Annotated in this window: 53 protein-coding genes, 1 pseudogene and 2 riboswitches (1 of these 56 only partly in view); of the genes and pseudogenes, 39 read left to right on the top strand and 15 right to left on the bottom strand. The window is 68.9% G+C overall.

Annotation, left to right across the window (positions count from 1 at the left end; genetic code table 11):
- The 7 genes from AB0395_RS31385 to AB0395_RS31355 all read left to right on the top strand — a co-directional run.
- A protein-coding gene (locus AB0395_RS31385) for a zinc-dependent metalloprotease (protein ID WP_366287320.1) crosses the window boundary here: on the top strand, positions 1–1063 show its 3' portion. It extends 86 nt beyond the left edge of the window; the window shows 1063 of its 1149 coding nt (coding positions 87–1149); the start codon falls outside the window, past its left edge; it ends in the stop codon at positions 1061–1063.
- A gap of 44 nt (positions 1064–1107) precedes the next feature.
- Entirely contained in the window at positions 1108–2133 is a 1026-nt protein-coding gene (gene tilS / locus AB0395_RS31380) for a tRNA lysidine(34) synthetase TilS (protein WP_366287318.1), read from the top strand.
- Between the two features lie 13 nt (positions 2134–2146).
- Positions 2147–2704 carry a hypoxanthine phosphoribosyltransferase gene (gene hpt / locus AB0395_RS31375; RefSeq protein ID WP_366287316.1) on the top strand — a complete coding sequence of 186 codons (558 nt, stop codon included), beginning with the start codon at positions 2147–2149 and terminating at the stop codon, positions 2702–2704.
- Between the two features lie 283 nt (positions 2705–2987).
- The gene (gene ftsH, locus AB0395_RS31370) at positions 2988–4958 is read left to right on the top strand and encodes an ATP-dependent zinc metalloprotease FtsH (RefSeq protein WP_366287314.1); all 1971 of its coding nucleotides are present in this window, start codon (positions 2988–2990) and stop codon (positions 4956–4958) included.
- 2 nt (positions 4959–4960) lie between these two features.
- Positions 4961–5542: a GTP cyclohydrolase I FolE gene (folE, locus tag AB0395_RS31365; RefSeq protein ID WP_366287312.1), complete on the top strand. Its 582-nt coding sequence runs from the start codon at positions 4961–4963 to the stop codon at positions 5540–5542.
- 181 nt (positions 5543–5723) lie between these two features.
- Positions 5724–6380 carry an HAD family hydrolase gene (locus AB0395_RS31360; RefSeq protein ID WP_366287310.1) on the top strand — a complete coding sequence of 219 codons (657 nt, stop codon included), beginning with the start codon at positions 5724–5726 and terminating at the stop codon, positions 6378–6380.
- Positions 6358–7566: a helix-turn-helix transcriptional regulator gene (locus tag AB0395_RS31355; RefSeq protein WP_366287308.1), complete on the top strand. Its 1209-nt coding sequence runs from the start codon at positions 6358–6360 to the stop codon at positions 7564–7566. Before AB0395_RS31360 ends, AB0395_RS31355 begins: the two co-directional genes overlap by 23 nt.
- A 368-nt stretch (positions 7567–7934) precedes the next feature.
- On the opposite strand, the gene AB0395_RS31350 is transcribed toward AB0395_RS31355, so the two are convergent.
- Positions 7935–8369: a hypothetical protein gene (locus AB0395_RS31350; RefSeq protein ID WP_366287306.1), complete on the bottom strand. Its 435-nt coding sequence runs from the start codon at positions 8367–8369 to the stop codon at positions 7935–7937.
- A gap of 114 nt (positions 8370–8483) precedes the next feature.
- Here AB0395_RS31350 and AB0395_RS31345 point away from each other — a divergent pair, with 114 nt between their 5' ends.
- From AB0395_RS31345 to AB0395_RS31305, 9 genes are all read left to right on the top strand, one after another.
- Positions 8484–8714, top strand: coding sequence for a hypothetical protein (locus AB0395_RS31345; protein ID WP_366287304.1), 231 nt, complete (start codon positions 8484–8486; stop codon positions 8712–8714).
- On the top strand, positions 8711–9049 hold the full coding sequence (locus tag AB0395_RS31340; RefSeq protein WP_366287302.1) for a hypothetical protein: 339 nt from the start codon (positions 8711–8713) through the stop codon (positions 9047–9049). The genes AB0395_RS31345 and AB0395_RS31340 overlap by 4 nt, the downstream gene beginning before the upstream one ends.
- A gap of 59 nt (positions 9050–9108) precedes the next feature.
- Positions 9109–9360: a hypothetical protein gene (locus AB0395_RS31335; RefSeq protein WP_366287300.1), complete on the top strand. Its 252-nt coding sequence runs from the start codon at positions 9109–9111 to the stop codon at positions 9358–9360.
- A gap of 297 nt (positions 9361–9657) precedes the next feature.
- A complete protein-coding gene (locus AB0395_RS31330) occupies positions 9658–9912 on the top strand; it encodes a BldC family transcriptional regulator (RefSeq protein ID WP_366287298.1) in 255 nt (84 codons plus the stop codon).
- Positions 9913–10242: 330 nt separating this feature from the next.
- The gene (folP, locus tag AB0395_RS31325) at positions 10243–11094 is read left to right on the top strand and encodes a dihydropteroate synthase (RefSeq protein WP_366287296.1); all 852 of its coding nucleotides are present in this window, start codon (positions 10243–10245) and stop codon (positions 11092–11094) included.
- Complete coding sequence (locus AB0395_RS31320; RefSeq protein ID WP_366287294.1) at positions 11091–11528, top strand: nuclear transport factor 2 family protein; 438 nt, start codon at positions 11091–11093, stop codon at positions 11526–11528. The genes folP and AB0395_RS31320 overlap by 4 nt, the downstream gene beginning before the upstream one ends.
- On the top strand, positions 11525–11887 hold the full coding sequence (folB, locus tag AB0395_RS31315; protein ID WP_366287292.1) for a dihydroneopterin aldolase: 363 nt from the start codon (positions 11525–11527) through the stop codon (positions 11885–11887). The genes AB0395_RS31320 and folB overlap by 4 nt, the downstream gene beginning before the upstream one ends.
- Positions 11884–12378, top strand: coding sequence for a 2-amino-4-hydroxy-6-hydroxymethyldihydropteridine diphosphokinase (gene folK, locus AB0395_RS31310; protein ID WP_366287290.1), 495 nt, complete (start codon positions 11884–11886; stop codon positions 12376–12378). The genes folB and folK overlap by 4 nt, the downstream gene beginning before the upstream one ends.
- Positions 12378–12827 (top strand): DUF3180 domain-containing protein, encoded by a 450-nt coding sequence (locus AB0395_RS31305; protein ID WP_366287288.1) that lies wholly within the window; start codon positions 12378–12380, stop codon positions 12825–12827. Before folK ends, AB0395_RS31305 begins: the two co-directional genes overlap by 1 nt.
- Before the next feature lie 127 nt (positions 12828–12954).
- Here AB0395_RS31305 and AB0395_RS31300 read toward each other — a convergent pair whose 3' ends face one another.
- Complete coding sequence (locus tag AB0395_RS31300) at positions 12955–13944, bottom strand: zinc-binding dehydrogenase (RefSeq protein WP_366287286.1); 990 nt, start codon at positions 13942–13944, stop codon at positions 12955–12957.
- The gene (locus AB0395_RS31295) at positions 13944–14231 is read right to left on the bottom strand and encodes an antibiotic biosynthesis monooxygenase (protein ID WP_366287284.1); all 288 of its coding nucleotides are present in this window, start codon (positions 14229–14231) and stop codon (positions 13944–13946) included. The genes AB0395_RS31300 and AB0395_RS31295 overlap by 1 nt, the downstream gene beginning before the upstream one ends.
- A gap of 121 nt (positions 14232–14352) precedes the next feature.
- Here AB0395_RS31295 and AB0395_RS31290 point away from each other — a divergent pair, with 121 nt between their 5' ends.
- The 5 genes from AB0395_RS31290 to AB0395_RS31270 all read left to right on the top strand — a co-directional run bounded on the left by AB0395_RS31290 (position 14353) and on the right by AB0395_RS31270 (position 20432).
- Positions 14353–14850: a MarR family transcriptional regulator gene (locus tag AB0395_RS31290; protein ID WP_366287282.1), complete on the top strand. Its 498-nt coding sequence runs from the start codon at positions 14353–14355 to the stop codon at positions 14848–14850.
- A gap of 450 nt (positions 14851–15300) precedes the next feature.
- On the top strand, positions 15301–15690 hold the full coding sequence (locus tag AB0395_RS31285; RefSeq protein WP_366287280.1) for a DUF3592 domain-containing protein: 390 nt from the start codon (positions 15301–15303) through the stop codon (positions 15688–15690).
- Between the two features lie 557 nt (positions 15691–16247).
- The gene (locus AB0395_RS31280) at positions 16248–18404 is read left to right on the top strand and encodes an NACHT domain-containing protein (RefSeq protein ID WP_366287279.1); all 2157 of its coding nucleotides are present in this window, start codon (positions 16248–16250) and stop codon (positions 18402–18404) included.
- 35 nt (positions 18405–18439) lie between these two features.
- Complete coding sequence (locus tag AB0395_RS31275; protein WP_366287277.1) at positions 18440–19654, top strand: M28 family peptidase; 1215 nt, start codon at positions 18440–18442, stop codon at positions 19652–19654.
- A 322-nt stretch (positions 19655–19976) separates the two neighbouring features.
- A complete protein-coding gene (locus tag AB0395_RS31270) occupies positions 19977–20432 on the top strand; it encodes a DUF3592 domain-containing protein (protein ID WP_366287275.1) in 456 nt (151 codons plus the stop codon).
- A gap of 126 nt (positions 20433–20558) precedes the next feature.
- Here AB0395_RS31270 and AB0395_RS31265 read toward each other — a convergent pair whose 3' ends face one another.
- From AB0395_RS31265 to AB0395_RS31250, 4 genes are all read right to left on the bottom strand, one after another.
- Entirely contained in the window at positions 20559–21677 is a 1119-nt protein-coding gene (locus AB0395_RS31265) for an acyltransferase (RefSeq protein WP_366287273.1), read from the bottom strand.
- Between the two features lie 64 nt (positions 21678–21741).
- Complete coding sequence (locus AB0395_RS31260; RefSeq protein ID WP_366287272.1) at positions 21742–22938, bottom strand: NADH-quinone oxidoreductase subunit D; 1197 nt, start codon at positions 22936–22938, stop codon at positions 21742–21744.
- Positions 22939–22956: 18 nt separating this feature from the next.
- Positions 22957–24213, bottom strand: coding sequence for an aminotransferase class V-fold PLP-dependent enzyme (locus AB0395_RS31255; RefSeq protein WP_366287326.1), 1257 nt, complete (start codon positions 24211–24213; stop codon positions 22957–22959).
- 128 nt (positions 24214–24341) lie between these two features.
- Positions 24342–24457: riboswitch (SAM riboswitch) on the bottom strand.
- Between the two features lie 310 nt (positions 24458–24767).
- Positions 24768–24956: a hypothetical protein gene (locus AB0395_RS31250; protein WP_366287271.1), complete on the bottom strand. Its 189-nt coding sequence runs from the start codon at positions 24954–24956 to the stop codon at positions 24768–24770.
- Position 24957: 1 nt separating this feature from the next.
- On the opposite strand from AB0395_RS31250, the gene AB0395_RS31245 reads away from it, so the two are divergent.
- Positions 24958–25758: a TerC family protein gene (locus tag AB0395_RS31245; RefSeq protein WP_366287269.1), complete on the top strand. Its 801-nt coding sequence runs from the start codon at positions 24958–24960 to the stop codon at positions 25756–25758.
- Positions 25759–25856: 98 nt separating this feature from the next.
- Positions 25857–27056, top strand: a complete 1200-nt coding sequence (locus AB0395_RS31240) for a cytochrome P450 (RefSeq protein ID WP_366287267.1) — start codon at positions 25857–25859, stop codon at positions 27054–27056.
- Between the two features lie 348 nt (positions 27057–27404).
- Here AB0395_RS31240 and AB0395_RS31235 read toward each other — a convergent pair whose 3' ends face one another.
- Both AB0395_RS31235 and AB0395_RS31230 read right to left on the bottom strand, forming a co-directional pair.
- The gene (locus tag AB0395_RS31235) at positions 27405–28265 is read right to left on the bottom strand and encodes a class I SAM-dependent methyltransferase (RefSeq protein WP_366287265.1); all 861 of its coding nucleotides are present in this window, start codon (positions 28263–28265) and stop codon (positions 27405–27407) included.
- 311 nt (positions 28266–28576) lie between these two features.
- Complete coding sequence (locus tag AB0395_RS31230) at positions 28577–29137, bottom strand: helix-turn-helix domain-containing protein (protein WP_366287263.1); 561 nt, start codon at positions 29135–29137, stop codon at positions 28577–28579.
- A 178-nt stretch (positions 29138–29315) separates the two neighbouring features.
- Here AB0395_RS31230 and AB0395_RS31225 point away from each other — a divergent pair, with 178 nt between their 5' ends.
- The gene (locus AB0395_RS31225; protein WP_366287261.1) at positions 29316–30641 is read left to right on the top strand and encodes an MFS transporter; all 1326 of its coding nucleotides are present in this window, start codon (positions 29316–29318) and stop codon (positions 30639–30641) included.
- 202 nt (positions 30642–30843) lie between these two features.
- On the opposite strand, the gene AB0395_RS31220 is transcribed toward AB0395_RS31225, so the two are convergent.
- The gene (locus tag AB0395_RS31220) at positions 30844–31899 is read right to left on the bottom strand and encodes an SAM-dependent methyltransferase (protein WP_366287259.1); all 1056 of its coding nucleotides are present in this window, start codon (positions 31897–31899) and stop codon (positions 30844–30846) included.
- Between the two features lie 228 nt (positions 31900–32127).
- Between AB0395_RS31220 and AB0395_RS31215 the strand changes: the two genes are divergently transcribed.
- Entirely contained in the window at positions 32128–33018 is an 891-nt protein-coding gene (locus tag AB0395_RS31215) for a DUF2520 domain-containing protein (RefSeq protein WP_366287257.1), read from the top strand.
- Positions 33009–33860 (top strand): pantoate--beta-alanine ligase, encoded by an 852-nt coding sequence (panC, locus tag AB0395_RS31210; RefSeq protein ID WP_366287256.1) that lies wholly within the window; start codon positions 33009–33011, stop codon positions 33858–33860. Before AB0395_RS31215 ends, panC begins: the two co-directional genes overlap by 10 nt.
- A 67-nt stretch (positions 33861–33927) precedes the next feature.
- Here the strand turns inward: panC and AB0395_RS31205 are convergent, their stop codons facing one another.
- Entirely contained in the window at positions 33928–35259 is a 1332-nt protein-coding gene (locus AB0395_RS31205) for an acyltransferase (protein ID WP_366287255.1), read from the bottom strand.
- A gap of 377 nt (positions 35260–35636) precedes the next feature.
- On the opposite strand from AB0395_RS31205, the gene panD reads away from it, so the two are divergent.
- Positions 35637–36104, top strand: coding sequence for an aspartate 1-decarboxylase (gene panD / locus AB0395_RS31200; protein ID WP_366287254.1), 468 nt, complete (start codon positions 35637–35639; stop codon positions 36102–36104).
- 94 nt (positions 36105–36198) lie between these two features.
- On the top strand, positions 36199–36621 hold the full coding sequence (locus AB0395_RS31195) for a hypothetical protein (RefSeq protein ID WP_366287253.1): 423 nt from the start codon (positions 36199–36201) through the stop codon (positions 36619–36621).
- 68 nt (positions 36622–36689) lie between these two features.
- On the opposite strand, the gene AB0395_RS31190 is transcribed toward AB0395_RS31195, so the two are convergent.
- Positions 36690–37415: a helix-turn-helix domain-containing protein gene (locus tag AB0395_RS31190; RefSeq protein WP_366287252.1), complete on the bottom strand. Its 726-nt coding sequence runs from the start codon at positions 37413–37415 to the stop codon at positions 36690–36692.
- Positions 37416–37490: 75 nt separating this feature from the next.
- Here AB0395_RS31190 and AB0395_RS31185 point away from each other — a divergent pair, with 75 nt between their 5' ends.
- The 4 genes from AB0395_RS31185 (at position 37491) to lysX (ending at position 43609) form a co-directional block, all read left to right on the top strand.
- Positions 37491–38441 (top strand): LLM class flavin-dependent oxidoreductase, encoded by a 951-nt coding sequence (locus AB0395_RS31185; protein WP_366287251.1) that lies wholly within the window; start codon positions 37491–37493, stop codon positions 38439–38441.
- 267 nt (positions 38442–38708) lie between these two features.
- Positions 38709–41300, top strand: coding sequence for an L-aspartate oxidase (locus tag AB0395_RS31180; protein ID WP_366287250.1), 2592 nt, complete (start codon positions 38709–38711; stop codon positions 41298–41300).
- Positions 41300–42082 carry a type III pantothenate kinase gene (locus tag AB0395_RS31175; RefSeq protein WP_366287249.1) on the top strand — a complete coding sequence of 261 codons (783 nt, stop codon included), beginning with the start codon at positions 41300–41302 and terminating at the stop codon, positions 42080–42082. Before AB0395_RS31180 ends, AB0395_RS31175 begins: the two co-directional genes overlap by 1 nt.
- Before the next feature lie 24 nt (positions 42083–42106).
- The gene (lysX, locus tag AB0395_RS31170) at positions 42107–43609 is read left to right on the top strand and encodes a bifunctional lysylphosphatidylglycerol synthetase/lysine--tRNA ligase LysX (protein WP_366287248.1); all 1503 of its coding nucleotides are present in this window, start codon (positions 42107–42109) and stop codon (positions 43607–43609) included.
- A 182-nt stretch (positions 43610–43791) separates the two neighbouring features.
- Here the strand turns inward: lysX and AB0395_RS31165 are convergent, their stop codons facing one another.
- Positions 43792–44688, bottom strand: coding sequence for a TetR/AcrR family transcriptional regulator (locus AB0395_RS31165; RefSeq protein WP_366287246.1), 897 nt, complete (start codon positions 44686–44688; stop codon positions 43792–43794).
- A gap of 172 nt (positions 44689–44860) precedes the next feature.
- Between AB0395_RS31165 and AB0395_RS31160 the strand changes: the two genes are divergently transcribed.
- Positions 44861–45109 carry a LuxR C-terminal-related transcriptional regulator gene (locus AB0395_RS31160; RefSeq protein WP_366287244.1) on the top strand — a complete coding sequence of 83 codons (249 nt, stop codon included), beginning with the start codon at positions 44861–44863 and terminating at the stop codon, positions 45107–45109.
- A 368-nt stretch (positions 45110–45477) separates the two neighbouring features.
- Here AB0395_RS31160 and AB0395_RS31155 read toward each other — a convergent pair whose 3' ends face one another.
- Positions 45478–46515, bottom strand: coding sequence for an NlpC/P60 family protein (locus AB0395_RS31155; protein WP_366287325.1), 1038 nt, complete (start codon positions 46513–46515; stop codon positions 45478–45480).
- A gap of 14 nt (positions 46516–46529) precedes the next feature.
- Positions 46530–46682, bottom strand: a riboswitch (cyclic di-AMP (ydaO/yuaA leader).
- Positions 46683–47160: 478 nt separating this feature from the next.
- Between AB0395_RS31155 and AB0395_RS31150 the strand changes: the two genes are divergently transcribed.
- The 5 genes from AB0395_RS31150 (at position 47161) to AB0395_RS31130 (ending at position 54792) form a co-directional block, all read left to right on the top strand.
- On the top strand, positions 47161–47694 hold the full coding sequence (locus AB0395_RS31150) for an amino-acid N-acetyltransferase (protein ID WP_366287323.1): 534 nt from the start codon (positions 47161–47163) through the stop codon (positions 47692–47694).
- A 246-nt stretch (positions 47695–47940) separates the two neighbouring features.
- Complete coding sequence (locus AB0395_RS31145) at positions 47941–48984, top strand: RDD family protein (protein WP_366287242.1); 1044 nt, start codon at positions 47941–47943, stop codon at positions 48982–48984.
- Between the two features lie 1372 nt (positions 48985–50356).
- Positions 50357–50689 (top strand): Lsr2 family protein, encoded by a 333-nt coding sequence (locus tag AB0395_RS31140; RefSeq protein ID WP_271215226.1) that lies wholly within the window; start codon positions 50357–50359, stop codon positions 50687–50689.
- Between the two features lie 265 nt (positions 50690–50954).
- Entirely contained in the window at positions 50955–53462 is a 2508-nt protein-coding gene (locus AB0395_RS31135; protein ID WP_366287240.1) for an ATP-dependent Clp protease ATP-binding subunit, read from the top strand.
- Positions 53463–53841: 379 nt separating this feature from the next.
- Positions 53842–54792: a TIM barrel protein gene (locus tag AB0395_RS31130; RefSeq protein WP_366287238.1), complete on the top strand. Its 951-nt coding sequence runs from the start codon at positions 53842–53844 to the stop codon at positions 54790–54792.
- A 63-nt stretch (positions 54793–54855) separates the two neighbouring features.
- Here AB0395_RS31130 and AB0395_RS31125 read toward each other — a convergent pair.
- Positions 54856–55728 (bottom strand): annotated as a pseudogene (locus AB0395_RS31125) (A/G-specific adenine glycosylase); the annotation flags it as partial.
- A 124-nt stretch (positions 55729–55852) separates the two neighbouring features.
- On the opposite strand from AB0395_RS31125, the gene AB0395_RS31120 reads away from it, so the two are divergent.
- Positions 55853–56542: a hypothetical protein gene (locus AB0395_RS31120; protein ID WP_366287236.1), complete on the top strand. Its 690-nt coding sequence runs from the start codon at positions 55853–55855 to the stop codon at positions 56540–56542.
- The last annotated feature ends 158 nt before the right edge of the window (positions 56543–56700 follow it).

Here is a 56700-nt window from a genome sequence, read left to right as displayed (position 1 = left end):
CAGAGCGGTCGCCGAGCTGCGGCAACTCTCCCGAGTTGCCGAGGGACACGTCCGTGAGTTCACCCGGATCGACACCGAGACCGCTCCCGTGCCCGCGACCATCGTCGACAGACCCGGCTGGATCAAGGCCAATGTCGAGGGCTTCAGGGTGGTGCTCGAACCGCTGACCCAGCGGATGGCCGCGCGCAAGGACCAGACGCCCGCGATCGTGACCGCGGTCGGCTCGCGGATCACCGGCGTCGAGGTCGGCGCCGTGCTCGCCTTCCTGGCCTCTCGCGTCCTCGGACAGTACGAGCTGTTCCTGCCCCCCGACCCCTCGGGGCGGTCGGCGACGGGCCGTCTCACGCTGGTCGCGCCCAACATCGTGCACGCCGAGCAGGAGCTCGACGTCAACCCGCGCGACTTCCGCCTGTGGGTCTGCCTGCACGAGGAGACCCACCGGGTGCAGTTCACCGGCGTCCCCTGGCTCAGGGAGTACGTCCGCTCGCAGATGACGGAGTTCCTGCTCGTCTCCGACATGGACCTGAGCACGCTCCTCGACCGGCTCCGCTCCGCCGCCGACGCGGTCGCCGACGCCGTCAGGGGAGGCGAGGGCAACCTGATCGACGCGATCCAGACCCCGGAGCAGAAGGAGATCCTCGACCGGCTCACCGCGGTGATGACCCTGGTCGAGGGGCACGGCGACTACGTCATGGACGCGGTCGGCCCCTCGGTCGTCCCCTCCGTCGCCGACATCCGCGCCAAGTTCCACCACCGTCGCGAGGGCGGCTCGCGCCTCGACCGCACGGTCCGCAAGCTGCTCGGCGTCGACCTCAAGATGAAGCAGTACGCCGAGGGGTCGACCTTCGTCCGCACGGTCGTCGAGCGGGTCGGCATGGACGGCTTCAACAAGGTCTGGACCTCTCCGGAGACGCTCCCGACCCAGGACGAGATCGCCAACCCCGAGCGCTGGATCACCAGGGTCGTCGGCTCTCCCGTCCTGCCCGCGGCCAACGGCGCTCCGGTCCTCCCCGAGGGGGACGGCGGCCAGGACCTCTCCGGGGCTGACGAGACGACCGGCTGACCCGCGGGCGCTACGGGAGGGCAGGAGGCCGGACAATGGCGGGCATGGGTCCGCCTCCCGCCGTCGCCGACGTCCGCCGTGCCGTACGGCTCGCACTGGACGGCCTGGCACCGGGCTCTCTCGTGCTGGTCGCCTGCAGTGGCGGTGCCGACTCTCTGGCGCTGGCCGCGGCGACGGGGTTCGTCGCGCCCCGCGCCGGGCTCCGCGCGGGACTGCTCACCGTCAACCATGGCCTACAGCACGGCTCGGGCGACAGGGCCGCCGACGTCGTACGGCTCGCGCCCGCCCTCGGCCTCGACCCGGCCGAGGCGCTGCGCGTCTCCGTCGGCACCTCAGGAGGCCCTGAGGCGGCGGCCAGGGAGGCGAGGTACGCCGCGCTGTCCGCGGCCGCGGAACGCCTCGGGGCCGCGGCCGTGCTCCTCGGGCACACCAGGGACGACCAGGCGGAGACGGTGCTGCTCAGGCTCGCCAGGGGCAGCGGGACGCGCTCGCTCGCGGGGATGCCTGCGCGGGCGGGGCTCTACCTGAGGCCGCTGCTCGGCCTCGGCAGGCAGACGACCGTGGCGGCCTGTGGAGGGCTCGGGCTGAGCCCGTGGGACGACCCGCACAACCTCGACCCCCGCTACACCCGGGTCAGGGTCAGGGAACGGCTGCTGCCCGCCCTGGAAGACGAACTGGGCCCCGGGGTCGCCGAGGCGCTCGCCAGGACCGCGGCCCTGTGCCGGGACGACGCGGACGCCCTCGACGGCTGGGCCGACGTCGCCTATGCCGGGGCCGTGCTCTCTGATTCAGCTCTTAGCGATATCGGCGGTGAGGCGGGGGCGGTGGCGCTGGCCGTACCGGAGCTGGAGGGCCTGCCGGTCGCGGTGCGGCGGCGGGTGCTGCGCCGGGCGGCGATCGAGGCGGGGTCCCCGCCGGGCACGCTCGCCGCCTCGCACATCCTCCAGGTCGACCGTCTGGTCACCGGGTGGCGCGGGCAGCGGCGCGTGGAGGTCCCCGGGGGGGTTGGAGCGGTCCGCCGGTATGGCACCCTGATATTCGCCAGACACCCAGCAAGCCCCGTCTCGTAAGGAAAAATCCCAGGTGGACGCAGCCGACATGGGCAAGGACCTCTCCCGGGTCCTGATTGCGGAAGAAGAGCTCCAGGCCAAGATCAAGGAGCTCGCGGGCCGGATCGACGAGGACTACGCGGGCAAGGACCTGCTGATCGTGGGCGTGCTGAAGGGCGCGGTCATGGTCATGGCCGACCTGGCAAGGGCGTTGCACCTGCCGGTCCAGATGGACTGGATGGCGGTCTCCTCGTACGGCGCGGGCACCAAGTCCTCGGGCGTCGTGCGGGTGCTCAAGGACCTGGACACCGACATCGCCGGGCGTCACGTGCTGGTCGTCGAGGACATCATCGACTCGGGCCTGACCCTGTCGTGGCTGGTGCACAACCTGAAGTCGCGCAATCCCGCCTCGGTGGAGATCTGCGCAGCGCTGCGCAAACCGGACGCGGTCAAGGTGCCGCTCGATGTGAAATACATCGGGTTCGACATTCCGAACGAGTTCGTGATCGGTTATGGCCTCGACTACGCAGAGCGATACCGCAATCTTCCCTTCATCGGGACTCTTGCTCCCCATGTGTATGGGGCAAGCTGAAAAAGTACGCCCTGGGCGAAGCGCGCCCTCCGCGCGTCCGACATTGGCCATAGCGGAGGGGAACACGCGCCCACCTGACGTACGTTGGTAGGGCAAAGCCGGTGCTGCCCGGGCAGTTACTCTGTGCGGCACGCCGGTGTACCTTCGGACGATCGAGGGGAAGGCCTCACAGCCCTCCCCCGGTTGTCAGTTGGAGCGGTTAGGGATACCGCGAACCTCGGGTTCGCCCGGGGTTGCCAGGCCATGGTCAGGAAGGGACGGGCCCGCCGGGGTTCCGCATCGGATGGATCTCAAGCGATTTACACGTGGGCCACTGCTGTGGATCCTGGGCATCGTCGTGCTGCTCCTGCTCGTCACCACGATGTGGAGCAGCGACGGCAACTTCGACAAGACCGACACCTCGAAGATCATCGGTTACATCAACGAGGGCAAGATCTACAACGCGAAGATCATCGACAAGGACCAGCGCATCGAGGTCACGCTGACCGACAAGAAGCGCTACTACTCCTCGTGGGTGACCGGCCAGGGTGTCCAGCTCGCAGACCAGCTCGAAACCGCCTCGAAGAGCGGCAAGCTCACAGGTGGTTACACCGTTGAGGTGCCGAGGGAGAACTTCCTTCTCGGTCTCCTGGTGAGCTTCCTGCCGGTCGTCATCATCGTGCTGCTCTTCTTGTTCATCATGAACCAGATGCAGGGCGGCGGCTCTCGGGTGATGAACTTCGGCAAGTCGAAGGCCAAACTCATCACCAAGGACACCCCCAAGACCACCTTCGCCGACGTCGCGGGCGCGGACGAGGCCATCGAGGAGCTCCAGGAGATCAAGGAGTTCCTGCAGGCCCCGGCCAAGTTCCAGGCGATCGGTGCGAAGATCCCCAAGGGCGTCCTCCTGTACGGCCCGCCGGGAACCGGCAAGACCCTGCTCGCCAGGGCGGTCGCCGGTGAGGCGGGGGTCCCGTTCTACTCGATCTCCGGTTCCGACTTCGTCGAGATGTTCGTGGGTGTCGGCGCCTCCCGAGTGCGCGACCTGTTCGAGCAGGCCAAGGCGAATGCCCCGGCGATCATCTTCATCGACGAGATCGACGCGGTCGGTCGTCACCGCGGCGCCGGTCTCGGCGGCGGTCACGACGAGCGCGAGCAGACGCTGAACCAGCTCCTCGTCGAGATGGACGGCTTCGACGTCAAGGGCGGCGTGATCCTGATCGCGGCGACCAACCGGCCCGACATCCTGGACCCGGCGCTGCTGCGTCCCGGACGTTTCGACCGCCAGGTCACCGTCGACCGCCCCGACCTTGAGGGCCGTAAGGGCATCCTCAAGGTGCACGGCAGGGGCAAGCCGTTCGCCGAGGGAGTTGAGCTCGACGTCATCGCGCGCAGGACGCCCGGCTTCACCGGCGCGGACCTGGCCAACGTGATCAACGAGGCGGCGCTGCTCACCGCGCGCGCCGACCAGAAGCTGATCTCGATGGAGATGCTCGAGGAGTCCATCGACCGTGTGATGGCCGGTCCCGAGCGCAAGACGCGCGTGATGTCGGACCAGGAGAAGAAGATGATCGCGTACCACGAGGGCGGTCACGCCCTGGTCGCGCACGCGCTTCCCAACTCCGACCCGGTCCACAAGATCACGATCCTGTCCCGCGGTCGCGCCCTCGGTTACACGATGACGCTGCCGATGGAGGACAAGTTCCTCGCGACCCGCTCCGAGATGATGGACCAGCTCGCGATGCTGCTCGGCGGCCGTACCGCGGAGGAGCTCGTCTTCCACGAGCCGACCACCGGCGCCTCGAACGACATCGAGAAGGCGACCTCCATCGCCCGCCGCATGGTCACCGAGTACGGCATGAGCGAGCAGCTCGGCGCCCGCAAGTTCGGCACCGGAAACGCCGAGGTCTTCCTCGGCCGTGAGATGGGTCACGAGCGCGACTACTCCGAGAAGATCGCCTCCACGATCGACGAGGAGGTGCGCCGGATGATCGAGACCGCGCACGACCAGGCGTGGGAGATCCTCGTCGAGTACCGCGACGTGCTCGACAATCTGGTGCTCGAGCTCATGGAGAAGGAGACCCTCTCCCGCGATCAGGTGCTGCAGATCTTCGCGCCGGTCGTGGTCAGGGAGAAGCGTCCCTCCTACTCCGGGTACGGCAAGCGGCTGCCGTCCAACCGGCCGCCGATCCTGACCCCGAAGGAGCAGTCCGGTAACGGCGCTCTTCCGGCGGGAGCGGGTCACACCGACTCCGTGCCCAGGGACGGGAACTGAGTGTGAGCGTCAACCCCCTCCAGGTCGACTCCGCAAGGCTGGAGAAGGCCGTCCGAGAGATCCTCTACGCCATCGGCGAGGATCCCGACCGTGACGGCCTGCAGGACACCCCGGCCCGCGTCGCCCGCGCCTACGCCGAGCAGTTCGCCGGGCTTGGGCAGACGCCGGAAGACGTGCTGACCACGGTCTTCGACGTCGACCACGACGAGATGGTGCTTGTCAGGGACATCGAGGTCTACTCGACCTGCGAGCACCACCTGGTTCCGTTCCACGGGGTCGCTCACGTCGGCTACATCCCCAATGAGAAGGGTCAGGTCACCGGCCTGTCCAAGCTCGCCCGCCTCGTCGACGTCTACGCCAGGCGTCCTCAGGTGCAGGAGCGGATGACCTCCCAGATCGCCGACGCGCTGATGAGCGTGCTGGAGCCCAGGGGAGTCATCGTGGTGATCGAGTGCGAGCACCTCTGCATGACCATGCGCGGCGTCCGCAAGCCCGGCGCGAAGACCATCACCTCGGCCGTCCGCGGTGACTTCCGCAACAGCGACAAGACCCGCGCTGAGGCGATGGCGCTCATCCTGCGCTGAGCTTCCCCGTGTGTTTCCGGAGCCCCTGCTCATCTTGAGTGGGGGCTCTGGCATGTGGGAAACGGTTCATGAGGGGCCGTGCGATAGGAGGACGGCCAACAGCGGCCGACCCTGGGTGGACAGTGGCCTACTGCTGGGCTGCCGTGTCCGGGGTGGTGCGGGTGTGGCCTACCCTGCCAAGGTGATCAGGGTTGTGGTGTTCGACATCGGTGAGACGCTTGTCCGGGACGATCGCTACTGGGCGTCCTGGGCCGACTGGCTGGGTGTCTCCCGGCATACTCTGTCCGCTCTCGTCGGGGCGGTGACGGCCATGGGTCTGGACAACGCGGAGGCGGTACGGCTACTGCGGCCCGGCGTGGACCTGGCTGAGGAACGCCGTGCCCGGGAAGAGGCCGGGCGCGGCGAGTATCTCGACGAGACCGATCTATACCCTGACGTCCGGCCAGGGCTTCAGGCGTTGCGCGACATGGGAGTCCGTGTGTGCGTGGCCGGTAACCAGACGGCCAAGGCCGGCAACCTCGTGCGCGGCCTTTCCCTGCCCGCCGACGAGATCGCCACTTCGGAGGAGTGGGGGGTGGCCAAGCCGGATCCTGCGTTCTTCCGTCGCGTTGCCGAGCTGGGCGGGGCGGTGCCCGAGGAGACGGTCTACGTCGGCGATCATCCGGCTAATGACGTCATTCCCGCGAAGGCGGCGGGTTTGCGGACATGCATGATCCGGCGGGGACCATGGGGGCATTTATGGGGAAGCGATTCGACCATTCTGCGTTCAGTCGATTGGCGAATCGATAGCATCTTGGAATTGCCTCCCATCCTCCATGGAGGTTCCGAATGGAGCTAAAATGTCCCCTGCGTCGCATAATGATGGATTAGGGAAGCGTATAGCCTCAATTCGTAGAGCGCGACGCATGACGCAGGCTAACCTCGCTCACACGGCCAATGTATCTCTGAGCATGATCCGTAAGCTCGAACAGGGTGTCCGTGACCCCGGTGACAGCGTGCTGGAAGCCATGGCAGCGGCGCTGGGGGTCGATCCCTCCCGCCTGTTCGGCGACACCACACGTCTGGACGGCCGGGTTCATGACGCGATTCCACTCCTGCGTACCGTCATAGCGTCGTGCGACTTCCCGGAGGACGGCCCAGTACGCTCTGTCCACCAACTGCGAGCGGCCGTGAACGAAGCGGTGCAACGGCGCTTGAACGCTCAGTATGTCCGCCTGTCCACCACGCTCCCCGACCTAATAACGGAGCTTGTTCGCGGACTTCACGAAACAGAGAATTCAGCACGCTTTGATATCGCTCCATTGCTTGTCGCCACCTATCGTGCAGCTGACGCGGTGGCATACAAGTACGGCTACCATGATTTGTCGGCCCGCTTGATCGAGCTGATGCGGAGCGCTTCTGACCTCTCCGAAGACCCCCTGCTTACGGCGTCAACGGCCTACGTCCGGACGGAGACCTTTTTCGCCGCCCAGGCATACCACGCCGGACTGCGGGCGATTCAATTAGAGATCGACCGTCTCCCGGTCGGGCGGCAGCGCCAGCAGCTTGGAGTCCTGGGTTCACTCCACATGCGTGCGGCTGTCATCGCGGCCCGTGCCCAAAACCCCGACGCCGCGATGAACCACCTGGCCGAGGCCCGACGACTTGGCGATCTTGTTCCTGAGGGCACCTACTATGGCACGGCCTTCGGCCCGAGTTCGGTCCGCATCCACGAAGTCTCGGTCGCTGTCAGCCTTGGAGATCGCTCTCTGCGGCCCGCTCTCGATATCGGTGACAACTGGACGCCCCCGCCTGAGATCCCCGCCGAACGCCGAAGCGGCTACTACGTCGAGCTGGCGCGCGCACAGCTATGGGCCGGTCTGAAAGAGTCGTCTTTCGAGTCACTGAAGATGGCGCGGCGCATCGCGCCCCAGCACACACGCGAACACCAGTGGGTTCAGGAAGACACTGAGACCTTGTTGCGTCTCTACCGGAGCAGCAGCGAGAGCCTGATCGGATTCGCTGAGTGGGTGGGCGTGATCTAGGGACGATCAAAGGTGACACAGGTTGTGTCACTTCCCGGGTGTTGGCTGAATCACCATGGGGCGGTCCGAGTCTTTGCGTGACCAGCGGCGATCACATCGACGCAGTCGTGTAAAGGCGAACCCGCCCGGCGCTTGCCACGTCCGGACGGGTCCTTGATCAGGAAAGTAGGTCCTGACCCATGAGCAAGCCTAGTGTTCCGGTCCTTGACCGGAACCCGGCTCCCGGAGACAGCTGCGGCTGCTTCGCTGAGGCTGTGCCGTTGCCGATGGGGTGTGCCCGGTGCGGGCACGCTCCTTACGCCCACCACTGCTCCGACCAGGCCGATCACGATTACGTACAGCCGTCCGGCCCGCTGATGAACGCCCGCCTACATGCCCGGCGCCAGTATGGCCCGCAGCTTCTGCCAGCCGCCGAACCACCGGTGGAGGTGACGCCGGTCGAGGTGGTCCCGCTGGTACCCGCGCAACGCCGCCCCGAACCCGACCCCGAACCGCCCGTGAGCATGTCGGCCGTGCTCGACATGAGGCCTACCCGGCAGGACGACCGGCCGGTTCCCGGTGACGAACCGGCCACTGCTCTGGAGCAGGTTCCGTCCGCTCCGGTCGCACGGCCTGCCCGGTCGCCGCTGCCCAGGCGGGTACGGCGCCCGCTGTTCGGGCCTGGCACACGGCCTGCGGCTGGCAGGCCATCCCGGCGCGGCGGCAGCCGATCTCCCGCCCCCGGTGGTGTCCGTGCGAGCGTCCGGGGCCCCGGCGATGCCCGCGCTCCGGGGAAGGCAGGAGCCGTTCTGTCGATCACTCACCCGTTTGCGCTGTACGGCGTGTCCCCGCTTCTTCTTTCCCAGCCCAATGGGCAGGCCCGTCCGGCGGTAGCGTCGCCCGCAGGAGCCCTTGACCGGACAACGGAGGCCCGGCCCATGCACGACGGCACGCCCGCACCGACCACTCCGGAGATCCCGGGCTGGCGGCTGATCATCAGTGACAAGGGCCGGTTCTGGGCCATCCGCCGTCAGCCCTTCCCCCGGGACGCCCTGCGCTCCGGAGCCGAACCGACCGTGGACGCCGACACCTTCGACGAGGTCAAGGCGGCGGTGGAACGGCAGGAGGAGATCGCCCGGCAGGCAGCCGTCCAGGGGGCGGCGTCATGATCGGGAAGTCTCGTCCCGGTGGGCGGCACCGTGACGGCCAGACGCATACGCCGGTCTATCGACGGTTGTGGGATGGCCCGGCGCGGGCCGAGGCCGAGCGGCTTGACCGGGCCTGGCCGGACTGGACGGTCCTGTACAGCCTGGGACGACGCCGTTTCTACGCCCTGAGCTCCTGGACCACTCCTGAGCCGGTGATCATCTGGGATGACACCGCCGAGGGCCTGGAGAAGCGGATGCGCGAGGCTGGGACATTCCTGACCCGGCAGACACCGCTCCTGGCCGCTGGGGCTTCTCTCGGAGCCCGGCACCCGTTCCCGTCCGGGAGGGCGGCATGATCCCACGCCCCGGCCCACCGGGACCAGCGCATGGTGTCGCACGCCGAGGATGCGACACCGTGCAACAGGCCAACCCCGGCTGGCTGGTCTTCCACAACTCGGAGACCGGCATCTGGAGCGCCTACCGCCGCACCTTGCCCGGCAGGCGGGAGACCGAGTCCGGTGTCCCACTTCTGATCCGGGCAGATTCGGCTGAGGAACTGGAGGGGAAACCGGCCACCCAGACCGGCGTCCGGACCGAGAACCAGGCTGTCCTGTCCGTCTCGGTCCCTTTGGCCGACCCGGCCGCTCTGCATGGTGCGGGTGCGTGATCACGGCACTGGGCCGGTACGGCGAGGCCGGGGAGTCACCCCTTCTTTGTGCTTTGCCGTACCCCTGAACGTGCGGTCTGGGAAGGAGGGCCCAGACCGCACACCAACGGCGGTTCCCATGCACATCGGGAAATGTCCCGATTACACATCGGGAAATGTCCCGGTGTCTCGGGGAAGAGGGGAACCGCCCTTGCGCCGGTCGCCCACTCACCCGGGAGACCGGTCCCCCTTACGGTGTCCGGCCGGACAGCCCCCGCTCCGGCCGGGCACCACACTCCCCACACCTGGAGACCCCCTATGCCCGCCATCATGGTCATCAGCTCTGACGGCACCTTCACCACCGGAACCGGCACCACCGAGCGGCTTTTGACGCCCGGGGAGGTCGCACGCCTGTTCGGGGTCGATCCCAAGACCGTCAACCGCTGGGCGCAAACCGGCAGGATCGCATCCATCCGTACCCCAAGCGGCCAGCGCCGCTACCGCGAGGACGAGGTCCAGAAGCTGCTGTATGGAGTGGCGGACAGCGCAGGAGCCACGTGTGCGGCCGGGTGAGGGTTCTCATCCGGTCGCACACGGCGCCGCCGCCTTTTCTTGTCCGGAGCGGGTTCGCGCACGCGGGATGGTCTTGGGGGAAGGACGGGAGTTGCGGTGCGGTGAGAAAGGGCTTCGTTTTTGGTGTGGTCGGGCTAATCTCTCATCGTGCACGGGCTGATATCGCCGCAGTTGCCAAGGTCCGGCATGCTCCGGCCTCCCTGGTCCGGACACTCCGCACCTCGTGAACCACGGACCACGGTCCGCCTCACGAGGGGAGGGCTTATTCGGCATGGCGCAAGCCGGACCCGCGATATGGGCGAAGAGCGGACAACGCCTAGGCTTGTCCGCATGACTACGTGGAGTGTGCCGGGGCTGCCCGACGAGGGCCGCTGCCTGGTGATGGGCGTGGTCAACGTCACCCCCGACTCCTTCTCCGACGGTGGCCGGTGGTTCGATCCGGCGACGGCCGTACGGCACGGCCTTGACCTGGTCGAACAGGGCGCGGACATCGTCGACGTCGGCGGCGAGTCGACCAGGCCCGGCGCGGCGCGGGTCTCGCTCGAGGAGGAGCTGGCCAGGGTCGAGCCGGTCATCAGGGAGCTGAGCAGGGAAGGCGTCGCGGTCAGCGTCGACACCATGCGGGCCGAGGTCGCGCAGGCGGCGGTTGACGCGGGGGCGAGGCTGGTCAACGACGTCAGCGGCGGTCTGGCCGATCCGGAGATGCCCAGGGTGGTGGCCGCCTCGGGCGTGCCGTACGTGGTGATGCACTGGCGGGGCCACAGCCACGCGATGGACAGCCGGGCGATCTACGGTGACGTTGTGACCGAGGTGCGGGAAGAACTGTCCAAGCGGGTCGCCTCCGTGCTGGCGGAGGGGGTCGCGGAGAGTCGGATCGTGCTGGACCCCGGGCTCGGCTTCTCCAAGAACCCCGAGCACAACTGGGCACTGCTCGCGGGTGTCGACCAGCTCGCCGAGCTGGGCTACCCGCTGCTCATCGGAGCCTCACGCAAGCGTTTTCTCGGCCGCCTGCTGGCGGACCCCGACGGCACCCCGCGCCCCTTCGGGGGTAGTGACGACGCCACGCTCGCCGTGACCGCCCTCGCCGCGAGCGCGGGGGCCTGGTGCGTCCGAGTGCACGACGTACGCCCGAACGCGGACGCCGTCCGCGTGGCCGCAGCAGTTCAGAGAGCGAGATCATGAGCGTCGACACCACCGCCGTCGAGACGGTCAACCAGGCGTTCTACACCGCGATCGAGAACGCCGACCTCGACCGCATGACCGAGATCTGGGCCGAGGACATCGATGGCGAGCAGGTGAGCTGTGTGCACCCGGGGTGGCCGATCATCAACGGCCGCCAGGAGGTGCTGCGCTCCTGGGCGCTCATCATGGCCAACACCCCCTACATCCAGTTCGTGCTGACCGACGTCCGCGTCATGGTGCTGGGCGACGTCGCGATCCTCACCTGTGAGGAGAACATCCTTACCGCGGGCGACGAGGGTGATTCCAGCTTCGCGGCGGGCAAGGTTGTGGCGAGCAACACCTTCGTCAGGACGTCCAGAGGGTGGCGGCTCTGGCTGCACCACGGCTCACCCGTGCTGCAGGGTGACGACGACGAGGAAGAGGAAGCCGCGTGACGGACCGGATCAGTGTCAGGGGCCTGAGGGCGCGGGGGCGGCACGGTGTGCTGCCCGCGGAGCGGGAGCTCGGCCAGGAGTTCGTGGTGGACGTCACACTCTTCGTCGACACCGCCCCGGCGGCGGCGGACGACGACCTCGCCAAGACCGTGGACTACGGGCAGCTCGCCCAGGACCTGGTGAAGGTCGTCGAGGGCGAGCCGGTCGACCTGATCGAGACCCTGGCCCAGCGGCTGGCGGACGTCTGCCTGTCGCGCGAGCGGGTGCTCTCGGCCGAGGTGAGTGTGCACAAGCCCGCGGCCCCCATCCCGCTGCCGTTCGACGACGTGGTCGTGACGATCATCCGGAGCCGGTCATGAAGGTCGTGCTGGCGCTCGGCAGCAACCTGGGTGATCGTCTCGACATGCTGCAGGGCGCGCTGGACTCGCTCTTCGACACCCCGGAGCTGGAGTTCGTCGCGGTCTCCCAGGTCTACGAGACGGACCCGGTCGGAGGTCCCGAGCAGGAGCCGTACCTGAACGCGGTGGTGATCGCGCACAGTGAGCTGGAACCCAGGACGCTCCTCGATCGTGCTCAGAGTGTGGAGAACGCTTTTGGCAGGGTCCGGACCGAGCGCTGGGGCCCGCGCACCCTGGACGTCGACCTGATCACCGTGGGGGACGTCGTCTCGGACGACCCCGAGCTGACACTGCCGCACCCCAGGGCGCACGAGCGCGCGTTCGTGCTGGTTCCCTGGATGGAGGCGGACCCGGACGCGGTCCTGGCCGGGCGCAGGGTCGCCGACCTGCTCTCCGGTCTCGACCAGGACTACGTACGGCTGCGCCCCGACCTGACCCTGCAGAGGCCGTAGTGAAGCCAAGCCGTCCCGGGGTCGTCGTCGGCCTTCTCGTCGTGTGCGCGATCCTGTCGTGGGCGCTGCTGAACCCGTTCTACTCGTCCCTGCCGAGGGTGCCGTGGACGGCGATTCCCACGGTGCTCCTGCTGGCGGTCGGCGAGGTGTACAGCGGCTGGATGACCAAGGCCAGGATCGAGCGCAGGTTCGACACCAAGCCCGTCGAGCCGCTGGCCGTCGCCCGTCTCGCGGCTCTCGGCAAGGCCTCCGCGTACGCCGGAGCGGTCTTCGGGGGCATCTTCGCCGGGTTCACCCTCTACACCGCCGAACTGCTGGACCGGGAGGCGCCCCGCGAGGACTTCCTGATCGCGGGCGGCTCGTTCGTGTCCTGCGTGGTGTTGGTCTGCGCGGCCCTGTACCTGGAGTACTGCTGCAAGGTGCCGAAGGACTCAGAGGAGGACCGCTGAGTCGTGTCCCGCGATCTCGCCGTCGCGAGGATCGTCGGGGCGCCGCGCGACCACGGTGAGGAGCGGCGGCTCGCCGCGGTGATCGCCTGCCTTCGCCGGGTCCGGTGACCTTCGGAGTTCGTGACGTTCAGAGTTCGACGACGACCCGGCCGGCGGCCGAGGCGCGTTCGGCGGTTTCGTGTGCCTCGGCGATTCGGTCGAGGGGGAGGCGGGCCGCGATCGGGAAGCGCAGGTCGCCCGCGCGCAGGGCGGCGGTCAGGTCGGCCGCCGCGGCCTGGTTGGCCTCCTCGGGGAAGTCGTCGTTGCTGAGGAAGCATATGGTGATGTTCTTGAAACCCAATGGCCAGTACGGCACGGCAGGGTTGGCGTCGCCTGTCGCGTAAGTGGCGATCACCCCGCCGTAGGCCAGGATCTCCAGGTCCGTCTTGATGTTGGCGTCGAACGCCACCTCGGCGACCCGGTGGACGCCCCCCTCGGGAGCGAAGGCCAGAATCCGTTTCGCCACCTCGCCCGACTCGCCGGAGGAGACGTCGATCGCGTGGTGGGCTCCGGCGGCCAGCGCCTCCTCGACCTGCGCGGCCCGGCGGACGGTCGCGATCACCGTGGCGCCGCCTCGCCTGGCCACGGCCACGGCGGCGCGGCCGACGGCGCCGACCGCGCCGGTGACAACCACGGTCTGCCCGGTCACGGGGCCGTCGCCCATGATCGCGCGATGCGCGGTGATGCCGGGGATGCCCAGCCCCGCGGCCTGCTCGAAGTGGATCTCCTCCGGTAGCGGGACGGCGTGCCCCGCGGGGACGACGGTGTGCTCGGCGGCCGTGCCGAAGGGCCGGTAGGACTGGGCGAGGTAGACCCAGACGCGTTCGCCGAGCCTGGCCTGGTCGACCCCCTCCCCGATGGCGTCGATCACTCCCGCTCCGTCGCCGTGCGGGATCACCCTGGGAAAGGCCATGGTGGACCCCCACCAGCCCTGCCGTTTGCCGAGGTCTCCCACGTGGACCCCGGAGACCGCGATCCTGACCCGCACCTCGCCGGGGCCCGGCTCCGGTGTGGGCATCTCCCCGACCCGCAGGACCTCGCGGGCCGGTCCCTGACGTTCGTACCAGGCGGCGCGCATCACGCCTCCTGCCCTTCCTCCGCGCTGACCAGCTCGTCGATCGTGGCGAAGAAGGCCGCGATCCCCGGCAGGTTCGGCCCCTTGGCCCGCGAGGCCGCGAAGTCCTCGGGCGAGCGCCAGTCGACGATGTCCAGCCATTGGTCGTCGGGCAGGCGGACCAGTCTGGCTCCGAGGAAGCCGGCGCGGTCGGCGGCGAAGTCGGCCAGCATCGTGGGCCGTGCGTCGAGCATCGCCTGGGTGCGGTCCGGCGCGACGCGGAAGCGGGTGAGTTCAACGGTGGTCGTCATGTCTGTCTTCTCCCTGGAGGGCATCGGTGATGGGGAACCGTGGTGAGCGGTCGACGATCACGGTATAGTAAGGATCAGTGATAGTCAAAGTTAGTGACTAAATTTCCGTGGAGAGACGGTCGTGCGCCGCAGTGAACGCAAAGAGGAGGCTCCTGACCTGGGGATTCTGGCGAGCAACGTGTTGTTCGCCGTCCAGAAGGAGCTGTTCGAGACCCTCGCCGAGGAGGGACACCCCCGGCTCAGGCCGAGGCACGGAGCCGTGCTGGCCTACCTCGACGCCGAAGGCAGCAGGGCCACCGAACTGTCCCGGCAGTCGGGGCAGCACAAGCAGGTCATTGGCACCCTCGTCGACGAGTTGGTCGCCCTCGGCTACGTGGAGCGCCGTCCCGACCCCCAGGACCGCAGGGCCAAGCTCGTCTGCCCGACGGACCTCGGCATCGACCAGATGACCAGGTCGGACGCCATCATGGCCGCCATCGAGCGACGCCACGCCCAGGCTCTGGGGCAGGAGGTGTACGCCGGCTTCAAACGCTCCCTCCGGCGGGTCGCCGAGCTCCAACGCGTCTGGCGGGAAACCGGCGGGAGCGCTCGGCGGGCCGTCGACGGGACGGCGGAGTAGCGTTTCCGGCGGGAAACGTCCGGAGCGGTTCGTCGGCTCGGGCCGGACACGCCTCCGGGATCCCGGCACCTCGGGCCAGTCACCGTGGCCGACCAGGAAATACGCACGGGAAACTCCGGTTCGGCTGGTTGTGCGAATCCTGTTCCGGACGTGGCCCTTAATGGGGTTTTCCGGCTGAATGAACGTTCCGTGCCCGGGCCGTTTGTGATCAGTGACATTTTGCTTGTGGCGCTCAAAAGCATGGCGCATCATTTTGTTCGCACTGCAGACTGTTGAACACACCGATCGGCCGCCGGTCCCGGAGGGGCGGGGGAAGAGACGCCGGGCGCGCTCTCCGCGGTCGGCGGTCCTGTCGCCGTTCGGTGTGGGAGGTCGGGGCTGATGGTCAGGCGGTTACATCGGCGCTTCAGGCCGTTCGGCACCCTGGGCGCGAGCGACATTCTCCTGGGCATGATTGTCGTGCTCTCCATCTTCATGACGACCGCTTGCTTTATCGCCATGATCGTCTTAATGACGGTAAATAGCATATCGACTCTCGAACTGTACTTTCACGGTGTCCGGACCACCGGGACGGCGGTGTCCAGCAGATCTGTGGAACAGTCGGAAAATGGGCTGCGCTACTACACCGAGATCAGTTTTGTCGGAGGCGGGGAACGGCGCGTTGAGGAGATCGTGGGTGAGTACGCCGAGGGCGAGGAGATTCCGATCGTCTATGACCCGGACGATCCGAGTGTGGTCGACAGCGAGTCGGAGGTCGGCCTTGGTGGTGTCTTAGCGACCGTGCTCCCTGAAGGGATCATCTTGGCTCTTTTCGCGCTTTGGATCGGCCTGTTCCGCTGATCATGTTCCCGGGAAACGCCGACCCCGGTCTTGGGTGGACCCGGAATTCCTGTCGCCCGGCTAAGGCGTGGCGGGAGCGGTCATCCAGCGAAACGCCGGCCGGTCGTCGCCCGTTCGGGCGGGTGGCGGTGTGGACGAAGGCGGCTGAGGCGGGCGGGTGTCCCGCGGCCGAACGGCGGTACCTTCGGCGAGATCGTCGTGACGACCGGTCATTGAGGTTCGCGTGAGGTGAACCGTTGTCGATCCACCACCGTTGGGGCCATTGGGTGGGTTTTGAAGCGGCGTGGCCGTTGCATCGCGATAAATCAGATGATTGATGGCTTGTATTGTCGTTGGCGAACTGATTGCATTGTTTGAAGATTCTGCTCGGGGCCGGCTGAGGAGCAGGGATGGACCGTAGGGTCCGCTGGTGGCGCAGGGGAGTCTTCATTGCGGCATTTGTCGTTTTATGGGGAGCCGTCCTCCTTATCTCGGTAGTGATCTTTTTTGTCGGGCAGGATCAGGCGACCGCGTGGGCTGCCGTTTTAGGGGTTTTGACGGCGTTATCCGGGTTGCTGGTGTCGCTCCTGGATCGGTTCGCCGCGCAGGCGGCCAACCGGCGCGAAGAGAACACGTCAGGAGCCGGTGCGCGCTGGCCGATCGAGGTCGCCGACCAGCTCGCCAAGGCGGTGCAGGATCAGTGGGCGTTGGAGGCGGGGCTGCGCAAGCTCAACGACCCCTGGCCGCTGAACGTCAGCTGGACCAAGGAAGAGGATTTCACCGACCCCACCTACGCGCTGCCCAGGTCCAGAACCGGGAGCACGCGGGCCGATCGCGTCGACGTGCCTCTGGACGGCGACCTCACCCGGGTGGCCGAGGTGTTCGAGAGCCTGCCGAGCAGACGACTGGTGATCCTGGGGCCGCTCGGGTCGGGAAAGTCCGTTCTCGCCCTCACCCTCCTGCTGGAGCTGCTCGAGCGTCGCGGGCCCGGACAGCCGGTGCCGGTCCTGATCCGGCTGAGCGCCTGGGACCCGGCCAAGGTTCCCCTGGACGAATGGCTGGTCGACCAGCTGGCGGAGAGCTACCAGCTCAGCTCGCCGCAGAAACGAGACCCCCGGGCGGTCGCCCGGCAACTGCTCCACGACAACCTGATCCTGCCGATTCTGGACGGCCTGGACGAGCTCTCCGAATCCGCGCGGCCACAGGCGATCACGGACATGAACGACTGGCTCGGACGGGACCGGCAGATGGTCCTGACAAGCCGGGTGGGCGAGTACCACGCCACCGTCACGGCGGGCGACATCGTCACCCGAGGGGCGGCCGTGGTGCTCCAGCCGCTCAGGCGCGAGATGGTCGAGGAGTACCTGAGGGCTGCGACGGCGAGCCCTCGCGCGCGGCGCTGGGACCGGGTGTTCGCCGAGATGAGGAGCAACCCCGACGGCCCGGTCGCGTCCGCGCTGCGGACCCCGCTCATGGTGGCGCTGGCCCGCGCCATCTACGGCGACCAGCCCGGCGACGCGACGGTCTTGCTGGAACCGCGCTTCGCCACGGCTGAGCTGGTCGAGGCACATCTTCTGCACGAGCTCATCCGGGCCACCTATCCCGACGCGCGGCGTGACCTGCGGGCCGACGATGTTCAGGTCTGGCTGACGTTTCTCGCCCGCAAACTGAGCGGCAGAGGCCAGCCGGACATCGCGTGGTGGCAACTGGAGGTGGCGGCTCCACCGGTCGTCGTGCATGTTCTGGCCGCCGTGGTGGGGGCGTTCGTCGTCGGTTTCGTCTTCGGCCCCGCGGTCGGTCTCGTCTTCGCCGCCGTCGTGCTCTTTCTGGGAAGCAGTAACCGAGCCGAGCGCTGGACTCTTGAGGGAGTTCTGAAAGAACCCCTGAACGCCCTGCGAAGGAAACTCGGAGTGTCCACGACGCGAGGAGGATTTCTCGCGACCCTCATCGGCCTGAACGAGCGGACACCCCTCGAACGCAGGCTGGCGTTGGGCGTTGGGCGCATCGTGGCCCTGGTCGCCGGACTGGTTCAGGGATTCGTCGTCTACCAGACGGGCGGTCTGTACCGGGCGGTGGCCGAAGGGGTCGGTCTCGGTCTCGCGGTCGGACTCGCCGACGGCTACCTGACCGTCGCGATCCGGTCGGGGCCCAGTGAGGTCAGGTTCGTCTCTCGCAGGGGTGTCGTGGCGTTCGCCCGTCATGTCGCCGTGGGCTTCGTCACCGGGGTCGGTGCCGGGATAACGGCCTGGGCGATCTCGTCCTCGTGGTTCGGCGTGCTCGTCGGCATCCTGGTGGGCCTCGCGTTCGGACTGATCGACGGGCTGAACATCTGGCTGGACGTGTCGACCGACGTCACCCGCGCGCTGAGCCCACGCTCGACCCGGCGCGCCGAACGTTTCGCGGCTTTCGCGCGCAGCATCACGATAGGAACCACGCTCATCGTCACCACCGGCATCGCCTACGCGTTCGCCTACGGCGTCCGGGCGGCCGTCGTCCCGGCGATGGTCTTCGGGCTGGGATACGCGCTCGCCGACCACCACATGGGGCTGGCGACCTCGGTGTGGGGGCGTTACGTGATGGCGAAGGCGTGGCTGGCCCTGCTCGGCCGGGTGCCGTGGCGGTTCATGAGCTTCCTCGACGACACTCACCGGCGTGGACTCCTGCGCCGGGCCGGTGCCGTCTACCAGTTCCGCCACGTGAGGTTCCAGGAGTACCTCGTGGCCCGGAACAACTAGAGAACAACTAGAGACTCGCGAAGGCGGAGCGATCGATGGCGGCAGACCCGCGAGGGGACGAATGGCGCAGGAAGACCTCCGACGAGGTGATCCGCGCCTACGCCGGCATTCCCCGTCTGCCCACCTCGCCCGGAGAACGGCTGGTGGCCCTCTCACTCGCGGAGCGGTTGCGCGGTCTCGGCTGTGAGGCCACCGTCGAGGACGTCTCGGCGACGAGCTCGTACGCGCTGCCGATCGGCCTGCTCAGCGCCGCGGGTCTCGCCGCCGGGATCGTCGCCGGGTACGGCGCGCGGACGCCGGTGGCACGGTGGGCCGCCGCGGCGGTCGCGGCGGCGGCGTCCGCGGCCATCGTCGATGACGTCACGGGCGGCGCCCACTGGTTCCGCCGCCTGGCGATCCCGCACCGGCAGGCCTGCAACGTCGTGGCGTACGGCGGTGACCTGTCGGCGAGCCGTACGGTGGTCGTCCTCGCCCACCACGACGCCGCCCCGTCCGGGGTGGTCTTCGACCAGCGGGCCACCCGCTGGGTCGCGCGCCACTTCCCCGAGGTCATCGCCGCCGCGAGGACGAACCCGCCGACCTGGTGGCCGGTGATCCTGGGCCCGGCCCTGGTCGCCGCCGGAGCCGCGAGCGACAACGGCTGGCTCAGGGGCACGGGAACGGTGCTCGCGGCCGGCAACCTGGCGGCCATGATCGATATCGGCCGTCGGCCCGCCGTACCGGGGGCCAACGACAACCTCTCCGGTGTGGCCGCGCTGGTCTGCGTCGCGGAGGCGCTCCAGCGGAACCCGATCTCCGGGCTGCGGGTCGTCTTCCTGTCCGCGGGAGCCGAAGAGGCACTGCAGGAGGGCATCCGCGGATTCGCCCGCGAGCACTTCCCGAGCCTCGGCCCCGGCACCTGCTTCATCAACCTGGAGAGCGTGGGGTCCGGCAGGCTCGCACTCCTCGAAGGCGAGGGGCCCGTGCTGATGCGCGACTATCCCAGGCCCTTCCGCGAGTTCGTCGCGCGGTGCGCGCGCGACATCGGCGTGCCGCTCCTGCGGGGACTGCGCTCGCGCAACAGCACGGACAGTGAGGTCCCCCGGCGTCACGGATATCCCGTCGCCACGATCGTCTCGCTCGACCACGACAAACTGATCACTCACTATCACCTCGACACCGACGTTCCCGACAACGTCGATCTGGGCAGCGTGGCCTCCGCGGCCGAGCTGGCGGAATCCGTCATCCGCAAGCTGGCCACGGCACCCTGACCGGCGGTCGGGGCTTCACCCATGGGAGTTTCAGTTTGACTGGTTATGTAAATCTAATTTCGGACACGGTCTTTAATGGGATTTCACAGCCTGAATGAACGCTCGGCGTCCACGCTGTTCACGGCCGATAACAGATTGCTTGCGGCGCTCAGAAACATGGCGCGTCGATTTGTTGTCAATGCAGACTGTTGGGCGTACTGATCGGCCGCCGCCCCTGGAGGGACGGAGGGAGGTGCCGGGGACGCCCCCTGTGGCCGATGATTCCGCTGCCGTTCGGTGTGGGAGGTCAGGGCTGATGATCAGATGGTTACGTTGGCACCTCATGTCGTTTGACGAGCCGGACTGGGAGCGCCGTGCCCTACGCGCTGTTTCGGTACTCGTCGTTTTCTTGCTGATCATTTTATGGGGTGTCGTTCATGTCGTAATGGTGATGACCAACATAAGGCTTACCGATCTGCAGCTTCACGGCGTTCGGGGCACCGCGACAGTGGTGTCCATCAGATCCGAGCCGCGGAGGAGAAGCGCCCCCGCCTACTACGCCAAGATCACTTTTGCCGGAGGCGTGCATCAGCGTGTTGCGGAGATCGAGGGGGAGTACGCCAAGGGCGATAAGATTCCGATCGTCTATAGTGCGGATGATCCGAGTGTGGTCGAAACCGAGTCGCGTATCGCCGCCTTTCAGGCAGGGCCTCCCGGACTTTTGATCATTTTTTCGGTGGATGTCGTCGTAGCTCTTATCTGGGCTCTTATATGGTTGCGGAAGCGCCGATCCGGCTGACCCTTTTCGCTGTCCGGCCGATCCCGGTCCCAAAAAACGCCGATCCTGGTCTCGAGGGAACTCGGGATTCCCGTCGCCGGGCGAGGCGGCCCGGGAACCGCATGCTCCCCCATGACGGGCGGTCGGCTATCGCCGGGATTCGGGCGTACGTCTGCGGCCGAACAGGAGCAGGAACGGGATCGTGCACAGCAGCGGACCGGCGACCGCCAGCGGGCGTTCCAGCCACCACAGCAGGTCGGGTGGCACCTGGCTCCCGGGCGGGCCGCCGGTCAGGGCCCAGAACACTCCCAGCAGGATCGCCATCCCGGTGGTGTGGAACAGGAACAGCGGCAGCGCGAACCGGTTGATCGTCTCGTTCGTCCACCGCCACCGGGGACGCTCAAGCAGGCGTTCCATGGAGGGGCGCAGCACCTCGACCAGGCCGACCTGAAAGATCAGCAGTGCCACGATGACGAAGGTCGGCGGCGCCATGTTGGACAGCCTGTCGCCGGGCACCCCGACCATCGAGCCCGGGTAGATCCCCGAGTACACCAGGCCGAAGAGGGCGAACAGGCCCGTCCACAGGGTGGCCACGTCCAGCCGCCGGGGCAGGGCGACCATCCGGTCGTAGAAGAAGCCCGCCTGGTGCGCCAGTCCCCAGACGATGACCATGTTGAGCCAGCCGATCGCCTCGAACCCGTAGCGCAGTCGCAGCACGTCGACGGCCAGCGCCGCGCCGCCGAGCCAGATGAGGATCAGCACGTCGAAGCGCCGGTGCAGCCAGAGCATGACGGGCAGCAGGGCGATCAGCACCAGGTAGACGCCGATGAACCACAGCGGGCTCAGCACGAGCACCACGGCCCGGCCGATCCAGGTGATCCCGAAGACCCAGTTGACGACCGCGCCGAAGGCGAGCCACACGATGGCCAGAACCAGCGCCGGGATCGCCAGGGCCCGGATGCGCCGCCACACGAAGGCGCCGATGCCGACGCCGCGCTCGCAGGCGCGGTTCCACGACAGCAGGTGGACGTGTCCGCCCACGTAGAAGAAGAGCGGCAGCACCTGCAGCAGCCAGGTGAGGATCCACAACCCCGAGGTGAAGCCCAGCGGGCTCGTCGGTGAGGGCCCCTCGGGACCCCACTGCAGGATCGTGAATGCCCAGTGCCAGACCACGACGACGATCAGACTGACCGCGCGGAGCCAGTCGACGTACTTGTCCCGTTGCCCGCTTCCGGCACGAGACATGGCGTCCGCGCGCTCGCTCATGCGGCCCCCTTCCGCGACTCACCCGTCGGCGCCGTTCACGGTCACGCGCCGACGTCCTCCAGGGTCACTTGTCGATGTCGCCGACCACGAAGAACATCGACCCCAGAATGGCCACCATGTCGGAAACCAGGTGCCCCGGCAACATTTCCCGCAATACTTGGACGTTGTTATACGAGGCGGACCGGAGTTTGAGCCGCCACGGGGTCTTCTCGCCCCGGGAGACCAGGTAGTAGCCGTTGATACCGAGCGGGTTCTCCGTCCAGGCGTAGGTGTGTCCCTCGGGGACCTTCAGCACCTTGGGCAGGCGCTGGTTGATCGGCCCCTGGGGCAGCTCGCGGAGCCGTGCCACGCAGGCGTCCGCGAGGTCCAGGGAGACCTTCACCTGTTCGAGCAGCACCTCGAACCTCGCGTTGCAGTCTCCGGCGGAGCGGGTCACGACCCTCAGCGGCAGCTCGCGGTACGCGAGGTAGGGGTCGTCCCTGCGCAGGTCGAGGTCGACGCCCGAGGCGCGGGCGATGGGGCCGCTCACGCCGTACTGCATGATCGTCTCGCGGTCCAGCACCCCGACCCCGACCGTGCGGGCGAGGAAGATCTCGTTGCCCGCGATCAGGTTCTCGATGTCGGGCAGCCGCCGCCGCACGTCCGCGACGGCCTGGGAGACCCGGCCGAGCCAGCCGAGCGGCAGGTCCTCCTTGAGGCCGCCGACCCGGTTGAACATGTAGTGCATCCGGCCGCCGGAGATCTCCTCCATCACGGCCTGGAGGGTCTCGCGCTCCCGGAACGCGTAGAAGACCGGGGTGATCGCGCCGAGCTCCAGGGGATAGGAGCCGAGGAACATCAGGTGGCTGAGCACCCGGTTCAGCTCGGCCATCAGCGTGCGCGTCCAAACCGCCCTGACCGGCACCTCCATGCCGAGCATCCGCTCGACCGCGAGCACGACGCCCAGCTCGTTCGCGAACGCGGAAAGCCAGTCGTGCCGGTTGGCCAGCACGATGATCTGCCGGTAGTCCCTGACCTCGAACAGCTTCTCCGCGCCTCGGTGCATGTAGCCGACGACCGGCTCGGCCGAGCTGATCCGCTCGCCGTCCATCGTGAGCCGCAGCCGCAGCACCCCGTGGGTCGACGGGTGCTGCGGGCCGATGTTCAGGACCATGTCCTCGGTCGCGAGCTCCTTGCCGCGCGCTCCCGCGACGGCGTCGGCTCCGGCCCCGATTCCCACGTTCACTTCCCGGGGCGTGCCCGGGGCACGAGGCTCACTCATAGGCCCCATGCTGTCACGTCACCGACGCGTGACAAGATCCTGCAGAGCCGTGATCAGGCGGTCGACGTGCTCCTGCGTGCTCCCGATGCCGATGGAGGCGCGCACCGCGGAGGCGGTGACGTCGTCGCAGCCGCCGTCCTTCGCGCCCAGGAGGTGGCGGACGAAGGGGTGGGCGCAGAACTTGCCGTCGCGGACGCCGATGCCGTACTCGCCCGACAGGGCCTCGGCGACCTCACGGGCGGTGAAACCGTCGACCACGAAGGAGACGATGCCGACGCGCGGGTGGTCGGGGCCCCACAGGGACAGCTCGTGGACGCCCTCGATGCTCGCGAGACCGGCACGGAGGCGGCCGAGAAGACGCTCCTCCTCGCGCACCAGCACGTCCCAGCCGGTCGCGCTCAGGGCGTCGCAGGCGGCGGCCAGCGCAACCGCGCCGAGGACGTTCGGCGTGCCCGCCTCGTGACGCGCCTCGGGGTCGGCGTGCCACTCGGTCTCGTCGTCGTTCACGGCCTTCACCGCGCCACCGCCCTTGAGGTACGGCTCGGCCTCCGTCAGCCAGTCGGCGCGGCCGATCAGCGCGCCCGTGCCGAACGGCGCGTAGAGCTTGTGACCGGAGAAGACCACGTAGTCCAGGTCGAGCGCGGTCAGGTTGAGGCGGCGGTGTGGGACGAGCTGGGCGGCGTCGACGAGGATGCGGGCGCCGTGACGGTGGGCGATGTGGGCCAGGGCGGCGATCGGCCACAGCTCGCCGGTCACGTTGGAGGCCGCGGTCACGACCAGCAGCTTGGGGCCCTCGATCGCGGCCAGCGCGTTGTCGGCCGCGCGTACGGCCTCACCGGGGAAGGCGGGGGCGGGCAGCCGTACGGCGTCGGCCCACGGCAGGAGCGAGGCGTGGTGCTCGGTGTCGAAGACCACGGTGGTGGTCCCGGCGGGCAGGCTGCGGGCCAGCAGGTTGGTGGCGTCGGTCGTGTTCCTGGTGAAGATCACCGAGTCGTCGGGGCGGGCTCCGGCGAAGGCGCGCACCGTGTGCCTGGCCTGCTCGTAGCGGGCGGTGGTCAGCTGGGACGCGTATCCGGCGCCGCGGTGGACGCTGGAGTAGGCCGGGAGCGCGGCGGCGACGGCGGCGCTCACCGGCTCCAGACAGGGGGCGCTCGCGGCGTAGTCGAGGTTGGCGTATCGGACGAGCCTGCCGCCCTTGACCGGCACCTCGAGGTCGGAACCGAGCACCGAGGGGATCCGGCGGTCGTCGGAGACGCGGGTCGCCGGGACGGTCACGGCGGTCGCCGCGGTCGTGATTCCCGAGGGGGTGGCGGTGCTTCCGGCGGAGGTGAAGATCGTCAGTGTGGACACGCCAGCTCTCCTTGGAGGTCATCGGACCCCAAGCCAATGGCGTTGGTGCGTGGAGCCCGCGCTTGCCCGACACACCTCGTGCCGGACCAGGTCCTCACCCGGGGCACCCCGCCGCGGACGCGAGGGTTGCCGGCCAGCGAGCCGGGGCTTGTCACTGGCACTCATGACCTACGGATCGGACTATACCCATACCGGGGCCGTGCTTGGCAAGTCCGGGGAACGGGGCGGCGGTTCACTGGGGAGCGGCCGGGACGTGCGGGACGTGCGGGATGTGCGGGATGCGCGGGATGTGCGGGGCGGCGGTTCATGGGGGAACGGCCGGGACGTGCGGGACATGCAGGGCGGCGGTTCATCGGGGAGAGGCCGGGACGCGTGGGACGAGGAGAGCGGGACGGGCGGGGCAGGAGGAGGGGGTTTCGGCGGTGATCCGGAGGAACTTCCTGCTGTGTCCGATCGTCTGGTGCTGTAACCGGGAACGTTCACCAGGTCACGCGCAGCTCACGGGCGCCGGTCGGCCTGGTGTCATCGCTCGCCGTACCGGTGCCCGGAGAACGGGCACGCTGGAGGTGCCGCCGTGTACGGCGGGCGCGGCGAGGGCGTCGCCGTAGGCGGCGGACGCGGTTGAGGCGGGCGTTCGGCCCGGCCGGGATCCGAGGACTGGAGGACACGATGGACTGGGTGACCGACCCGGCGAGCTGGATAGGGCTGCTCACCCTGATCGCCCTGGAGATCGTGCTGGGCATCGACAACATCATCTTCATCTCGATCCTGGCCGGGAAGCTCCCACCGGAACAGCGCGACAACGCCCGCAAGCTGGGCCTGCTGGCCGCCCTGGTCAGCCGCCTCGCGCTGCTGCTGGCCCTGTCGTGGGTGGTACGGCTCACCGCCCCGCTGTTCGAGATCTTCGGTCACGAGATATCGGGCCGCGATCTGATCCTGATCCTCGGCGGCCTGTTCCTGCTGGCCAAGAGCGTCCACGAGATCCACGGCCACACCGAGAACGGCTCGGACCACTCGGGCGGCGGCAGGGCGGCGGCCACGTCCTTCGCGTCGGTGATCGTCCAGATCATGCTGCTGGACATCGTGTTCTCCCTCGACTCGGTGATCACCGCGGTCGGCATGGTCGACGAACTCGCCGTCATGGTCATCGCGGTCATCGTCGCGGTCATCGTGATGCTCTTCGCCTCCGGACCGATCAGCCGCTTCGTGGACAAGCACCCGACCATCAAGATGCTCGCGCTGTCCTTCCTGGTGCTGATCGGCGTGGTGCTCCTCGCCGAGGGCTTCGAGCAGCACATCTCCAAGGGATACATCTACTTCGCGATGGCGTTCTCGCTGGTGGTCGAGCTGCTGAACATCCGGGCGCGTCGCAGGTCGAGCGCCGCGCGACCGGCGGGGCAGGCCCTGGTCCACGAAACGGGGAACGAGCCGGACCCGGGCAGCGAGGCGGAGCGGCGCCCCGACTCCTGAGAGCGAGGTGGCCGGGGCCCTGGGGTCAGGGTGATCGGGCTCCGGAACCCCAGCGAGGAAATCGGGATTGCCGTTTTGTGCGCTATTACCATGTGTGAGTGCGCTTTGATCCGTGGAATCCGGAGTTCGTCGCCCACCCCTACGACGCCTACGCCGAGCTGCGACGGCAGCGGCCGGTCAGCCTCTTCGAACCGACGGGTCAGTGGCTGGTCGCCAGGCACGCCGACGTCAACGCGCTGCTGCGCGACCGCAGGCTCGGCCGGTCCTACCTGCACGTGGCCACGCACGCCGAGTTCGGCAGGCCGGACGACCCCGAGCTGCTGGAACCGTTCTGGCGGGTGATCAGGGCCGGGATGCTGGACGTCGAGCCACCGGTCCACACCCGGCTGCGGCGCCTGGTCTCCAAGGCGTTCACCCCGCGCATGGTCGAGGCGCTGCGTCCCAGGGTCGCCGCGATGGCCGGTGAGCTGGTGGACGCCTTTGTCGAGCGCGGCGGCGGGGACCTCGTCGCCGAGGTGGCCGAGCCGCTGCCGGTGACCGTGATCGCCGAGATGCTCGGTGTGCCGGAGGAGGACCGCCGCCTGCTGCGTCCCTGGTCGGCCGACATCTGCGGGATGTTCGAGCTCAACCCGTCGATCGAGACTCAGCGCACCGCGGTGCGCGCCGCCGAGGAGTTCTCCGACTACCTCGCCGGGCTGGCCCGCGCCCGCAGGGCGGACCCCGGCGACGACCTGATCAGCGCGCTGGTCCAGGTGGCGGACGAGGGGGACAGACTCACCGAGGAGGAACTGGTCGGCACCTGTGTGCTGCTGCTCAACGCGGGACACGAGGCGACCGTCAACGTCACCGGCAACGGCTGGTGGTCGCTGTTCCGTAACCCGGCCGAGCTGGAACGGCTCCGTGCCGACCACGGTCTGCTGCCCACGGCGGTCGAGGAGCTGATGCGCTGGGACACCCCGCTGCAGATGTTCGAGCGCTGGGTGCTCGAGGACATCTCGGTCGGCGGGGTCGACATCCCACGAGGCGCCGAGGTGGCGCTGCTGTTCGGCTCGGCCAACCGGGATCCCGAGGTGTTCGCGGACCCCGACCGCCTCGACGTCGGCCGGGCCGACAACCCGCACATCTCCTTCGGCGCGGGAATTCACTTCTGCCTGGGCGCCCCGCTGGCCAGGATCGAACTGGTCGAGTCCTTCGGCGCCCTCCTGCGCAGGGCCCCCAAGATGGAGCTCGTCACCGAGCCCTCGTGGAAACCGGGCTACGTCATCCGCGGCCTGACGTCCCTTGAGGTGCGGATCTGAGGAGGGCGCCGTCGCCGATCCCGGACCGCTCCTACCGGTTGGCCGCGTCCTTTCGCCGCCGTGCGCCGGAGTCGGGCCGCAGGGCGTTGCTGCAGCCGTTCCTGGTGCAGTAGTCGGAGCCCACCGCGCTGCCACCGGCCCACAGGCCGACCCATTATGGTTCACAACCGAGCGGGAATGAGCCTTGCCGGCGGGGGTGACGGTGGCGCTAATAAAGGCCAAATGGGCAGTAAATGGGGGTTTAAGTAAGGATTAGCTATTTTTGGAGATAAAGGTAAGTGTTTTCCTCTGTGTTATGACCGGCCACCGGTGGATGATGGGCGGCTGTGATCATGGGCGGCGTCGGCGTCAGCCGGCTCTGCGCAGCCAGATGGAGCCGGGGGCGTCCGTGGCGAGCGGCGCGGGGACGAGTTCCGGGTGCTCCTGCCAGAGCCAGGAGGAGAACAGCAGGATCTCGTAGCCGGAGTTACCGGCGAGGAAGGCGTGCAGGAAGTAGGCCTCGGTCCAGTCGCGGCCCTCGCGCAGCCACTCGTCGGGATAGTCGAACGGCCAGAAGATGTCGTGGATGTGGACGATCACTCCGGGTGCGAGCCGGGGGAGCACCTGGAGAAACAGCCAGATCACGTCGGATCCGGCCTTGGCGACGTGGGTCGAGTCGATGAACAGCACGTCGCCCGCCTCCAGCCTGGCGTAGGCCTCGAGCGGCACGTCCTGCACCGGGGAGCGCAGCAGGGTCAGCCGGTCGGAGTCCTCCGGCCGCAGCAGGCTCAGCATGCGGTCGGGGTAGGGCTCGACGCAGGTCAGCTCGACGGAACGGTCGAGGGTGTCCAGCGCGACCGCGGTCGAGAAGCCCGAGCCGATCTCCATCACCCGTCTCGGCTTGTGCCGCCAGAGCATCGACCGGTAGACCGCCGCGTCAGCGGCGCAGAACCACTGGGTGTGGCCGGATGGATACCTCGGCCCTGCGAGCGGCTTGTCGAGCTCCTCCGCCAGGTCGATGGCGAGCGCGAGCTGCTCCGCCTCGCGGAGGTCGACGCCCGGGACGCGATCCCTGCCCGGGGTCCGCTTCCAGTCAAGGGCCCGTTTCACATCGGTCGCGGCGGTGAGCGGCGAGTAGAAGTGCCCGGGGGGCATCCAGGGCGGAGCGGCGATGGCCGCGCTCACCGCGCGTACGGTCCGTACGGTGCGTCGCCGTAATGATTCTGGCATGGACGCTTTTCCTCATCTTTCGCATGACTTGTCGCATTGAGACAGCTGAAGGATGGGCGCCGGAGGCGTGGGAGCCGGTGTTTCCCGGAGGCGGGCGGGGGCGCGCATCGGTCCGGCCGCCGATGCGTCGCTTTTTCGATCTTTAGTTTTACACGCTGTGTGCGATTTGGGGGAGAATCTGCTGGATTAAAAGCGTGGCAGGTTTCTGGAAGACCGGAATCCGGCGGTCGCGAATGAAAACCTGCCGGCCGACGGGCGAGGAGGGGCGGGCTGAACGGCCGTCCGCTTCGGGGGCGGCATCCTGCCGCCGGTCAGCCGGGGCGGCGGTCGAGGATGAGCTCGGCCATCGCCCGCGCGGCCAGGGCCGGGTGGGCGTCCGGGCGGGTGACGGCGTGGGCGAGCGTTCCGTCGACGAGCACGAGAAGCTGGTCGGCGCCGAGGCTCGGGTCCGGATGCCCGTTGCGGGTCAGCTCGTCGGCGAAGAGTCGGTGAAGGCCGTCCTTGTAGGTGCGGATCTCCGCGTGGGCGGGGTGGGCGGGGTCGGTGAGGGTGAGTTCGGCCGCGGTGTAGCGGCAGCCATGGAATGACGGCCGGGTGGTGACCCTCTCCAGCTCGTCGAAGATGGCGAGCACGCGTTCGCGTGGGTCATCGCCGGCCCCGTCCATGACCCGGCGGTAGCGCTCCTCGCGGGCGGTGGTGCGCAGCACCTCGGCGACCAGGCCATCCTTGCCGCCGAAGTGCTGGTAGAGCGAGCGTCTGGCGACGTCGGCCTGCTTGAGGATCGCGTCGACGCCGACGTGCACACCCTGGGTGTACGTGAGGTCGCGAGCTGCGTCGAGCAGCCGCTCGCGGGGTCCCGGTCTCGTCGTCATGAGTTCGATTCTGGCACGGGGTTGACAGTAGATCAACCGTTCTATCTAATAACCCTCGCGTATACCGATCGTTCTATCCACCGGAGTGGCCATGCCCCGCCTGGGCCCCCTGCCCCCCATGTCGCCCCCCGCGCCCCCCATGTCGCCCCCCGCGCCCCGCCGGGGGACCCTGCCCACCGTGCTGACCGGCGTTTTCATCACGATCCTCGACTTCTTCATCGTCAACGTGGCGATCCCCACCACCCAGCGCGACCTGCACGCGGGCTCCGCCGCCATCGAGTGGGTGGTCGCCGGATACGGCCTGGCGTACGGCTCGGGCCTCGTCCTCGGCGGACGGCTCGGCGACGTCTTCGGCCGTCGCCGCATGTTCGCCCTCGGCCTGGCCCTGTTCACGCTCGCCTCGATCGCGTGCGGCCTGGCCCCGGACGCCGCCACGCTGGTCACCGCGCGCGTCGCCCAGGGAGCGGCGGCCGCCGTGCTCTCCCCGCAGGTGCTGGCCGTCATTCGCACCGCCTACAGCGGCCCCGCCCAGGCGAAGGCCATCAACGCCTACGCGCTGACCATGGGCATGGCCGCGGTGTTCGGTCAGCTGATCGGTGGCGTCCTCATTCAGGCTGACCTGTTCGGGCTGGGCTGGCGGGCCTGCTTCCTGATCAACGTGCCGATCGGCGCCGCTGCCCTGTTCATGACGTGGCGGGCGGTGCCGGAGAGCCGCGCCGCCGGTGCCGTACGGCTCGACCTCGGCGGCGCCGCCCTGGTCACGCTCGCCCTGGTGGCGACTCTGCTGCCGCTGATCGAGGGCCGCGAGCAGGGCTGGCCGTTGTGGACCTGGCTGTCGTTCGCCTTCGCCGCCGCGCTCTTCCTCGCGTACGGCAGGCGCGGGCACGAGTCGCCCCTGCTCGACCTCGCCCTGTTCCGTGAGCGGGCCTTCACCGCCGGACTGCTCACCAACCTCGCCTTCACGATGGGCATGGCCGCCTACTTCCTGATCTTCGCCCTCTACACCCAGCAGGGCAGGGGCCTGGACGCCCTCCAGGCGGGCCTGATCTTCACGCCGATCGGCGCGGGCTATCTGGCGGCCTCACTGCTCGCCTCAAGGCTCGTGGCGCGCTTCGGCCGCCAGGTCATCGCCGTCGGCGGTCTCACCAGGGCCTTCGGCCTGGCCGTACTCCTCGTCGCGGTCACCTGGGACGTGCCGATCGGATGGCTGGTGCCGGTGCTCGTCGTCGACGGGATCGGCATGGGACTGGCGCTCGCACCGATCATGGGGACGGTCCTGGCCAGGGTCGCCCCGCACCACACCGGGGCCGCTGCGGGCGCGCTCACCACGACCCAGCAGGTCGGCGGCGCGCTCGGGGTCGCCATCGTGGGCATCGTGTTCTACGGCAACCTGTCCGGCGGGGTGGCGGACGCGTTCAGGCACGGGCTGATCTACCTGATCGTCATCACCCTGGCCATCGCCGGACTCGTCCAGCTGCTGCCGCGAACCACGGCCAAGGCGTGAACCCGGGCCCTGCCTTGGCCAAGCCAAGCCAGGCCAGGCCAGGCCAAGCCAGGGCGGGGCAGGCAGGGCAGGGCTCCCGGACGGTCGGGCGTCGTCAGGCGAGCCCTGCCCCTCCTTGGCCGGGGCGAGCCTCACCCGGGGCCTGTCGGTCCTGACCGAGGAACACCACGCTCGCGGAAGCGTCTCTCCGTACGAGGTTCTTCTAGGCCCGGGTCTGGGACAGCCAGCCGAAGTCGCCGAGGCCCCCGGGGGCGATCAGTTCCGCCTCCTGCGAGGCCCGCGCCAGGGCGCGCAGGTAGCCTCCCGGGTTGCTGCCCGCGAGGTCGAGGGGCGGGCGGGCGCCGGTGACGCCGAGGGCGCGCAGCGCCTCCCGCTGGGTGGTCAGGGCCGTCGTGGCCGCTCCCGCCCGCTCTCCCGCAGCCGCGCAGGCATCCAGGGCGACATGAGCGGTGATGTCGCACGACCCGTCGGGCACGGGTGCGACGAGGCCTCCGTCGCGGTAACCGGCCAGTGTGCCGAACGGCGGGCGGGCGCCCAGGCGGTGGGCATAGTCGATCGCGATCGCCCGGCCGCGTGCCAGCCGTACGATCACCGAGACCCACGCCTCGTCGCGGGGCCTGCCGATCTCGGCCCGCTCGCCCATCTCGCGCATCGGCCACCAGCGGTCAAGCCAGGCCAGATCGGCCTCCTGCGGCCTGTCACCGAGCCGTTCCGCGCCGTCGGAGGGGTCGACCATGACGAGGCGAGGGCCGTCGTGCGTCTGCTCGACGACGTCGACGGGGACGTTGTCCAGCCACTCGTTGGCGATCACCAGGCCCCAGGTCCCCTCGGGCACGGTCACGGCCCAGGCGATCTCCTCCGGCAGGCCTGCCGGTCTGGGAGCCAGGTCGACGCAGGTCACCCTGAGCCGGGAACGGAGCCAGGGCGGCGCAACGGCGAGCACGTCGGCCGCCAGGGCACCCTCGCCCGCGCCGACGTCGACCAGGTCGAGCATGGGCGGTTCCCCCTGCCCCGCGTCCGCCGGGCCGAGTCCGGGACGTTCGCCCGGTCCGGTGTTTCGCGGGGCGTCCTGTGGGGCGGCCCCGTCCCGCCCGCGCAGCTCCGCGTCGACGGCGATCAGCTCACGCAGCACGGCCCCGGCCAGGACGGCCGAGGCGCCAACCGAGGTCCTGAAGTGAGCTGAGGGGCGTTCGCGCAGGTAGAAGCCGTTCTCGCCGTAGAGCGCCTGCTCCGTCGCGGCGCGCCAGGTGAGCCACACGTCCACTGACAGTACAGGTCACGGGTGATCGCGTGGGGACGGGCCACGATGGAGGCGCCGGGGCACCCGTCGAGGGGATCATGCCCTCTGCCAGGGAATCCGCAGGGAGAAGACGGGTGAGGGAGACCGCCGCTTTCGGACACGTGCCTTCACACAGCCCGGAGGGCCACGCCCGTTACGCTGGTCAACTGGGCACGGAGCCCCCATCTGGTCAAAGGACGGGACGTCATGGACGCAGTCGATCGCCCGGCGCGGCTGGCCGTCGGAGTGGTTGGAGCAGGCCGGGTCGGCTCGGCGCTCGGCGCCGCGCTGGCGCGGGTCGGCCACCGGGTCGTCGCCGCCAGCGGAGTCTCTGACTCCTCCCGGGAACGGGCCGTCGAGCGGCTCGGCGTAACACCGACCCGCCCTGAGGATGTGGTGGCCAAGTCGGACCTCATCCTCATGACGGTCCCGGACGACGTGTTGCCCGATCTGGTCTCCGGTCTGGTCGGCACCGGTGCCGAACTCCGGGGCAAACTGGTCGCGCACACCAGTGGCGCGTACGGCCTGGCCGTGCTGAACTCGGCGGTCAGGGCGGGAGCGCTGCCACTGGCGCTCCACCCGGTGATGACCTTCACCGGCAAGGACGACGACCTGCGCCGCCTCACCGGCATCTCCTACGGCGTGACCGCCCCCGACCCGCTCCGCCCCGTGGCGGAGGCACTGGTCATCGAGATGGAAGGCGAGCCGGTCTGGATCGAGGACGCCGATAGACCGCTCTACCACGCCGCCCTCGCGGGCGCGGCGAACCACATGGTGACGCTCGTCGCGGAGTCCTCCGAGCTGCTGGAGAGGATCGGCGTCGAGCAGCCGGGCAGGATGCTCGGCCCGCTGCTCGGCGCGGCGCTGGAGAACGTGCTGCGCCTCGGCATCGCCGGGCTGACCGGTCCCGTGGTGCGCGGCGACGCCGGGACGGTCCGCAAGCACGTGGACGCGCTGATCCTTGCGGCCCCCGAGGCGGCGGACGCCTACGTCGCCCTCGCTAGGCTCACGGCGGACCGGGCGCTGGCCGCCGGGCTGCTCAAGCCCGAGGCCGCCGAGCGCCTCCTCGACGCCCTGGGAGGGAACATATGGACGTGATCGTGGCCGGTGACCGCGCCGGGCTGCTCAAGGCGAAGCGGACCCTGGGGATCGGCGCGGCCTCCGGCGAGGGGACGCTGGCGCTGGTGCCGACCATGGGCGCGCTGCACAAGGGGCACCGCTCGCTCATGCGTCTCGCCCGCGAGCGAGCCGACCACGTGGCGGTGAGCATCTTCGTCAACCCCCTGCAGTTCGGGCCGAACGAGGACTTCTCCCGCTACCCCCGGACGTTCGACGTCGACCTGGAGGCCTGCGCCGACGAGGGCGTGAGCATCGTCTTCGCCCCCTCCGCCGAGGACATGTACGCGCAGGACAGGCAGGTCTCGGTTTCGGCGGGGAAGATGGGCACGGTCGTCGAGGGGGCGTTCAGGCCCGGTCACTTCGACGGTGTGCTGACCGTGGTGCTCAAGCTGTTCAACCTGGTCCAGCCCGACGTGGCGGTGTTCGGACGCAAGGACGCCCAGCAACTGGCGATGATCCGCCGGATGGTCACCGACCTCAACCTGCCCATCTCCATCGTGGGGGCGCCCACGGCCCGCGAGGCGGACGGCCTGGCGCTGTCCAGCAGGAACCGTTACCTGTCCCCGCACGAGCGCCACACGGCACTCGCCCTGTCTCGGGCCCTGTTCGCGGGGGCCGAGCGGCGGGCGCCCAAGGAGATCCTCGGGGCGGCGCGCGCCGTACTGGAGGGCGAGTCCGGGATCTCGCTCGACTACCTGGTGCTGGTGGACCCGGCGACCTTCACCGAGGCCGGGGAGGACTACGAGGGTGAGGCGATCCTGGCCGTCGCCGCCAGGGTCGGCTCGACCAGGCTGATCGACAACGTGACGATCAGCCTCTAGCAACCCGCGTCGGAGGCCCTGCCCAGGCGAACCGGGCGGGTCCCGAGGTGGGGGAGGGCGACCTGTCTCACTTCGGCGCCGGAGGCGAATGCCGGCGCCGGACGAACCCCAGGACGGCGATCCCGCCGAAGTAGGCGATCAGCACGCTCACGGGCAGTCCCACGGGGCCGTGGTAGTCCATACCGGCCAGCGAGAGGGCCAGAAGGCCGGCGAGCACGGCTCCGATCCCGATGATCGTCAGCGCGGTTGGCCACACGCCGGTCACCGTACCCACAAGATCGGTCCGTGGCCCCGTACGTTGCTCGAAGCGGGCGAACACCGCGAGGAGAAGGGCGAGGATCAACGCCAGGCAGGCGAGCCAGGGAATGCGGAGAAGCAGCCACGACACCGATCCGGGGACGGCATCGGGCATCACCCCCGTTCCCTGGAGCAGCAGGACGCCGATCACGACGGCGACCATGTGCCAGAGGAAGAGCGACATGATCACCAGGTTGACCGCGACCACGACGCCCCACGGGCCAGGTCGCCGCAGCCACCGGTTCCCCGCCTCACGCATCCACAGGGCGATCCCCGTCTGCGTGACGGCCAGGGCCAGGAGGGCCAGCGTGGGCGGGGAGGTGTTCTGCACCTGCTCTCCCCCGAACGCCACCATGCTGACCGGGTAGGGGCCGACCACCGTAAGCAGCACGAGGGCGACGAACCCGCCCGCCGTCATCGACACGGCCACCCTTCGCCGCGGCGGCAGGCGTCCGTCCTGCCAGGCGAAGCCGAGCTGGTATACGGCCAGCCAGGCGAGCAGGAAGTTCGCCTGGCTCCCACGGGGAACGGCGAGTACCAGACGGGCCAGATCTCCCGCACCGACCAGGACCGCCAGGACGATCGGCACGGCCAGCCCGGCACGCCGGTGTAACGCGTGCGTCAGCGGGGTGAGGGCCACCACGGCGATGTAGGCGACGAGGAACCACAGCGGGACCGAGGCGAGCCAGACCGCCGCGCCGATCAGAGCGGGCTCGGCTCCCAGAAGCCGGGCGGCCAGGGCCCCCACCGCCAGGCCCCCCAGCAGCACCGTCGTCGGGCGCAGGAGCCGAGCCGTCCGCTCCAGCACCCAGCCCGTGGCATTGCCACCCCGACCGAGATGGGAGGTGAGGGATGTGGCGTTCGCGAAGCCTCCGACCAGGAAGAACAGGGGCATCACCTGGAACGGCCACGTCAGCGCACGGGTCCACGGGAGGATCTGCAGGACGCTCCCACCATGAAAACCACCGTTGTCATGGGTCACGTAGATCGCCAGCCAGTGGCCGACGACGACCGCCGTGATCGCCACGGCGCGCAGCAGGTCGACATAGCGCTCCCGCTGCGGCGGTGTGCGCTCAGCCAGCCACCGCACTCGCCCTGTCATCCGCCGAACGAACCGGACAGGGAACGTCGCCATGCCACCGACGCTTGACATGATGGGAGCATTCCTCCCTACGCGCATGTCAAGCCTCTGCGCATGTCAAGCGGCTTCCCGGCATCCGGGACATGTCAAGTGGCTTCCCTGCCGGTTCCGGTGCCGGTCAGGTGCGTGGTGCCGCGTGCCCTACGACCGCTCATCCGCTTGGCGTAGCCAGTGGCCGCCGGGCTCTCCAGTCGCTGGTGCGGCATTTCATCGGCGCTCCCTGACCGAGCACCCGGTGGGGTGAGACGGCCGCTGTGAGCATCTCCGGGGCGTCGGATATATTCCGCGCAGGCGCGCACGTCACCAGGCGGCGCGACCGAGCGAGAGGTGATCGACGCATGCTCCGCACCATGTTCACGTCCAAGATCCATCGTGCCACCGTCACCCAGGCCGACCTGCACTACGTGGGATCGCTGACCATCGACGAGGACCTGCTGGACGCGGCGGACCTGCTCCCAGGAGAGCAGGTCCACGTGGTGGACATCGACAACGGCGCCAGGCTGGTGACCTACACGATCGCCGGTCCCCGGGGCTCGGGCGTCATCGGCATCAACGGCGCCGCCGCCCGGCTCGTCCAGCCGGGTGACCTGGTGATCATCATCGCGTACGGCCAGCTCGACGACGCCGAGGCCCGGACCTTCAAGCCCCGGGTGGTGCACGTCGACCGCGACAACCGGATCGTCGACCTCGGCCACGACCCGGCCGCCGCGCCCCCCGGCCTCCTGCGTGGCGACGAACTCCACGAGGAGCTCCAGGACGTCCTCCACCGGGACGGCCTGCACAGGGCCGCGCACGACCCCCGTTAGCGGGCCACCGGCCATTCCCTCCGGGGAATTGTCGGGTGGAGGCCCCTTCTCGCAGGGTGAGTGGACACACGGACCCACTGACCGAGGAGAAACGGTGACCGATATCCACGCACGGGAACTGGCCGACCGCTACGTCGCGCTCTGGAACGAGCCGGACGCCGGGCTGCGCCGAAAGGCGATCGAGGAGGTGTGGGCCGGGGACGGGATCTACGTCCTCCAGCCGCCCCAGGAGATCCGGGAGATCGCCGCGGGGCTGGGCTTCGACTCCGTCACCCTTGAGGCTCGCGGGCACGACGAGATCGAAGTGCGGGTGGTGCGCTCCTACGAGAGGTTCGTCGCCCCCGGGGAGTTCTTCTTCCGGCCCCGCGGCGACGCCCTCCGTCTGCACGACGTCGTCAGATTCACCTGGGAGATGGTGCCCGTCGGGGGCGACGACGTGGTGGGTAGCGGCCTGGAGGTGCTCATGCTCGGCGAGGACGGCCGTGTCACCGCCGACTACATGTTCCCCGGGTCCTGACGCGGCCGCCGCAGCTCCCCCGGCGCCCGCAGCTCCCCCGGCGCCCGCGGCTCACCCGGTCAGCGGGTTCACCCGGCCAGCAGCGCCGCCGTGGCCGCGTCGGCGGGCAGGAACGCCTCCAGCCTCAGTTCCGCCACGGTCACGTCGAGCGCGGTCGCGAACGTCGTGATCGTGGTCGTCAGCCGCAGCTCGCCGCGCGCCGAGCGCAGCCGTACGGGGACGGCGAACCCCACGTGGTCGGGGCCCGGCGCGGCGTGCGGTACGTAGCCGGACAGCTCCTCGTACAGATCGTCCCGGGGGATGCGGTCGAGGATGTGCTGCGCCCACTGTTCCAGGTTGACGATCCGCGACGCCAGCCCCTCCGGGTGGAGGGAGAGGCGCAGCACGTTGACCGGCGGCCGCAGCAGGTGCTCCGCGACGCCCTCGGTGAGCAGGCCGAACCCGTCGTTGGCGAGCACCAGCTCGTGCCGCGCGTCCACGACGACCGCGGGATAGGGCAGGTGCCCGGTCAGGACGTGCCGCAGCGCGGTGCGCACGTGCTCCAGCGCGGGGTCGTCCAGCGGGGTCTGCGGGTAGACAGGGGCGTAACCGGCTGAGAGCAGGAGTTCGTTGCGCTCCCTCAGCGGCAGCTCCAACGACTCGCTGAGCCGTACCACCATGGACCGGCCGGGCAGGGAGCGGCCGCTCTCCATGAAGCTGAGATGGCGTTGTGTCGTGCCCGCGCGCAGGGCGAGGTCGAGCTGGCTGAGACGGTGGCGCCGCCGGGCCGAGCGCAGCACATGGGAGAAGTCCACCCGCCCAGTGTGCCGGACCTGTCCATTCCTTCGAGGGAATTGTCGTCATTCCCGGAACGGCACACGATCCGTCCCATGAACACGCGACTGGGGGTTCTGCTCCCCACCAACCACGGCCAGTGGGACGACGCACGGCGGCTGGTCGACTTCGGCGTCCGCGCCGAACGGCTCGGCTACGACTCGCTGTGGGCCAACGACACCCTGCTCGGCCCGCGCGTCGAACCGCTGGCCATGCTCGCCGCCCTCGCACCGGCGACCGAGCGCGTCACACTCGGCACGTCGACGCTGCTGCCCGCCTTCCGCCGTCCGGTCACGACCGCGCAGGAACTCGCCTCCATCGACCACCTGTCCGCCGGGCGGCTGGTCGTCGCGGTGGGCGCGGGCTTCCCCGGCCGCTCGGAGATCGAGTACGCGGTGTCGGAGGTGCCCTGGGAGCGCCGCTTCGGACGGCTGGACGACACGGTGGCCCTGTGGCGGGCGCTGTGGGCAGGTGAGCGGGCCTTCCACGGCAAGGTGCTGCGCTTTGACGAGCTGCCCGAGTCCACGCCCCCTTACCGGTCCGGCGGGCCGCCGATCTGGCTGGGCGGAGCGAGCCCGTCGGCGCTGGAGCGCGCCGGACGGCTCTACGACGGGTGGCTGCCCTACCCGCCCGATCCCGCCGACTACCGGGCGGGCCTCGCGACGGTACGGCGCGCCGAGACGACGGCGGGGCGCCCTGTGGACGCGGTCACCCCGGCACTGTTCGTCACGATACTGATCATCGACGATGTGGAAGAGGGAGAACGGCGGTTCGACGCCTACTGCCGGGCCACGTACGGCCTGCCGTACGAGACGGTGCGGACGATCCAGGCGACGATCGTGGGGCCGGTCGAGCGGGTGACCGCCACGCTGGCCCGCTACGTGGCGGCGGGCGCTGAACACCTCGTCTGCCGCATCGCGGCGCCGTCCGTCGACACCCAGCTCGACCAGCTGGAGCTCATCGCCGGGATCGCCCGCCCAGTGGCCGGGAAGCCGTCCGGCCGCTGAGAACGCGTCCCGAGTCCGGGCAGCGCTCCCGGCTGATCTCAGCGAGCCGGTCGTTCCAGGGGGCCGGTCGTTCCGAGGGTGTGGTCTCCTTCGGGCCGATCCGGTGAGGTCGGGGGCGGTCCGACGAGGGGGGCGGGGGCGCTCCGGTGAGGTTGGGGGCGGGGACGGGGGTGATGGGGACCCCGGGGAACAGTCGCTGCGGCGGGGGCGTTATCGTCACATTGACGAAATAGAAGTGCCTCTAACGATCCCCTTGAGGAGGCGGCAGTGACGATCCCGGCCATTCCCCAGAAGTTGACCGCGCCCCCTCCGGGCTGGACGGTCGAGGCCGATGTCGTCGTGGTCGGCTCTGGAGTCGCGGGTCTGACTCTCGCGCTCCGGTACGCCGACCTCGATCCCGGTGCGAAGATTCTGGTCGTCACCAAGGACGTGCTTTCGTCCGGGTCGACGCGCTGGGCGCAGGGCGGCATCGCCGCCGTGCTCGACCCCGCGGACACCCCCGCCGAGCACCTGTCCGACACCCTCATCGCGGGCGTGGGCATCTGCGAGGAGGAAGCGGTCCGAGTCCTGGTCACCGAGGGGCCGGGGGCGCTGCGCGAGCTGATCGCGACCGGCGCCAGGTTCGACACCGACGACTCAGGCGAGCTGCAGCTCACCCGGGAGGGCGGTCACCGGCGCGACCGCATCGTGCACGCGGGCGGCGACGCCACGGGGGCCGAGGTGCAGCGGGCGCTCGTCCAGGCCGTCGGGAAGTCGGCGATCCAGGTGATCGAGCACGCCCTCGTGCTCGACCTGCTCAAGGACGCCGAGGGACGGGCCGCGGGGGTGACCCTGCACGTCATGGGCGAAGGCGAGCGTGACGGGGTCGGCGCGGTCAGGGCCGGTGCCGTGGTGCTTGCCACCGGCGGCATGGGCCAGATCTACGCCTCGACCACCAACCCCGCCGTCTCGACCGGGGACGGGGTCGCGCTCGCGCTGCGGGCGGGCGCCGTCGTCAGGGACCTGGAGTTCGTCCAGTTCCACCCGACCGTGCTCTGGCTCGGCGAGGGCTCGACCGGCCAGCAGCCGCTGATCTCCGAGGCGGTCAGGGGCGAGGGCGCCGTGCTGGTCGACGCCGAGGGCGTCCGCTTCATGAAGGACGTCCACGAGCTGGCCGACCTCGCGCCCCGCGACGTCGTGGCCAAGGCGATCGTGCGGCGGATGCTCGAGACCGGCGCCGAGCACATGTACCTCGACGCCCGGCACTTCGGCGAGGAGAAGTGGCGCACCCGCTTCCCGACGATCTACGCGTCCTGCCTGGAGCACGGGATCGACCCGGTCAGCGAGCCCATCCCCGTCGCCCCGGCCGCCCACCACGCCAGCGGGGGCGTCAGGACCGACCTGCACGGCCGTACCAGCGTGCCGGGACTGTACGCCTGCGGCGAGGTCGCCTGCACCGGCGTGCATGGCGCCAACCGGCTGGCCTCCAACTCGCTGCTCGAGGGCCTGGTGTTCGCGGAGCGGATCGCCGCCGACATCCACGCCGGGCGGGGGACCCGGCCCGCCGGCGACGTCCCCGGCGCCACGCCGCGGGCCTCCGCCACCGTACGGCGGGCGCCCGGCGAGCCGGTCGCCGACGACCGGCCGTCGGGCCTGATCGACCCCAGGGCCAGGCCCAGGATCCAGGGGCACATGAGCAGGGGCGCGAGCGTGCTGCGCAGCGCCGAGTCCCTGGGCGAGGTCGCCAAAGCCCTGCTGAACGTCCGGTGGACCCCGGTCGCGGTGGAGCCGTGCACGGAGTCCTGGGAGACCACGAACCTGCTGACGGTTGCGTCCGCGCTGGTCGCCGCCGCACGCGACCGGCAGGAGACCCGCGGGTCGCACTGGCGCGAGGACTTTCCCGAGCGAAACGATGACTGGTGGCTGGGGCACCTCGACGTGACCCTGACAGGAGAGGGAACGACCATGACATACGTGCCGCACGGGCGGGGCGCCGACGCGCTGCCGCCGCAGGTCGAGGCAGACCTGATCGAGGCGGGCCTCGACCCGGCCGAGGTCGCGGCGCTCCTCGAGGTCGCCATGGCCGAGGACGTCCAGGAGCTCGGCGACGTCACCAGCCTCGCCACCATTCCCGCGGGGCGGACCGCGACCGCGGACGTGGTCGCGAGGGCGGACGGCGTGGTCGCCGGGCTCGCCGTTGCGGAGGGCGTGTTCGCCCACGTCAGCGAGGGCCGTCTCACGGTGGAGCGCCGGGCGAAGGACGGCGAGCGTGTCGCGCGGGGCGATGTGCTGATGACCGTCACCGGCCCGGCCCGCGACCTGCTGACCGCCGAGCGGACGGCGCTCAACCTGCTCACCCACCTGTCCGGCGTCGCCACCCTGACCAGCCGCTGGGTCCGCGCCGTCGAGGGCACCGGGGCGCGGATCAGGGACAGCCGCAAGACGCTGCCCGGGCTGCGGGCGCTGGAGAAGTACGCGGTGCGGTGCGGCGGCGGGGTCAACCACCGCATGTCGCTTTCGGACGCCGCGCTGATCAAGGACAATCACGTGGTGGCCGCGGGTGGGGTGGCCGAGGCCTTCCGGGCGGTCCGGGACGCGTATCCCGGTCTGCCCATCGAGGTCGAGGTCGACCGGATCGACCAGATCGAGCCGGTGCTCGCCGAGGGGGCGGAGGAGATCCTGCTGGACAACTTCACCGTGGAGCAGCTCACGCTGGCCGTACGGCTCGTCGACGGCAGGGCGCGGCTTGAATCCAGCGGCGGATTGACCTTGGAATCGGCTCGTGATGTAGCCGAAACAGGGGTTGACTATCTTGCGGTGGGCGCGCTCACCCATTCGGCGCCCGCCCTTGACATCGCCTTGGACCTTCGGGGGAATTGATGCTGCTCGCCATCGATGTCGGTAACACCCATACCGTTCTCGGCCTGTTCGAGGGCGAGGAGGTCATCGAGCACTGGCGGATCGCGACCGACGCCCGGCGCACGGCCGACGAGATCGCGGTCGTGCTCCAGGGATTGCTCGGGCAGTCGCCGCTGCTCAAGGGCACCGACGTCGACGGCATCGTGCTCTGCTCGACCGTGCCCTCCGTGCTCAACGAGATGCGTGAGATGTGCCGCCGTTACTACGGCGACGTCACCGCGGTGATCGTCGAGCCCGGCATCCGCACCGGGGTGCCGGTCAGGATGGACAACCCGAAGGAGGTCGGCAGCGACCGGATCGTCAACGCGCTCGCGGCCATCCAGCTGTACGGCGGGCCGTGCATCATCGTCGACTTCGGCACCGCGACCTCCTTCGACGCGGTCTCGGCGAAGGGGGAGTACGTCGGTGCGGTCACGGCCCCCGGCATCGAGATCTCGGTGGACGCGCTGGCCGCAGCCGGGGCGCAGCTGCACAAGGTCGAGCTGATCCGGCCCCGCTCGGTGATCGCCAAGAACACGGTCGAGGCGCTCCAGGCGGGCATCATCTACGGCTTCGCCGGTCAGGTCGACGGGATCGTCGAGCGGATGGCGGCCGAGCTGGCCGACGACCCCGACGACGTCACCGTGGTCGCGACCGGCAGCGCGGCGCCCCTGGTGGTCAGCGAGGCGCGCTCTATCGACGTGCACGAGCCGTGGCTCACGCTGATCGGCCTGAGGCTCATCTATAACCGCAACACCCCGTAGCCGGACATCGGTAACCTTGTTCCCGTGACCGATGAAGTGACGAACCCCGCCGAGGATCTGCCGGAGCAGATGCGCGTGCGCCGGGAGAAGCTCGACCGCCTCCGCTCCGAGGGCGTCGACCCCTACCCGGTGAGCTTCCCGCGCACCGCGACCAACGCCGAGATCCGCGAGAAATATGCCGATCTCGGCGCTGACACCGCGACCGGCGACAAAGTGGGCGTCACCGGTCGGGTCATGCTGTCGCGGACCGGCGGCAAGCTCTGCTTCGCCACGATCCGCGACGGTTCCGCCGACCTCCAGGTCATGATTTCCCTGGACAGGGTCGGAGAGGAGTCCCTGGCCGCGTGGAAGCGTGACGTGGACCTCGGCGACCACGTCGGCATCGAGGGCGAGGTCATCACCTCCCGCAGGGGCGAGCTGTCCATTCTGGCCGACAGCTGGGCGATCACCTCCAAGTGTCTGCGCCCGCTGCCGGAGAAGCACGCCGGGCTCACCGACCCCGAGGCGCGGGTCCGTCAGCGTTACCTGGACCTCGTCGTCAACGACGAGGCACGGAAGATGGCCCACACCCGCAGCGCGGTCGTGCGTGCGATCCGTGATTTCTGGCACGGCGAGGGCTACCTCGAGGTCGAGACGCCGATGCTCCAGCCGATCCACGGCGGCGCTGCGGCCCGGCCGTTCAGGACCCACATCAACGCCTACGACATGGAGCTCTACCTCCGCATCGCGATTGAGCTGTACCTCAAGCGGCTCGTGGTCGGTGGCATCGAGAAGGTCTTCGAGATCAACCGCAACTTCCGCAACGAGGGCGCGGACGCCACCCACAACCCCGAGTTCACGATGATGGAGGCCTACGGCACCTATCTCGACTACAACGGCATCGCCGACCTGACCCAGCGGATGATCCAGAACGCGGTCGTGGCCGCGCTCGGTCACTCCGTGGTGACCTACGAGGGTCAGGAGATCGACCTGGGCCTGCCGGAGTGGCCGAGAATCACCGTCTACGGGTCGGTCTCGGCGGCGCTGGGCGAGGAGGTCACCACCGAGACGCCGCTGGAGCAGGTCCGCAAGCTGGCCGACGCGCACGACGTCCACTGGGACGCCAAGTGGGGGCAGGGCAAGCTCGTTCAGGAGCTCTTCGAGGCGCTCGTCGAGCACACCCTCATCCAGCCCACGTTCGTCATGGACTACCCGCTGGAGACCTCCCCGCTGGCCAGGACGCACCGCGACAACCCGCTTCTCACCGAGAAGTGGGACCTGATCGGCTTCGGCACCGAGCTGGGCACCGGCTACTCGGAGCTGAGCGACCCGATCGAGCAGCGCCGCCGCCTCACCGAGCAGTCCCTGCTCGCCGCGGGCGGTGACCCGGAGGCCATGCAGCTCGACGAGGACTTTCTCACCGCCCTGGAGTACGCCATGCCGCCCACCGGTGGCGTGGGGGTCGGTATGGACCGCCTCATCATGGCCTTCACCGGTAAGAACATCCGAGAGACCATCCTGTTCCCGCTGGTCAAGCCCACGAGCTGAACCAGGCGGGCGTGCCTGGAGCGCGGGCACCACGTCCCTGAGGGGCGTGGTGTCCCGGGCTCTCTGAGGGCGTGGTGTCCTGGGCCGGGGCGTGCTCGTCCTGCGGGGCCGTGGTGTCCTGGGACGGTGTGTTTGTTCTGCGGGCGTGGTGTCTGTCCTACGTGGTGTCCAGGGGGCGTGCTTTAGGCGTGTGTGTCCCGGCCGCGCCTGTTCCGCTCGTGCGTCCCTCTGAGTGTCCCGTTCCCGGCCGTGCGTGCCCTGGCGGTGTGGGCGGCGGCCGTACGGCGTTCCTGCGGGTGATCGCCCGTCGTCTCCTTCCCCGCCGGATGGATCGAGCCCTGGTGGTTTCCGGTTGTCCGATCGGCGTCCGTGTGGTTTCCGGACGCCTGGTTTCCGGACGCCTGTTCTTCACGGCCCTCGCGCGTGCCCTCCCCGGGAAAACGCTCTCCCGGCGCGCCGCCGTCGGACTCGTGTTCGAGCCCGGTCATCAGCCAGCGCAGCGCCTGGGCGAACAGTTCGGGCGGCACCGCGCCCGGGTCGGCGCGGCGCTGGACCACCAGCCCCTCGAAGAGGCCGATGACCACGGTTGCGACCGCGGACGCGTTGCGGGATGTGGTGTGGGAGGCATCGTGGGACGTGTCGTGCGGGGGCAGCAGGCGGGCGACGGCCGTACGGGGGGCCCGCCAGCGCTCGGCGAGCCTGCCGAGTAATTCGGGCCGGGTGCGGGCGTAGCGCAGAAACTCCATTTCGAGCGTGCTCGTTACCGTGTGTTGATCGGCCAGTTCCGCCATATATGTGCCGAATGCCGCAAACCAGGCGGCACTGTCCTCACATTGCGAGGGGATTCCACCCGTCACGTCAAGGGGGTGGGGGAGGTGCTCCTCGAAGAGCGCGCGGAAGAGGTCGTCTTTTCCCGCAAAATTCGCGTAGAGGGCGCCCACGGTGCGGCCGGCCCTGGAGGCGATCTCGTCCACGGAGGCCCCGGCGAAACCTTGTTCTGCGAAGACCTGGGCCGCGGCGGCCAGCAGGTGCCTGCGGGTGCGAGCCTTGGCTTGTCCACGACTTAACCGTAAAGGCACCGACATATCATGAGTACTTCACGTAGCGCCCGCTATGTCAACAGCGTCTGCTACCTCTATGAAGAAGTGGAACTTGACGACCTTTGAACAAGCCGTTTACCGTTCCTGACGGGCGGCATTGATTCCAGACGACTCACGCCTCACTTAGCAGGTGCGGGGGGAGCGACTCCAGATGGCATATCCCGAAGTGGATTCCCGTCGCGGCGACGGCCTCCTGGTCGTGGGCGAGATCGGCCTCAGCGACGAGGACCTTGTGCTGCTGGCGGAGCTGGCCAAGGGCGTCACCGTTGACCGGGTCGGACGTCGTCTCGACATCAGCGGTCGGACGGTCCGGCGCAGGCTCCGCGGGATCTGCGACCGCATCGGCGTCGCCACGGCGATCGAGGCCGTGGCCTGGGCCGCCCGCAGACGGCTGATCTAGGTCACGCCCGCCCGGCGGTCCCGGGCTTCCCGCCCGGCGGTCTTGGGCTTCCCCTCTGGCGGTCCCGGGCTTCCCGCCCGAGAGGCTGGGACTTCCCGCGCCGCGGCCGCCTACGAGGGAGATGCGGCGGGTGACTCCCCTCAAGCCCTCGTGTGGCCTCTCAGCCCCTTTCGAGTGGCGGGGTCCCCCGGCCGCCGTACGGGCCTCCTGCGGCCTCTGATCGCGCTTCAGGGCCGTGCTCCGGCCCGGCGGGCGCGTTGGCCCGCGCTTTGCCCTTGTACGTCCTATCCGTCGGTGGCGCGTGTACGTCCTATCCGTCGGTGGCGCGCCAGAGGCCTGTCTCAGCCGGAGGCGTGCCAGAGGCCGTCTCAGTCGGCGATGCGCACGCCGCCCGCGAAGGGCCGGTTATCGATCGTGGTGATGTGGATGACGTCACCGGTCTGGGGCGCGTGGACCATGAGGCCCGCCCCGATGTAGATCCCGACGTGGTGCAGGTCGCTGTAGAAGAAGACCAGGTCTCCGGGGCGGAGCTCGCTCCTGGAGACGTGGGTGCCCGCCGTCCACTGGTCACCGGTGTAGTGCGGCAGGCTGATGCCGACCTTCTGATAGGCCCACATCACCAGGCCGGAGCAGTCGAAGGTGTTGGGTCCCTCCGCGCCCCACTTGTACGGCTTGAGCTGCTGGGTGAGGGCCCAGCGGGCGGCCTCGGCCGCCTTGCCGCTGCCCACGATCGGCACGTTGATTCTGACCCGGCTGCTCCGGTTGCGCTCGGCCCGTGACCGCACCTCGCCGAACAGGTCGCTCTCGACCTTGGTCACCAGGCGTTCGATCTTGGTGCGCTTGTCGCCGAGTTCCTTGAGGAGGTCCTGGACCTCGGCGGTGCGGGCCTTGGCGCTGGCCTGCGCGCGTTCCGCGGCCTCGATCGCCTTGCTGACCTGGGCGACCTCCTCGCCCTGCTGCTGCTGGAGCGCGTAGTTCGCGGTCGCCTGGTCGAGGAAGGTGTCGGGGTTGGACGACTGCGTGAAGGCGAGCGCGGAGGCCAGGCCGCCCGCCATGTAGGTGCTCTGCGCCAGGAGGGTGGCCTTGGTGCGCCGTGCGGCCAGCTCGGACTGGCTGACGGAGAGGGTCTTCTTCGCGCTCTCCGCGGCGCGCTGCGCCTGCTTGAGCTTGACCTGCTCGCCGTTGTACTGCTCGCTGAGCGTCTCGATCTCGGTGTGCAGCTTCTCGGCCTGTTTGGCGAGTTGCTGAAGGCTGGGCTGCGGATCCGCGGTGGCCACCAGGGGAGTGCCGAGAACCAGGGAGGCGAACGCCAGTCCGATGACCGCCGCCTTGCGCGACAGCCCGCGCGTCGCGTGTTCTCGATGGCGGGCGTGTTTGCCCGCGCGCTCTTTCCCACGGTTGCGCATGCGCTTCACCAACAGGCTCCTCTCTCGGCCGCCTACCGGGTTAGCTGACGGGTTCGGGCCGGAGGCAGCCCTACCGAGTGCGCCGGCGGCGCTTCGGATTCACCCCGGGGGACGTCTGGAGGGTGGGTCCCCGGTTCCCCGTGTCGGGGATTCGGCGGCTCAGCACTTTACGGTGCTGACATCGAGCACGGACATTAGTGCAATTGGAGGTTCATGCTCAACCAGAACTGCAAAGCCGGTAGAGCTTTCACAACTGAAATGTCACGGGAAGGTCACACAATTTCATGATCAACATATGTGCCACGCTGGCCCTCAACCTTTCCGGGGCGCTTATGTCGAGGGTCTCCGCAGGTCTGCGCTTCTGTGAAAGATCGGATCGCGGCGGTCTCCGTCGGACCGATCCACAGGGTGCGGGTGGGCCGCGGGTGGTCATCCGGTGAGCCCGGGGGGCGAGTTAAGGACGAGCCGTAAATAGACGGTGGCGAGGACGTACTCTGATCAGTCATGGAGCAGGTTGCGCAGCAGTCCCCGACGCAGGCCGTACCCGAGGCCGTGGCCCGTCCGGCGGGCCCCTCCGAGGCCGGGGGCGCGGAGCGGGCCGGAGGCGAGGGCGTGGACGCGGAGAAGCGGTCCCGGGGCGGGTTGATGCCCGGGACGGCCCCCGCGGAGATCATGGTGCGCCGGGCCAGAACCCCGGACGTGCGCGCCATCCGGCGGCTTGTCGACACCTATGCAGGGGCGGGCCCCCGCCTGCTGGAGAAGGCCACGGTCACCCTCTACGAGGACGTCCAGGAGTTCTGGGTGGCCGACCTGGACGGGCTCGTCGTGGGCTGCGGGGCGCTGCACGTCCTCTGGGAGGACCTCGCCGAGATCCGCACGGTCGCCGTCGATCCCGGATGCCGTGGGATGGGCATCGGTCACCGCATCGTCTCCTCGCTCATCGGCACCGCGGGAGACCTCGGCCTGCGCAGGGTCTTCTGCCTCACTTTCGAGATCGATTTCTTCGCGCGGCACGGCTTCAGGGAGATCCAGGGCACGCCTGTCTCGCCGGAGGTCTATGCCGAACTTCTCGCCTCCTACGACGAAGGCGTCGCCGAGTTCCTCGATCTGGAGCACGTCAAGCCCAACACCTTGGGAAACACCCGGATGCTGCTCCATCTGACACCGCGGGGCAACTGAATTGACGTAGGTGCTGACTGATCGGAAAGGTGACTGTTGATACCTATGTCGATACGTTGTGCACCAGCAAGCATGTGAGTCTGACATGTGCCACATGCGCAGTCGAAGTGAGGTGACGCGGTGAGCACCGGACAGCCACCGTATCCGCAGGATGATCCCGACCGCGACCGCACACCGTCGGGGCATCCGCAATACGGACAGAATGCGGGTCGAGCCCCTGGCGAACTCGATCCCGATGTGACAGTCGTGGGATATCGATCGGAGGCCTCACAGCCGAACACCGGTCCCGGGCAGACCCAGCCCGGTTATGGCCAGCAGGGCGGTACGGGCTCCTACGGGCAGCCCGGCTACGGCCAGCAGGCTGACTACGGTCAGCAGGCGGCTCAGCCCGGTTACGGCCAGCAGCAGGGTTACGGGCAGCAGGCCGCCCAGCCTGGCTACGGCCAGCAGGGCGGTACGGGCTCCTACGGGCAGCCCGGCTACGGCCAGCAGGCTGACTACGGTCAGCAGGCGGCTCAGCCCGGTTACGGCCAGCAGCAGGGTTACGGGCAGCAGGCCGCCCAGCCCGGCTACGGCCAGCAGGCCGGTTACGGGCAGCAGCCTGACTACGGTCAGCAGGCCGCCCAGCCCGGTTATGGCCAGCAGCCCTCCTACGGCCAGGCCGAGTACGGCCAGCAGCCTGACTACGGTCAGCAGCCCGGTTATGGCCAGCAGCCCTCCTACGGGCAGCAGGCGCCCGCCTACAACCAGGGTTACGGACCGCAGGGGGTCACACCCCCCGGTGCCCCCGCTCCGCTCGCGGAGTGGTGGCAGCGTCTCGTGGCCCGGATCATCGACGGCATCATCCTGGCGATCCCGACGGTGATCATCAGTTTTGTGCTGGCGGCGGTCCTGGTCACCGCGGGGGGCTTCGACGCGACGACCGGGACGATCACTGCGCCCTCCGGTGCCTTCCTGGCCGGCTTCCTGACCACCCTCGTAGCGGGCCTGATCTACATCGCCTACGAGTTCCTGATGCTGAAGCAGAACGGCCAGACCGTCGGCAAGATGGTCATGGGCATCAAGGTCGTGCGGATCGGGGGCACGCTCCAGGGCGGTCTCTCCTCCGACCTGGCCGTCAAGCGGGCGGGCGTGCTCTACGGCCCTTACGCGCTGAGCGGCATCCCGATCCTCGGGATCGTGTTCAACATCTTCTCGCTGGTTAACGTGCTCTGGCAGTTCTGGGACAAGCCGTTGCAGCAGACCCTGCACGACAAGGTCGCCACGACGGTGGTCGTCAAGACCAAGTAGTTGTACGAAAAGGGGGCCGGCGGGATGAACCGCCGGCCCCCTTTTCGCGTGTGTGCCCGGAAACGTGCCGGGTAACGTGCCCGGTAACGACGCCCCGCCCGGGCGCGATGGAAGCGCAAACCCATTCGTGGCGGCGTGAGGAGCGTTATGGCCGTCCACCCGCCCCCGGTGGCGACAAACGCCGGGGATCGCAGACGTCGGGGCAGGGCCGTCCTCGTGAGGAGCTCGCGGCCCCGTCCTATGAACGACGCGTGCCGGGCCTTTGGACACCTGTCCACCCAGCCTTATGGGGCCGCCCCGACCGGCCTTATGGGACCTCATTGGGAGAACGCCCGTCGCGGGGAGTTCGGGGACCGCTCGACGACGAATGGACGACGGCACAGGGACACCTGCGTCCGGGACGGTGCCATCTTCGTGTCCTCCAAGGGATTGTCCCGCCGGACTTCCCCTTCACCTTCCCTCCCGGGGGTGAAGACCTTCTTACCGATCGCGCCGCGGGTGCCGCGGCGTTGCCGTGGTTGTTCCAGAGCCGATCCTGTTTGGTGGTTATACGGTCTACGACTATGTCCTAGATGCCAGACAAGGACGTACTCTTGGTAAGAAAACAAGGAAGATCCGTCTTCTTCTGTCCGGTGGTGTCGAACCACGACCTCCCGCCGGATGAAGAGGACAACTATCTATCCGGATGTTCTTCACGCGGAGGGCATTCCGGCGGTGAACCCGCCGGTTGCGATCTTCGGGTCCGTGGAAGGCGCGCTCGACCCTCCTCGTCGCACTCCTCACCAGGGGTTTCATGGCAGGGAGCCGGGTGACCCCGCGGCCGTCGCGCCGGGACCACATTGGTTTTCCGGCGGAGTGATCATCACATGCTCACCCGCCAGGTTTTTTCCCTCCGGCTTTACGGAGTGCAACCGGTAAGACAGCTGGAGAGAAGCATTAAGGTAGTGAGCGGCCAGCCTGGCTGCCCCAGTGACACCCCCCGCTCGCAGGTGACGCTATGGTCATCTGTGGACGGATCAGGACTGATCGAGCGTGCCCCCCAGCGTGACCGGGATGTCGTCGGCAAAATTTCCATGGTCCCCGAAAGTTACCCACGGTGCGGAGCGAGGGCGAATGAACGACGTATTGTCCGCGTTGATACCCCCGGTGGTCGTCGGCGGGGCCTTCATCTACGGAGTTGTCAAGCTTCTTCGGAGTGAAGCCGCAGGCCGCCGCCCGGCAAAACGGAGGGATCCGGCTGAGTCTCAGAACAGCTGATCCACTCCCTCCGGGGTCCGGCAAGAATCGCCGGGCTCCTGGAATTGCCGCTCTTCGATTGCGGGTATATGTTTAGCTAGCGAATGAAACAATACTCCGCGAAAGGATTGCGTAGATGGCCAAGCAGATCCAGGAGATTCTCATCGACGACCTCGATGGGGGCGAGGCCAATGAGACTGTCGCCTTCGCGCTTGACGGCACCAGCTATGAGATTGACCTCAGTGACGTAAACGCGAAGAAGCTCCGCGACTCCCTGTCGGCTTTCGTGCAGAGCGCCCGCCGTTCCGGCGCGCTCGCCCCTCGTCGCCGCCGTGCAGGTGGCGCCCGGGCACTCACGAGAGAGAAGAGCGCCGACATCCGGGCGTGGGCCAAGTCCCACGGCCTTAATGTCAGCGAGCGCGGTCGAATCGCCTCCAAGATCGTCGAGCAGTACGAAGCGGCTCACTAGATCGTTGAATCATGCGGTTATGGCGGCCACGGTGGGGTCCGGTGGCGGCCATGACCGCATGACGCGTTTGAGCGGCCGATAAACGTCGTTCGCTTGCGGCGTATCGGGAACATCGCACCCCCCGTAAGTAGTTGGATGGAGGGTGAACGCCCTGCTCTCGGGGAACGTCTTCTGCGTAGAGCGGTCGCCGGGTCGGGGCTACCATGCGGGATGACAGGGCCCGGATATCCCGGACCTGCCTGACCGCTCTGTGAGGAGCGACGAGATGTTCGAGAGGTTCACCGACCGCGCACGGCGGGTTGTCGTCCTGGCCCAAGAAGAGGCCCGGATGCTCAACCACAACTACATCGGTACGGAGCACATTCTTCTTGGCTTGATCCATGAAGGTGAAGGCGTTGCCGCCAAGGCTCTGGAGAGCCTCGGCATCAGTCTTGAAGGTGTGCGTCAGCAGGTCGAGGAGATCATCGGCCAGGGACAGTCTGCGCCGTCGGGGCACATTCCTTTCACCCCGCGCGCGAAGAAGGTCCTTGAGCTGTCGCTCCGCGAGGCCTTGCAACTAGGGCACAACTACATCGGCACCGAGCACATCCTGCTCGGCCTCATCCGTGAGGGCGAGGGCGTCGCCGCCCAGGTGCTGGTGAAGCTTGGCGCGGATCTCAACCGCGTCCGGCAACAGGTCATCCAGTTGCTTCACGGCTACCAGGGCAAGGAGCCTGCCGCCTCGGGCGGCCCGCAGGAGGCCGCGCCGTCGACCTCCCTTGTGCTGGACCAGTTCGGCCGGAACCTGACCCAGGCCGCCCGTGAGGGCAAGCTCGACCCGGTCATCGGCCGGGAGAAAGAGATCGAGCGGGTCATGCAGGTCCTCTCCAGGAGGACCAAGAACAACCCCGTCCTGGTCGGGGAGCCCGGCGTCGGCAAGACCGCCGTCGTCGAGGGCCTGTCCCAGAAGATCGTCAAGGGCGAGGTCCCTGAGACGCTCAAGGACAAGCAGCTCTACACCCTGGACCTGGGCGCGCTGGTCGCGGGCTCGCGCTACCGCGGTGACTTCGAGGAGCGCCTGAAGAAGGTTCTCAAGGAGATCCGCACTCGCGGCGACATCATCCTGTTCATCGACGAGTTGCACACGCTCGTCGGCGCGGGCGCCGCCGAGGGCGCGATCGACGCCGCCAGCATCCTCAAGCCGATGCTGGCCCGTGGTGAGCTGCAGACCATCGGCGCGACCACGCTCGACGAGTACCGCAAGCACCTGGAGAAGGACGCCGCGCTCGAGCGCCGCTTCCAGCCGATCCAGGTGGCCGAGCCCAGCCTCAGCCACACGATCGAGATCCTCAAGGGTCTGCGTGACCGTTACGAGGCGCACCACCGGGTCTCCATCACCGACGGGGCCCTCGTGGCCGCCGCGCAGCTCGCCGACCGCTACATCAGCGACCGGTTCCTGCCGGACAAGGCGATCGACCTCATCGACGAGGCCGGCTCGCGCATGCGCATCCGTCGCATGACCGCGCCGCCGGACCTGCGCGAGTACGACGAGAAGATCGCCAACGTGCGGCGCGACAAGGAGTCCGCGATCGACGCGCAGGACTTCGAGAAGGCCGCCGCGCTGCGTGACCAGGAGAAGCAGCTCCAGCTCAAGCGGGAACGCCGTGAGAAGGAGTGGAAGGCCGGCGACATGGACGTCGTGGCCGAGGTCACCGAGGAGCTCATCGCGGAGGTCCTGGCGACGGCGACCGGCATCCCGGTCTTCAAGCTCACCGAGGAGGAGTCCCAGCGACTGCTCCGCATGGAGGAGGAGCTGCACAAGCGGATCATCGGCCAGGACGACGCCATCAAGGGTCTGTCCCGCTCGATCCGCCGCACCCGCGCCGGTCTGAAGGACCCGCGCCGCCCGGGTGGCTCATTCATCTTCGCCGGTCCGTCCGGTGTCGGTAAGACCGAGCTGTCCAAGGCGCTCGCCGAGTTCCTTTTCGGGGACGAGGACGCGCTGATCATGCTGGACATGTCCGAGTTCATGGAGAAGCACACCGTCTCCAGGCTGTTCGGCTCGCCTCCCGGCTACGTCGGATACGAGGAGGGCGGCCAGCTCACCGAGAAGGTGCGGCGCAAGCCGTTCTCCGTGGTCCTCTTCGACGAGATCGAGAAGGCACACCCGGACATCTTCAACTCGCTGCTGCAGATCCTGGAGGACGGTCGCCTGACCGACGCCCAGGGACGGGTGGTCGACTTCAAGAACACCGTCATCATCATGACGACCAACCTCGGCACCCGCGACATCTCCAAGGGCATCGGGGTCGGCTTCGCGAAGTCCAACGACACCGAGTCGAACTACGACCGGATGAAGGCAAAGGTCCAGGAGGAGCTCAAGCAGCACTTCCGGCCCGAGTTCCTCAACCGTGTCGACGACATCGTGGTCTTCCACCAGCTGACGCCGAAGGAGATCATCCAGATCGTGGATCTGATGCTCGCCCAGGTGGCGCTGCGCCTGAAGGACCGCGACATGGGGATGGAGCTCACGCAGGAGGCCAAGCAGCTGCTGGCCGACCGTGGCTACGACCCGGTGATGGGTGCCCGTCCGCTCCGCCGTACGATCCAGCGCGAGCTGGAGGACACGCTGTCGGAGAAGATCCTGTACGGCGAGCTCCGGCCCGGCCAGATCGTCAAGATCGGCATCGAGGGCGAGGGCGACGACGCGAAGTTCACCTTCGTCGGAGAAGCCGCGCCCACGGACCGCGTCCCGGACTCGGCCGCCGCCATCGCGGAGCCGATCCAGAACTAACCGGAACCGAGCACGTCAGCGGTAGGAGCAGGCCCCGTCGTGAGACATCACGGCGGGGTCTGCTCATTTGTTATGCAAGGAGGTATCCCGCCACCGCGGGTAGTACTACACTCTGTAGAGTGAGCCTGGTCAGGGCCCACCAAGTGATCCACATGTTGTGCCGTTTGCGGCGAGGCCGGTCCCAGGTCAGCCGTGCGGCGTACCGGCGAATCAGCTCCGCGAATGACGCGGAGAACGGTGCCCGCGCGGGATGCTCGGCGAGCCAGGCCGAGTCCCGGCCTGGAGGCGCCCGCCGTCCCTCGATCCGTGACACCACGATCGTCGGTGCGGGGCATCAGGGTCGCTTCCCCGAAAGCACCACACGCCTTGGAGGCATCGGATGCGTTTGCGACACCAGGACGGGACTCTCGTTCACCTGTCCTACAACGCGGGCGTCCATCCCGCTGAGGACCTGGAGAACCTGATCGCCCACCTGACGAGATACGCGGTCCCGGTGCGCAAGCGCCTCGGCGTGGCCCGGATGGGCGTGGGCCTCTGGCTGTCCCCGAGCGTCGCCGACCACCTCACCGCCGACCGGATCGAACTGGTTCGCCTGCGGCGCTCCCTTGAGGAGCGCGGCCTCGAGGTCGTCAGCCTCAACGGCACCGGCGGCCGTAACCAGGAAAGCCCGGGACCCGACTGGGCCAAGCCGGAGCGCTACCGCTACACGATGGCACTGGCGAAGATTCTCGCCTTCCTGCTCCCGCAGGACGTCCAGTTCGGCAGCATCTCGACCATCCCCATCGGCTGGCGCCGCGACTGGCCCGCCGACCTGCACGCCATCGCCACCCACCGGCTTGAGCGACTCTCCCGTGAGCTGCGCGGCCTCTACAGCGTCACCGGCAAGACGATCAGGGTCGGCTTCGAGCCGTGGCCGGGCTGTGTGCTGGAGACCACGAAGCAGGCGCTTGAGCGGGTCTGCGACATCGACTCCGAGCACCTTGGGGTCTGCCTGGATGCCTGCCACCTCGCGGGTGGCGCGGAGGAGCCGGGAGCGGCCCTGCGTGGCCTGGCCGCCGCGGGCGCCCCGGTCGTCAAGCTCGGCCACGTCCACAACCACTTCGGCGACGCCTGCCAGGAGCTTCCGAGCACCCGCCCCATTCTCGAGGACACCCTCACCGCGATGCTCTCCGGCGCGGTGAACGGCACCGCCCACATCGAGGTCGAGACCCACGACCTGGCGGTTCCGGTGCGGGCGAAGGGGCCGGGCGCCCTGGTCAGCATGCTCGCGGAGGAGCTCGACTGGGCCCGGACGAACCTCACCGCTCTCGGCCTACGCCTGGCCGCCTGAGGCCGCTTTCCCAGTGCTTTCCGTTCTTGGGGTCTCCTGGCGAGGCCTCTCGCTCCCGGGGCCGCCGGGCAGCCGGTAGGTGCCGTCGTCAAGGACCTCGGCCAGGCCGTCGGCGACCAGGCCGTCGAGGGCGCGCTCCCGTTGCGGGGCGTCGTCCCAGACCACGTCGAGAGCGTCCTTGGGAACCGGACCGTGGGCCTGGCGCAGCACGGCCAGCAGGCGGCCCCGGCACTGGCGGTCGGTGCCCGCATAGGTCTGGCCCTTGCGGGCGGGCCCCTCGTAGGGCGGCTTGCCCGCGAGGCGCCAGGCGCACAGGCCGACGATCGGGCAGTCGGCACAGCGCGGGGCGCGGGCGGTGCAGACCAGGGCGCCCAGTTCCATGACCGCGACGGCCCAGACCGGAGCTTCCTGCGGACCGGGCAGCAGCGAGGCGGCGAGCCTGCGTTCCGCGGGCGTGGTGGCCTTGGGGGGATACTCCTCGCCCTGTACGGCCCGCGCGAGGACCCGGCGGACGTTGGTGTCCAGGACGGCGTGGCGACCCCCGAAGGCGAAGCTGGCCACCGCGGCCGCGGTGTACTCGCCGACGCCGGGCAGCGTCAGCAGGGTCGCATGGTCGGAGGGGACCTCTCCATCATGGTTGTCGGTGATCGCCCGGGCGCAGGCGTGCAGGTTGAGGGCACGACGCGGATAGCCGAGGCGGCCCCAGTGCCGTACGGCCTCGCCGGGGGGCTCCTTGGCGAGGGCAGCGGGCGTCGGCCAGCGCTCCATCCACTCCGTCCAGATGGGGAGCACCCGGACCACGGGAGTCTGCTGCAGCATGATCTCGCTGACCAGGATCGACCAGGGGGAGGCACCCTGGGCGCGCCAGGGAAGATCGCGGGCATTGCCGGAGTACCAGGTGAGGATGGGCTCCAGCAGACGGTTCGACTCGGGCACCCTCCGACGATAGTGCCGCTACGGGCGTGGTTTACCGCCTTCGTCCGGCTCCATCCGCCGAAACGGGGGGCCGACAGCGGCGGGTCGCCCTTCACGGTCCATAGGGAATCATCATACTGAGCGTATGGATCCGGACACTTTCCGTAGCGATATAGGGGTGGACGTCTACTGGCGGCGCCGGATGGCCGCGCTTGTCGGTGTGCTCGTGGTGGTCGCGTTCGTGGCGTGGGCCTGCTCGGCGAGCGGGCCGGACGGCGAGTCCCGGACGGACGCCTCCGCGAGCAGCTCGCCGACACCGGATCCGATCTTGGCGCTCCTGCCCACGGTGACGATCACGCCCTCGCCTGCGACGTCGGCTCCCGCCCCCTCTGCCAAACCCACCGTTTCCGCCAAGCCCAAGACCCTCGCCAAGGCCAGGCGCCCCGGTGACGCCTGTGACCCGTCCGACCTCGTGCTGGACATGCAGGGGCAGGGAGAGGTCTACGCCGGGGACAACCGGCCCAGGTTCGTCCTCACGCTGGTGAACACCAGCAAGGTGATGTGCACCGCCGATGTCGGATCACGGGCGCTCGAGGTCCGCATCACCTCGGGTGCGGATCGCGTGTGGTCGTCCGCCGACTGTGTCAGTGGCGAGAGCGAGGACTTCCGCAGGCTCGACCGGGGCATCCCGTACGTCAGGCAGGTCGAGTGGGACCGCCACCGCTCCGGCGGCGACTGCGCGACCGAACGCGTCGCCGCCAAGGCCGGAACCTACGTGGCCATGGTCCACGCTCCCAGTCTCAGGAGTCACAAGAGCGTCTTCCACCTTCGCTGAGGGGTGTTTTCTGGGGTGGTGGGTTTTGGGGGGGTGGTTTGTGGCTTGTGGTGTTCGCGCTGTGAGTGTTGGTTTGTGGTGTTCGCGCTGCGAGTGTTGGTTTGTGGTGTTCGCGCTGCGAGTGTTGGTTTGTGGTGTTCGCGCTGCGGGGGGCGGGT

This window comes from Streptosporangium sp. NPDC051023, from assembly GCF_040689595.1.
Lineage (GTDB): Bacteria > Actinomycetota > Actinomycetes > Streptosporangiales > Streptosporangiaceae > Streptosporangium.
The sequence above is the reverse complement of the archived record's forward strand: the minus strand, read 5'-3'. Positions and strand labels throughout refer to the sequence as shown.

Coding starts and splice junctions, on each gene's coding strand:
- tilS (WP_366287318.1), top strand. CDS start 1,108: ATGGGTCCGCCTCCCGCCGTCGCCGACGTCCGCCGTGCCGTACGGCTC.
- ftsH (WP_366287314.1), top strand. CDS start 2,988: ATGGATCTCAAGCGATTTACACGTGGGCCACTGCTGTGGATCCTGGGC.
- AB0395_RS31355 (WP_366287308.1), top strand. CDS start 6,358: ATGGAGGTTCCGAATGGAGCTAAAATGTCCCCTGCGTCGCATAATGAT.
- AB0395_RS31345 (WP_366287304.1), top strand. CDS start 8,484: ATGCACGACGGCACGCCCGCACCGACCACTCCGGAGATCCCGGGCTGG.
- AB0395_RS31340 (WP_366287302.1), top strand. CDS start 8,711: ATGATCGGGAAGTCTCGTCCCGGTGGGCGGCACCGTGACGGCCAGACG.
- AB0395_RS31330 (WP_366287298.1), top strand. CDS start 9,658: ATGCCCGCCATCATGGTCATCAGCTCTGACGGCACCTTCACCACCGGA.
- folP (WP_366287296.1), top strand. CDS start 10,243: ATGACTACGTGGAGTGTGCCGGGGCTGCCCGACGAGGGCCGCTGCCTG.
- AB0395_RS31320 (WP_366287294.1), top strand. CDS start 11,091: ATGAGCGTCGACACCACCGCCGTCGAGACGGTCAACCAGGCGTTCTAC.
- folK (WP_366287290.1), top strand. CDS start 11,884: ATGAAGGTCGTGCTGGCGCTCGGCAGCAACCTGGGTGATCGTCTCGAC.
- AB0395_RS31300 (WP_366287286.1), bottom strand. CDS start 13,944: ATGCGCGCCGCCTGGTACGAACGTCAGGGACCGGCCCGCGAGGTCCTG.
- AB0395_RS31295 (WP_366287284.1), bottom strand. CDS start 14,231: ATGACGACCACCGTTGAACTCACCCGCTTCCGCGTCGCGCCGGACCGC.
- AB0395_RS31285 (WP_366287280.1), top strand. CDS start 15,301: ATGATTGTCGTGCTCTCCATCTTCATGACGACCGCTTGCTTTATCGCC.
- AB0395_RS31275 (WP_366287277.1), top strand. CDS start 18,440: ATGGCGGCAGACCCGCGAGGGGACGAATGGCGCAGGAAGACCTCCGAC.
- AB0395_RS31270 (WP_366287275.1), top strand. CDS start 19,977: ATGTCGTTTGACGAGCCGGACTGGGAGCGCCGTGCCCTACGCGCTGTT.
- AB0395_RS31265 (WP_366287273.1), bottom strand. CDS start 21,677: ATGAGCGAGCGCGCGGACGCCATGTCTCGTGCCGGAAGCGGGCAACGG.
- AB0395_RS31260 (WP_366287272.1), bottom strand. CDS start 22,938: ATGAGTGAGCCTCGTGCCCCGGGCACGCCCCGGGAAGTGAACGTGGGA.
- AB0395_RS31245 (WP_366287269.1), top strand. CDS start 24,958: ATGGACTGGGTGACCGACCCGGCGAGCTGGATAGGGCTGCTCACCCTG.
- AB0395_RS31235 (WP_366287265.1), bottom strand. CDS start 28,265: ATGCCAGAATCATTACGGCGACGCACCGTACGGACCGTACGCGCGGTG.
- AB0395_RS31230 (WP_366287263.1), bottom strand. CDS start 29,137: ATGACGACGAGACCGGGACCCCGCGAGCGGCTGCTCGACGCAGCTCGC.
- AB0395_RS31215 (WP_366287257.1), top strand. CDS start 32,128: ATGGACGCAGTCGATCGCCCGGCGCGGCTGGCCGTCGGAGTGGTTGGA.
- panC (WP_366287256.1), top strand. CDS start 33,009: ATGGACGTGATCGTGGCCGGTGACCGCGCCGGGCTGCTCAAGGCGAAG.
- AB0395_RS31205 (WP_366287255.1), bottom strand. CDS start 35,259: ATGACAGGGCGAGTGCGGTGGCTGGCTGAGCGCACACCGCCGCAGCGG.
- panD (WP_366287254.1), top strand. CDS start 35,637: ATGCTCCGCACCATGTTCACGTCCAAGATCCATCGTGCCACCGTCACC.
- AB0395_RS31185 (WP_366287251.1), top strand. CDS start 37,491: ATGAACACGCGACTGGGGGTTCTGCTCCCCACCAACCACGGCCAGTGG.
- AB0395_RS31175 (WP_366287249.1), top strand. CDS start 41,300: ATGCTGCTCGCCATCGATGTCGGTAACACCCATACCGTTCTCGGCCTG.
- AB0395_RS31160 (WP_366287244.1), top strand. CDS start 44,861: ATGGCATATCCCGAAGTGGATTCCCGTCGCGGCGACGGCCTCCTGGTC.
- AB0395_RS31155 (WP_366287325.1), bottom strand. CDS start 46,515: ATGCGCAACCGTGGGAAAGAGCGCGCGGGCAAACACGCCCGCCATCGA.
- AB0395_RS31150 (WP_366287323.1), top strand. CDS start 47,161: ATGCCCGGGACGGCCCCCGCGGAGATCATGGTGCGCCGGGCCAGAACC.
- AB0395_RS31140 (WP_271215226.1), top strand. CDS start 50,357: ATGGCCAAGCAGATCCAGGAGATTCTCATCGACGACCTCGATGGGGGC.
- AB0395_RS31135 (WP_366287240.1), top strand. CDS start 50,955: ATGTTCGAGAGGTTCACCGACCGCGCACGGCGGGTTGTCGTCCTGGCC.
- AB0395_RS31130 (WP_366287238.1), top strand. CDS start 53,842: ATGCGTTTGCGACACCAGGACGGGACTCTCGTTCACCTGTCCTACAAC.
- AB0395_RS31120 (WP_366287236.1), top strand. CDS start 55,853: ATGGATCCGGACACTTTCCGTAGCGATATAGGGGTGGACGTCTACTGG.